Below are 53,500 nucleotides of genomic sequence, written 5' to 3'. Positions count from 1 at the left end.
ACAACCGTGGTGGCGGCTTCCGCCGCGACGACCGTCGTGACGACAACCGTGGCGGCGCCCCCCGCTCCTTCGAGCGCCGGGACGACAACCGCGGCACCGACCGCGGCAACGACCGTGGCGCCGACCGCGGTGGCTTTCGCCGGGACGACCGTCCGGCCCGCCCCTTCGAGCGTCGGGACGAGCGTGGCGGACACCGCGGCAGCGACCGCCCGTTCAACCGTGACCGTCAGGGCGACCGCCCGGGCTTCCGCTCCGGTGCCTCCAACGACCGCCCCTACGGCCGTCGTGACGACCACCGCGGCACCGGTACCGGCAGTGGCACCGGCTCGTCGTCCTTCGGACGTCGTGACGACAAGCCGCGCTGGAAGCGCAACGGCTGATTGAGCGGCGCGACGGCCGACCGTTCGGCGGCCGACGCCGAGTGAGCTGATCCGAGAAGGGCCCGTACGACTTCGGTCGTACGGGCCCTTCTCGGTCGGCGGGGCCGCAAGGGGCCCTTTCTAGCCAAGTTGTGACGTGTGTCACGCCCTTGGGGTGGGAATCGCTGGGGACATGACAGATGACGCCAAAGCGAGTGGGCTCTCTGATGAAGAGCGGCTGGCCCAGCTCGGTTACACGCAGGTTCTCGCCCGCCGCATGTCGGCGTTCTCCAACTATGCGGTGTCCTTCACGATCATCTCGGTCCTGTCGGGCTGCCTGACCCTCTACCTCTTCGGCATGAACACGGGCGGCCCGGCCGTGATCATGTGGGGCTGGGTCGCGGTCGGTCTGATGACGCTGTTCGTCGGACTGGCGATGGCCGAGATCTGTTCGGCCTACCCGACGTCGGCGGGCCTGTACTTCTGGGCACACCGGCTGGCCCCCGCCCGGACCGCGGCCGCCTGGGCCTGGTTCACGGGCTGGTTCAACGTGCTCGGCCAGGTCGCCGTGACCGCGGGCATCGACTTCGGGGCGGCGTCCTTCCTCGGCGCGTATCTGAACCTCCAGTTCGACTTCGAGGTGACACCGGGCCGGACGGTCCTGCTCTTCGCGGGCATCCTGGTGCTGCACGGACTGCTGAACACCTTCGGCGTCCGTATCGTCGGCCTGCTGAACAGCGTGAGCGTCTGGTGGCACGTGATCGGCGTCGCGGTGATCGTCGGCGCGCTCACCTTCGTCCCCGACCACCACCAGTCGGCGTCCTTCGTGTTCGGCGAGTTCGTGAACAACACGGGCTGGAGCAGCGGGATGTACGTGGTGCTGCTGGGCCTGCTGATGGCCCAGTACACCTTCACCGGGTACGACGCCTCGGCCCACATGACCGAGGAGACGCACGACGCGTCGACGGCGGGCCCGAAGGGGATCGTGCAGTCCATCTGGACGTCGTGGATCGCGGGCTTCGTCCTCCTCCTGGGCTTCACCTTCGCGATCCAGTCGTACGACGGCGCCCTCGCGTCCCCGACCGGGGCGCCGCCCGCCCAGATCCTGCTGGACGCGCTCGGCGCGACGGCGGGCAAGCTGCTGCTGCTGGTCGTGATCGGGGCGCAGTTGTTCTGCGGCATGGCCTCGGTGACGGCCAACAGCCGCATGATCTACGCGTTTTCGCGCGACGGCGCGCTGCCCTTCTCCCACGTCTGGCACACGGTCAGCCCGCGCACCCGCACCCCCGTCGCCGCGGTGTGGCTCGCGGCCGGCGCCGCACTGGTCCTGGGCCTGCCCTACCTGATCAATGTGACGGCATACGCGGCGGTGACGTCGATCGCCGTGATCGGCCTGTACATCGCGTACGTCATCCCGACGTTGCTGCGGCTACGCAAGGGGGAGGACTTCGTCCGCGGGCCGTGGCACCTGGGCCGTTGGTCCCGGGTCGTGGGGGTGGTGTCGGTGGCGTGGGTCGGCGTCATCACGATCCTGTTCATGCTGCCGCAGGTCTCCCCGGTCACCTGGGAGACGTTCAACTACGCCCCCGTCGCCGTCCTCGTCGTCCTCGGCTTCGCCGCGACCTGGTGGCTGGCCTCGGCCCGCCACTGGTTCCTCAACCCCGACCACGAACGGACCCGTTCCCTGGCGGCGGCCCGTGTGAACGCCCCCGAACCGGTCGATCCGTAGCACTTCGCCCACCATCCGTGGATGATCCTGTGCCGATCCGCGTGTGATCCCGTGCCGATCGGCCAGTGATCCACCGGTGATCCACCGGCCGACAGGGCCGTGTCCCCGATACCCGATCGGAGACACGGCCTCCTCCGGCTATGCTCGGGGAGGCAACATCGCCTGGGCCCTTAGCTCAATTGGCAGAGCAGTGGACTTTTAATCCATTGGTTGTGGGTTCGAGTCCCACAGGGCCTACGCAATCGCCCCCAGCTCAGAGGCACTTCGAGCTGGGGGCGCGCCCGTTTTGGGGCTCTTTCATGATCGCGTGCTGGCCCGTCGCCGGCCCGAGAGGGCAGAGACGAATGAGACCGGGCGGCCACCCACGGGGTGACCGCCCGGCTCCGCCTTGTGCGACCACTACGAGAACCTCGGCGGATCCGGCGCATGTCGCACCGACGTGGGAGCAGCAGGCCACCGCTGTGGGGGAGGTGGAGGTCCTTGGTCTGGATGCAGCGGCCGTGCATGTCGCCGTACCCGGGCTGTGTGGCCGGCGTGCACTCGGCCGAGCGCGACGAGGTGTCGTCGATGGCGTCGGTCACCCCCCCCCAGGCCGTTTCAAGAGCCGTCAGAAGTGCCCTTGCCCGCTCCTGGGGCTAGCTCCGTACTGCCGGAGTACTAGAAGTAGTGTTTGCGTCCGCCGATCTTGCGACCGCTCGCCCCGAGAATCCAGAGCACCGCGCCGACCACGACGAGCACTCCGCCCACGGTGGTCAGCAGCGATATACCGACCAGCATGCCGATGATGAGCAGGATGGCGCCAAGCACAATCATTTCGGTTCCGATCTTCAGATTCCTCGGTGTGGGGCAGAGAGTCCGGTCGGCCGCGCTGTCGGCGGCCGGCAGCTCCCTGCCGTGCCCCCTCCGTGTGCCCAGGTCTCCGCCGACCACGCCATGGTCTTGGATCGCCCCTCCCGGATTCGTTACCGGTCCAGGCCGGCAGCGGGCGTGAACGCCGACGTGGGGTGCCGTCCGCCGCCCGCCCCGCAGGTCCGGAGACGGGGCCGGTCGGGGTGCGCGTCGAGGCCGCCGGACAGGTCAGAGGAAGCGTCGGATCGGTAGGACGGCCGTCTCCCTGACGCGTTGGAGCAGCGCGCGTCGCTTCCACCGTCCGGCACCGATGAGTTCGCTGTGCTTCAGGTCTTCCGTGAAGTGACGGTCCAGCGTCGCGGTGAACGTGGGGTCCAGTACGGCGAGCATGACTTCCTCGTCGTGGTGGAGAGAGCGACGGTTGAAGTTCGTCGAGCCGATGAGCGCCGTGGCCCTGTCGACGGTGACGACCTTGGTGTGGAGCATCGTCGGCTGGTACTGGTAGATCTTCACCCCGCATTCGGTGAGATCCTCGTAGTAGTGCTGGCCCGCCAGTTGGCACACCCGCTTGTCGGTGTACGGGCCCGGCAGCAGGATCTCCACCTCGACCCCCCGGCGGGCCGCGGCGCACAGCAGCTCGATGAAGTACGCGTCGGGTGCGAAGTAGGCGGTGGCCAGCCTGATTCTCTCCTCCGCCGTATCGATCACCACGCGGAGCAGGGTCTGCATGTCCTGCCAGCCGAAACTGGCCGAGCCGCGCACCACCTGCACCACGGCATCGCCCTGGGGGGTGTGGTCGGTGAACCGGTCGCGGTCGTCGAAGAGTTCGTTGTGGGACTCGGCCCAGTTCTGGGCGAAGGCGGCGGCCAGCCCGTCCACCGCGGGGCCACTCACCTGGACGTGGGTGTCACGCCATTCGTCAGGGTTGCGAGCGTCGCCGCACCACTCCTCGGCGATGCCGACGCCACCGGTGAAGGCGGTCTCCTCGTCGACGACCAGGACCTTGCGGTGACAGCGATGGTTCTGCTTCAGCAGAGACAGATACATCGGCTTGCGGAACCAGGCCACCTGCACCCCGGCCCGCTCCATCGCCTCTAACTGGTCCTTCTCGATGAGCCGGCTCCCGAAACCGTCCAACAGCAGCCGTACGCGCACTCCTTCGTGCGCCCGCTCCGCGAGCGCGTCGGCGAACCGCTGGGCTATCTCCCCCTTCCAGTACACGAACGTCATCATGTCCACGGTGTGCCGGGCGGAACGGATCCGGCCCAGCATGGCGCCGAAGATCTCGTCCCCGTTGCGCAAGGGGAGCAGCGCGTTGCCTTCCGTGGCCGCGATCCCTATGAGCCGCTCCAGCCGGCGTCTCGTGCGCCGGGCCCGATCGTCGAGGAGTCCACTGACGCCCTCCCGGCCCTCCGCGTCCTGAGATCCCGCGCTCCTGGCTGCCTCGGTGGAACCGTCGGGTGCGCTCTGCGTGTGTGCCATGGCTGTACCTTCCTGGACAACCGGCCGGACGACCAAGCCGCGCAGGTGTCGGGGCGGCCCCGTCCTCGGGGGCATCCGATACGGCATGGCCGGCGGATGTCCGGGGCGGTGTGTCGGCCGGGTCGTCCGGGGCGGGTTCGCCGCCGGCCGGGACCACTGCGGTCACCCGCACCGGATCCGCCCGCGTGACAGCGCCGACGGCGGCGGGCTCTTCGCCGCACGGCACGACGGTGCCCCGGGTGACCGGTGGTGACAGCCCATCGACGTGCGCGGATGCCCGAAGGCCGGCCGAGGGTGGATACCTCATCGTCGGGCCCACCAAAATCTGTTCTTGCTGGAGTAGACATTGGGCGTTCGGATCATTACTGTTTCTCTTGTAGCCGAGATCGAGCGAGGCCCGGCAGACACGAACTGTCGGGCAGCAGTACACGTAGGACGGTGCGGCGGTGGAGTCTCGAAGCCAGTTTTTCGTAGGACGGCGACGGGACTGACGGCCGGACCGGGTGGCCCGCGGTGATCAGGGGCCGCCATGAGCAGGACCGCGATCGACGCGGTGGCAGTACCAGCAGTTCACGTTCGGTAAGTAGTGAGTTTCAGAGGGAAGAACGGAGGAGTCGAGCGCCATCAGGATCGCCCGGGCGGACATCTGAGCCCGGGTACCGCAGGACATCGATAGTGAGGTGGTCTCCGGTCACACATTCGCGATCCCCGCACCCCCGTCGAAGTGTCGGACGGCCGTGCGGAAACAGAAGGCCGGCGCAGCAGTAGGGCCGGCAGATGGTGTTTGCAGTTCCTTCGGGGCCTTGGTGCCGTACGGCACCAAGGCCCCTCTACGCGTTCCACAGAGAGGTGAGATGACAGCAGACGAGTCGCTGGGCCGTCTCGACGACGACGACTACCCCGCCTACACGATGGGCCGGGCCGCCGAACTGCTCGGCACCACTCCCGGCTTCCTCCGCGCCATCGGAGAAGCACGGCTGATCACTCCGCTGCGCTCGGGGGGCGGCCACCGCCGCTACTCCCGTTACCAACTGCGCATCGCGACCCGCGCGCGGGAACTCGTCGACCGGGGCACCCCGATCGAGGCCGCCTGCCGGATCATCATTCTCGAAGACCAGCTCGAAGAAGCCCAGCGCATCAACGCCGAATACCGTCGCGCCGAAGGACCGTCCAACGCGTCGGCTGCGACCTGAGGTGAGCGTGCCCGCCGGCACCGGCGGGCCATCACCCACCCGCGTGGCCGGAATACGACGCGGGAGATTTCTGTGGTGATGACGTGTGCGGACAGGTAGCGTCTGTGTCAGCTGTCGTGGTTCGGAGTTCCCCTTGCCCACGCCTTAGGTGTGGGCATTTTGCTGTGCTGTGCCGCAGGGACCAGGGCGATCACCTCCGTCTCCCCCTATGGAGGGGGAGACGTTCATCGACTGGAAGGCATGACTATGGCTACGGGAACTGTGAAGTGGTTCAACGCGGAGAAGGGCTTCGGCTTCATCGCCCAGGACGGCGGCGGCCCGGACGTCTTCGCGCACTACTCCGCGATCAACTCCTCGGGCTTCCGTGAGCTTCAGGAGGGCCAGGCCGTGACGTTCGACGTCGTCCAGGGCCAGAAGGGCCCGCAGGCGGAGAACATCACCACCGCCTGACCCGGTGGTTCCGGACACCGACCAACTGTCCCGAACCACCAGTGCCTACGGCAGAGCCCCGGTTCAGACCACGTCTGGACCGGGGCTCGTGGCGTTCTCGGGGACGGTCGCCCCGGCCCGCGGTGCCTGCCGCGCCGCTCGGCGTTCCGCTGCCCGGCGGCGCCAGGCCAGGGTGAAGGCGAGGGCGGCCAGCAGGGCGGGGACGGCCAGTTCGACGGTCAGGGAGGCCATCCAGTCGGGGTTCATCCGGCGGGTCAGGCCGCTGCTGTACCGGCAGGTCGCCTGGGGCGGGAAGAAGCTGTGACTCAGGGTCCTGGGCGGATCGGTTCCCCAGTCCGCCCCGGCGGCGCAGGCCGAGGACGGGCCGCTGAGGAGTCTCCAGCCGGTCAGGGCGTAGAACATGAGGAAGACGGAGCTGGTCACGAGGGCCGCTGCTCCGGTGCGGCGGAGTTTCTCGGTCCTGGACGTCGGGACCACCAGGGCGCTGCCCAGCGGTGGGTCGCAGCACTCCGCGACCAGGGCCACGAACAGGCAGACGACCAGGGTCAGGAAGGCGGCCCAGAGCACGAGGTTGAGTGCGCCTCTGCCGCCTGTGGACGCGATCTCTCCGTGCTGGAACTCGCAGACGGTGGCCGGCGGGAACGCCTCGTACCGGGTCCGCAGGAATTCCCCGGGGCCCCGGGTCAGTCCCTGCGCGCACCGCTCGTCGAATTCGAGCATGCCGAACAGGGCCGGTATCGAACCGACCACCAGGACACCGAGCGAGATCCCCACCGTGGCCCACAGGCCGCCCGTCCGGTAGCCGCCGGGCGAACGCGCGTCTGACATTCGCGCACAGTAACCGACCCCGCGTTGACACGGGTCGGCGTCGGACGTTGACTGGCGGCACGGCTCAGAGCCATGCCGCTGCGGAGGACCCGGCACGACGTAACACGACACGACGTACAGGAAAGCGGCACCGATGATGTACGACCAGTCACGCGCCCAGCAGCTCCCGGACCGGTCCGCCGGCCGTACCGAACGCCGGGCCTCCGGCCCGGAACCGCTGGTCCCGCCGGGCGAGCGGGAGAAGATCGTCCAGCGCCTGGGGCGGGCCCTCAACCACTTCGCCGACACCCCGCGTGAGGCGCTGGAAGAGGCCGAGGGCGCCTACGACGACGCCGTCGCGCAGCTTGTGGAGGCCCTCGCCGCGCAGCGGAGCGCCCTCCGCGCGCGCTGGGAGGAGCAGGAGGCCGGCCCCCGGGATCCCGGACTCCCGGACACCGAGGCACCGGACCTCGACGCGCAGAGTCTTGAAGCGCAGGGCCTTGAAACGCAGGGTCTCGAAGCACGGGACCTCGACGCGCAGAGCGCCGACGCGCAGGACCCCGAGGAGCAGGCCGCCGAACTCCGGCTCGCGCTGCGCCAGTACCGGGAGATCACCCAGCGGCTGCTGCGCCTTTAGGACACGTCGGGTAGGGCGAATTCCAGTCAGGCCGGGGGCGGGACTTCGGGTGCCCCGCGGGGCATTCCGTACGTATCGCACCGAGGGGGCATTCGGCGTGAAATTCGGGCCGCCCGGCCGGACCTCTTGGTAGGTCTTGTCTGCGTTACGCACTTTCCACAGAGCGTGGTTTCCGCAGGTAGGGCGGGCGTGGAGAGCGGCCTGATTTCGCCGACCGGAGTTGATCTTCGGCCGGTACAGTCGGCCGGGTTGACGTGTCGACGCCTCCGGGACGAGCCCCGGAGAGCTGGGTTCGGGGGAGGCTCGTAGCAGAACATCGACGGCTGCGTCCGGCATGGTCCGGCGGGCCCGGCGTACTGCCTCGCACAGTGTCGTGCGCGGGTGTCGCCCCTCACCTCCTTCGCGTCTTCCTTTCCTTTCTCTCCCTTCTTTGGGTTCTTTCCGGCATGCAGCGGGGGTTGATTCATGCGCGCGGCAGAACAAGACAGCGGCGTCGGTCTGGTGGACGACGAGGCACAGGCGGCGGTCGTAGCGGCCGAGGGCATCATCGAGGAGGCCTCCGGGGGTGACGGCGGCGGGTTCGGCCAGGTCTGGTCGGACGACCGGGTCGCCCACCTCCTGGAGCGGCTCTCCTCGGACTTCGTGCTCGACAACACCTACCGTGAGCAGCACCTGAGCCTCACGGCCAGCGAGAACTACCCGAGCAAACTGGTACGGATGCTCGGCAGCGGACTGCAGGGCGGTTTCTACGAGTTCGCCCCGCCGTATCCGACCGACGCCGGCGAGTGGGCCTTCCCCGACTCCGGCGCGAACGCGTCCCTGGTGGGGAAGTTGACCGGCATCGGCCGGCAGCTCTTCGAGTCGGCCACCTTCGACTGGCGGCCCAACGGCGGCTCGGTCGCCGAACAGGCCGTGCTGCTCGGCACCTGCGGACGCGGCGACGGCTTCGTGCACTTCGCGCACAAGGACGGCGGCCACTTCGCCCTGGAGTCACTGGCCACCGCGGCCGGCGTCAACACGTACCACCTGCCGATGGTCGACCGGACCCTGCTCATCGACGTGGACCGGCTGGCCACGCTGTGCGCCGAGCACCCGGAGATCAAACTCGTCATCCTCGACCAGTCGTTCAAGCTGCGCTGGCAGCCGCTCGCGCAGATCAGGGCCGCACTGCCCGAGGGCGTCTTCCTCGCCTACGACGCCAGCCACGACGGCGCCCTGATCGCCGGCGGGGTGCTGCCGCAGCCGACGCTGCTCGGCGCGGACGCCGTGCACGGCAACACCCACAAGACGATCGCCGGGCCGCAGAAGGCGTACATCGCCTTCCGGGACGCCGACCACCCCAAGCTCCGGGCGGTGTCGGACTGGGTCTGCCCGCAGATGCAGAGCAACTCGCACGCCGAGCTGATCGCTCCGATGTACATCGCGCTGTCCGAGATCGCCCTCTACGGCCACGACTACGCGCGTCAGATCGTCGCCAACGCCAAGGCCCTCGCGCACGCCCTGCACGAGGAGGGGGTACGGGTCTCCGGGGAGTCCTTCGGGTTCACCGAGACCCACCAGGTGCACCTCATCACCGGGTCGGCCGCCGACTCCCTGCGGCTGTCCCTGGGCGACCTCGCGCACGCCGGCATCCGCACCACCAACATCGAGGTGCCGGGCGCCAACGGGCTGCACGGGCTGCGGCTCGGCGTCCAGGCGATGACCCGGCGCGGGCTGCGCGAGGCGGAGATGCGCGAGGTGGCCCGGCTGGTGGCGAAGGTCGTACTCCGCCGCGCCGAGCCCACCGCGGTCCGCGCGGAGGTCGCCGACCTCCTCCAGCACCACCCGCTGGACCGGCTCGCCTACTCCTTCGACGCCTACGTCGACTCGCCGGCCGCGGCCCGTCTGCTGGGGGAGGTGTTCCGATGAGCACGGAGAACGTGGTGGACACGGTGAGCGTGCCGCCCTCGGCGGCTCCGGTGAACGTGCCGCCCTCCACGGTTCCGGTGGCCGCGGTGGCTCCGGCGAACCAGGTCGGTACGGTGACACGTGCGAGCGGCGGGGTTCCGGCCGGCGCGGCGAAACCCGGTGCCCCCGCGGCCTCCAAGGGCCCCAAGAACCCCATGTCCCGCGTCATTCCCCGCCCCCCGCTCCCGCCCGGCGTGCTCGGTGCCGGAGGGCGGACCCGGCCCCGGGACGTCCCGCATGCCGTGGTCGGCGCCGAGGTCTGGCACACCGAATGGGCCCGGCCGCTGCTGGAGCGCCTCGAACTGCGGACCGTCATCGCCGACGAGCGGCTGTCCTGCGAGCGGGTGCTCGGCACCCTCGCCGCGCAGTCGGTCGCGTTCGTCTGCGAGGAACTCCCGGTCAGCGGCCTGGCCGCGATGTCCTGGGCGGCCCGCCGCACCGAGGCGCTGCGCCGCGACGACCCGCTGCTCGGCGTGGTGTTCATGGTCGAGGACCCCCGGGCGCTTGACCCCCGGGCCCTCGGACCGCTGGTGCGCACCCTCTCGCCCGGTGACACGGACCTGCCCGACTTCCTCTCCGAGGTGCAGCGCGTCCGGCGCGAGTACCACTGGGAGTTGCGCAACCGGCGGCCGGGCACGGCACCGGCGGGGGAGGCCCTGGCAGCGCCCGCCCGCTGGGCCGGGACCGTGCCGAACTTCAACGTGAAGCACCCCTCGATGCTGCTGCCGTACGCCCTGCTCTCGGCGCGCACCCGGCGGGACGTGTACTGCGAGATCTCGCCGCAGGAAGCCCTGCTGTTCGTCGCGGACCGGGCCGGCCGGGGTCCGGTCGCCGCCGTCGCCGAGGTCTTCCGGACGCTCCAGCAGGACGTCGACCGGCTCAACACCGCGCTCGGTTCGCGGCTGCGGCTGCATCTCGACCACGCCGACGACTACGAGGTGATCCAGGCCGCCTGCGAGGCCGGGTTCGACTCGGTCATGGTCGACGGATCCGGTCGTACGCTGCACCAGAACGTGCTGTTCACCAACGCGGCCACGGACCTGGCACGACGGTACGGCGTCCTTGTCGAGGGCGAGATCGGCTCCATCGACGGGGCCGGACTGCGCAAGTGGAACAAGACCACCACGAGCGACTTCACCCGGTTCGTCGAGGACACGGACCTCGACCTGGTCGGGGCGCACGTGGGCCAGTTCCACAGCTTCGACTACGGCTTCGCCGCCACCCGCCGGTCCCTGGCCGAGGTCGGTCTGATGGACGACCGGGCCACCGGCGACGACCTGCACGCCTTCGCCGAGGCCTGCGCGCGCGTCGAGAAGGACCTCACGGACGCCGGGCTGCCCGGCTACTCGGCCGAGCACCGGCTGGTGGCCGCGCTGGCCCGCCGGGCCACCACCGAAGGAGACGTACACGGACCCGCACAGGGAGGCGGGGGCGGGGCGGATGCCGGGCCGCGGCTCGACGCCGTGTTCCGCGAGGCCCGCGCCCGCGTCCCGGTCTTCCAACGGCCGCTCCTCGATGCCCTGGAGAGGGAGTGGCTGGAACGGCGGCTGGCCAAGGCCCGGCGCAAGACCGAACTGTGGGACGAGGTCTTCGCGACCTCGCCCGCACGCGAGCACCGGTACGCGGCGATCGACCACGGGCTGGTCCGGGCCCTCACCGGTGTCCTGGGCGGCTCCGGCCGCGCGCTCGTCGTACACGGCGGCAGCTCGCTCTCCCGGGTCGACCTCGCGTCCCTGCCGGCCCACGGCGTGGCCCGGGTGAACTTCGGCAGCGGGGTCTACGCCGACTATCTGGAGGCGCTCCGCGCCCATCTGCCCGTCGATCTCAATTCACCTACGGGTGACGGCAGTTGGAAGCACGTGCGGCGCATGTCGTACCTTGCGGAGGCGACACGCGACTGGCGGTCCTGGACCGAGGCACCGCCGTCCTTCGTCGACACCTTCGTCAGCCGGCTGGAGCGGTGCTACGCGACCCCGCTCCGTGGCCGTACGCCCGCCGAGGCCGTGGGAGGCCGCAGTTGAGTTCCGTTGAGAGCGCTGTCGAGAGTTCCGTCGAGACTCCCTTCGAGCAGATCGTCGACCTTCTCGACCGGGAGAAGGCCAGGTACCGCGTGGTCGAGCACCCGGCCGAGGGGCGTTCCGAGGAGGTCTCCGCGGTACGCGGCACGACCGTGGCGCAGGGCGCGAAGGCGCTGGTGTGCCGGGTGAAGGGGATCGAGGCCCCGGCGGTGCTGGCCGTGCTCGCCGGTGACCGGCGTGCGGATCTGAAGAAGGTCGTCGCCGCGGTCGAGGGCAAGAAGGGCGGGTTCGCCCCGTCGGAACTGGCCGAGCAGCTCACCGGCTGTGTGGTCGGCGCCATTCCGCCCCTGTCGCTGACCGGCGCGCTGCCCGTCGTCGTGGACGCGGAGTTCCTCGCCGCCCACGAGGAGATCGCCTTCAACGCGGGCCGGCTCGACCGGTCGGTGGTCATGGCCACGGAGGACTACGTACGGATCGTGGCGCCCACGGTGGCGCCCCTCGCGCAGTAGCGAGACCGGCGCGGGCACCGGTGCCCGCGCCGGGCACCGACATCGACATCGATACGGACATCGACACCGACATCAAGGGGGGTGCGTCGGCTTGCGCGTGCGGATCGGGGCACAGTTCGTCGCGCTGGCGTGCGCGTGGGGTTCGAGTTTCCTGTTCATCAAGGTCGCGCTGGACGGGCTGACGCCCGGACAGGTGGTGTGGGGCCGGCTGGTGCTGGGCGCGCTGGCGCTCTGCGCGGTCATGGCGGTGACCCGCAGCCGGATCCCCCGGGACCCCGGGCTCTGGCTGCGGCTGTCCGTGGTGTCCGTCCTGCTGTGCGTCGTGCCCTTCCTGCTGTTCTCCTGGGCCGAGCAGCACCTCGACTCCGGCATGGCGAGCATCCTCAACGCCACCACCCCGCTGCTGACCCTCGCGGTCGGCACGGTCGCGCTGGCGGACGAGCGGCTCGACCGACGCCGTACGGCGGGCCTGCTCGCGGGGTTCGCCGGGGTCCTGGTGCTGATCGGGCCGGGCGGCCTGACCGGTGGCGGCGGTCATCTCACGGCCGAGCTGGCCTGTCTGGGCGCCACCGCCTGCTACGGCGTCGCCTTCGTCTACCTGCGCCGCTTCATCAGCCCGCTCGGGCTGCCGGCGGTGAGCGTCGCCTTCGTCCAGGTCACCATCGGCGCGGCCGTCATGCTGGTGGCCACACCCTGGCTCGCGACGTCCACGCCCCGGATCGACACGCCCATCGCGCTGAGCATGCTGGCGCTGGGGGCGTTGAGCACCGGGCTCGCCTATCTGTGGAACAACAACATCGTGCAGGCGTGGGGCGCGGTGAACGCCGCCGCCGTCACCTATCTCACGCCGGTCGTCGGTGTCACGGCGGGCGTGATCCTGCTGGACGAGCGGCTGAGCTGGAACCAGCCGCTCGGGGCGGTGCTGGTCATCGCCGGGATCATGGCGGCGCACGGCACACCGCGATCGGGGTCGAAACCGGTGCCGAAACCGGTGCCGACGCCGGTCGTCCAAGCGGCGGACGCGGATGCGGATACGGATGGGGACGCGGTGCCCAGGGCCGAGGAGCCCGCGGTCCGCTGACGGACCGTCATTCCGCGGCGGTCGACGAGGTGCCGGACGAGTTCGCGGGCGAGGTGCCGGGCGAGGCGGGCGACGAGGTGGCGGATGCCGTGGCCGACGCCGGTTCCCCCGCTCCTCCCGCGCCTCCCGCTCCTCCGACTCCCCGCACCCGCAGCGCCCACGGCGCCGCCGCTCCCGCCACGGCGAACAGGGCGCCCAGCGCGAGCCAGCCCTCCCGTGGGCGGTCGCCGAGGCAGAGCACCGCGATCAGCACCGGCGCCACGGCGGTCGCGGCGCCCCGGCCCAGGGAGAAGAAGCCCTGGTACTGGCCGTGCATGCCCTCCGGCGCCAGCGAGAAGCTGAGCCCGAACGACCCGGCCGACAGCCACAGTTCACCGAAGGTGAGGGCGGCCGCGAAGAGCAGCAGCAGGACGGTCGCCGACCAGCCGCCCATCCCGCCGGTGAACGCCACCAGCGCACACGCGGCGAACAGGGCGATGCCCGCGTTACGGCACATCCGGGCGGCCCGGCCGTCGTCCTCGGCGCCGCGGCTGAACCGTATCTGCAGGCAGATCACCAGCACGGTGTTGACGGCGACGATCCCCGACACCAGGACCGGCGGCGCCTCGGTGTGCTGGAGCACCCACAGCGGTACGGCGAACGACAGCACCTGCGCCTGGAGGGAGAGCACCCCGCAGATCAGGGTGACGGCGGCGTACCGCCGGTCGCGCAGGACCTGCCAGCCGGAACCGGTACGCGCCGCCTTCGCCGCCGGCCGGGTCTCGCGCGCCCGCAGCCACCACAGCGGGAGGGCGGCTCCCGGGTAGGTCAGGGCCGTGCACCACAGGAGAGCCATGTACCCGGCCGCGCTGTCGGCCTGGATGACCAGCGCCGAGGCCGCCGCGCCGATGGTGATACCGACGTTGGTGACCACCCGCAGGTAGGCCCGGAGCCGGATCCTCCCCCACGCTCGAACGCCCTCGCGCGGGGGGACCCCCGTGGCGCCCTCGCCGACCGTGGCGACCAGCGCGCCGCGGGCCGCCGTACTGCCCTGCTCGGCGAGGAGGAAGACCAGGATCAGCGTCAGGAACGCCGGGAAGGTGCGGGCGAGGGCCAGCGCGGCCATGGTGACGAACTGGACGCCCAGCAGCACGGTGTACGTCCGCCGGGGGCCGAACCGGTCCGCGAGCCCGCCCAGCGGCACGGCACCGGCCAGTGCCACGACCCCGGCGACGGTCAGGCCGGAGGCGACCTGGTGCACGGGCAGGCCGACGACCCGGGTGAAGAAGAGGGTGCTGGTGGTCAGGTAGAGCCCGCTGCCGACCGTCTTGACCAGCCAGGAGACGGCGAGCAGCCGGGATTCGCCGGGGGGCGGGAGACCGGCGTCGAGCAGCGCGCGCACCCTGCCCGGCCGCTCTTCGCGCGGGGTGGTGGTCATGCCGAGGGCTCCGCCATCTCGTGCAGCCCCGCGATGAACGCCTCGGCGGCCGTCTCGTCCGGGGCCGCGAAGTACGCCTCCAGGTGTCTGGGGCTCGCGCACTGCTCGGGTGTCAGCACCTCCAGCACACCGGGCACGGCGAGCACCCGTTCCCGCAGGGCGGGCAGGGCGGGCAGCCGGGTCCGGCCGATCGTGCCGGGGTGCGGCGCGCGGTCGGGCACGGTGGGCCGTTCGCCGGTCGAGACACGGACGAACTCCTCCCACAGGTCGACCCCGAAGGCGTGCCACCACATCCGGGAGATGCCCATCCCGCCCGGCCGTACGGCCACTTCGCCGATCACCGGGCCCGCTTCCGTGCGGAACACCTCCAGGTGGGTGACCCCGACGGGCAGGCCGAGCGCGGCGACCACCCGGTCGTGCAGGTCCAGGACCTCGCGCGAGAACGGGTCGCTCTGGTCGGCGACGTATCCGCTGTTGAGGTTCGGCGAGGTGCGCAGCGGCGGGAGGAAGTAGCGGGAGACGGCGGCGCGGGCGACCTCGCCGTCGTGGACGACGCCGTCGCAGTGGTACTCGTGCGTGAACCGCACCAGGCGCTCCACCTGGACGGGCAGCCGGAGCCGCACGAGGTCGGCGAAGTCGCCGGACCGGTGCCGCTCGGCGAACTCCGCGGGGGAGTCGACGCGGTAGGTGCTCTTGGACGCGGCGCCGAACACCGGCTTGATCATGACGGGCCAGCCGGTGTGCTCCGCCGCCCGGGGCACGTCGTCGACCGTGGCGGCCTGCGCGTAGTCCGTCACCGGGAGGCCGGCGGCACGCAGGGTGTCCTTCATCGCCCGCTTGTGGGCACCCCACAGGGACCGGTCGAAGCCGGGACCGGGCACCCCGAGCAGGGCGCGGACCAGGCCTGCCGCCACGACACTCTTCTCGGTGGCCGCGACGACATGGTCGACCGGGCCGTGCGCGGCCAGTTCGTACGCCGCCTGCTCGACCTGGGTGAGGTCGGCGAAGCTGTCGACGTAGGCCACCTCGTGGTCCCGGTACAGGTCGGCGTACACCTTGCGGGTGAGGACGCGGACGCTCACGTCGGGGCGGCGGGCCAGGGCCTCGACGACCTCGGGCTTGTCCGAGTTGAGCAGGAGTACCTGCCGGGTCACTTCATCTCCGTAGGGTCCGTACGTTCCGTGAGGTCCGTGGGCTCGGTGGGTTCTGTGGGCGGTGGGGCGTGGTGGTAGGTGACGGTGGCGGCGGCCTCGTCGACGACGGCCCACACGGGTGAGGGGCCGCGGTCCGGGTCGCAGGCGGTGACGGAGCCGACGTTGACGACGTAGCGGCCGTCCGCCGCGAGCGGGACCGGCTCCCCGAACCGTACGGGCAGCCGCTCCACCCGCACCGGGCGGCCGGGGCCCTGCGGCCACAGCCGGTACAGGGCGCTGCGGTGATGGTGGCCGTGCACCAGCGCCCGCCCGGGGAAGTCGGCGTCCGCCGGGCACCACCGGCCCGGCTCCAGCTCGCGCCACGGCAGCGGATGCCCATGGCAGTACAGGGCGAAGTCGGTGCGGTGTTCCAGCGGGGCGTCGAGCAGCGGGCGGGTCCAGTGGGGCAGGTGCCGGTCGGGCACCAGGGCGCGGATCCGTTCCTCCTGGTTGCCGCGCACCAGGTGGACCCCGTCGAACCCGGCCAGGAGCGCGGCCAGTTCGGGGTCCGGGTCGAAGACGTCGGCGAGCCGGCCGCCGAACGCGTAGCCGTCGACCTCGCGTTTGCCGACCCGGCACTCGAAGACGTCACCGAGGCACACCACCCGGTCCACGTTCTGCGCGCGGATCCCCGCCAGGACGGTCCGCAGCCGGGCGGTGTCCCCGTGGATGTCGGTCACGACGGCATGGCGCACGGCTCTCACCCGTCCGTCTCGATCAGCACCCGGCCCGCCAGCTCCTCGCAGATCCGGGCGGCGTCCGCCGCGTCCGTGCCGTCGGCGATGACGTATCCGGCCCGGTCCTGGGAGCTGCGCACCGGGCGGACCCGGTCGCCGACCGTGACGTCGAGGTGGATCTCGGCGCCGGTCCGGGGCAGCGAGATGCTCCGGACCGTCCCGGGGGGCGGGGTGAGGAAGCGGATCGCCGCTCCCCGGCGGGCGACGGGCGGTTCGACGGGCGGCCGGAGCAGACCGAGCGGGCAGCCCACGGTGAGGGCGACCACGTCCAGGCCGTAGACCCGGCGCAGCAGTTCGCGGATCTTGTCGCCGCCGATGCGGTTGTGCGACTCCAGGATCCGCGGGCCCTTCGAGGTGACCTTGACCTCGGTGTGCGCCGGCCCCTCCGTCAGGCCCACGGCGTCCAGGAAGGCGTGGACGAGCGCGGCGACCTCCGCCAGGACGGGCGCCGTCAGGGCGCTCGGCTGGGTGTGCCCGGTCTCCACGAACGCGGGACCCACCAGCTTGTCGGTCACCGCGAGCACGGTGTGCTTCCCGTCGTGGGAGAAGCTCTCCACGCTGATCTCGGGCCCGTCGAGATACTCCTCGGCGACCGGCCGGGTGCCGCCCGCGGCCTCGAAGGCCCGCCACACGTCCGCGGCGGCCTCCGGCCCGTCCACCCGGAAGACGGCCTGACTGCTGGTGCCGGCCGCGGGTTTGAGAATGACCGGCCCGCCCGTCGTACGGCAGAACGCGGCGAGGTCGGCCGGGCCGCCCGGGGCGGCGGTCCGCACGGGGCCGACACCGCGGGCGTTGAGAAGGTCCCGCATCCGCCGCTTGTCCTGCAACAGGCCCACCGTGTGCAGCGAGTTGCCGGGCAGGCCGAGGCGTTCGGCGACCGCGGCCGTGGGCAGCAGACCGCGCTCGGTGAGCGACAGGACCCGGGCGAAGGGGCGTTCGGCGTGCAGCGGCGCGAGCGCCGCGTGCAGCGCGTCGGTGTCCGCCGGGTCCACGGCGAGGACCGCGTCGGCCTCCGCGGCCACCGGCGGAGCCGGCCGCGCCGCGTCGTGCACGAAGACGGTCTCGATGCCCAGGGTGCGGGCCGCGCGCACCAGTTGGGGGGTGCCCGCGAGCACCGCGACACGCGGTGTCGCGGTGCTCGCGGGCACCTGCTGCCCGAAGGTCATGCCACGGGCTCCGGCTGGTCCGCCGCGGCCCCGGCGGTCTCCGGCTGCTTCGCCTCCGGCGCCACCGCGTCCGGGTCGCCGAAGCGCTCCTTGAGGTAGGCGATGATGTCGGCGTTCTCCCGCAGTTTGCCCGGGATGATCGTGGCGCCGTCCACCAGGGCCGGGATGAACTTGCTGCCCGTGGTGCGGATCAGTTCGTGCCGCTCCTCGCGGGGCTTGGGCACGTTGATGTTGATGTAGGACACCTGGAGCCTGGTGAGCAGCTCGCGCACCGGCTTGCAGTCCGGGCAGGTCTCCCGCTGGAACAGGACGAGCATCAGCGACCCTCCTCGTGGAACGTACGGATGACTTGGCCCACGCCGGAGCCCGGCGTGAACGTGTGGCCCAGGTCGAGCAGGGCCATCTCCAGAGCGCCGAAGATCCCGCTCAGGTCGAGGGCGTCGGCCGCCCCCACATGACCGACCCGGATCAGTTTGCCCTTGAGGTGGGCCTGGCCGCCGGTCATCGTCAGCCCGTAGGACGTCGACAGCGTCTTCAGCAGCTGCCCGGTGTCGATGCCCTCGGGGGCGAGGGCCGACGTGATGACGTGGCTGCGCCGGTGCGGGGCCTGCACGAAGGTGCTGAACCCGAGGGCCAGCAGGCCGCGTTCGGCCGCCTTGCCGAGAACGGCGTGGCGCCTGCGGAAGGCGTCCATGCCCTCCTCGTCGAGCATCTTCAGCGACTCGTGCAGGGCGAGCAGCAGGGACACCGCGGGGGACGAGGACGACATCGGGTAGAAGTGCCGCAGCCGCTCGAACGACCAGTAGTAGTTGGGCCCGCTGGAGCGCTCCACGGCCGTCCACGCCTTGTCGGACAGGGCGACGAAGGCGAGCCCCGGCGGCAGCATGAACCCCTTGTGGGAGGCGGCGAGGACCACGTCCAGGCCCCACGCGTCCATCTCCAGCGGGTGGACGAGGAGACCGCTGATGGCGTCGACGACCACGACCACGTCGGTGTCGCGGAAGATCCGCCCGATCGCCTCGACATCGTTGAGCGCGCCCGTGGACGTCTCGCTGTAGACGACGAACGCGCCCTTGATCTCCGGGTGTTCGCGGTAGGCGGCCGACACCCGCTCGGGGTCGGCGCTGGTGCCCCAGTCGCTCTCGACGACGTGCACGAGAAGACCGTAGGACTTGCAGATCGCCTGGAAGCGTTCGCCGAAGTAGCCGTTGGAGACGACCAGGACCTCGTCGCCGGCCGAGAAGCAGTTGCCGACCGCGGCCTCCATCGCGCCGGTCCCGGAGGAGGCGATGGTGTACACCGGGGCGGCGGTGCCGAACAGCGGGGGCAGACCGCCGCTGATCTCGTGGATCAGCTGCTCCATCTCGGTGGAGCGGTGGTGGATGATCTCGCGGGCCCCGGCCAGCAGCAGACGCTGCGGCACTTCGGTGGGGCCGGGGGTGGCCAGCCGCAGTTTCACCGGCTGTTCTCCTTGATCTCGGTGGGGTGGGGGGTGGTGGCCGCGGGCCGGGGCGCGTCGACGAAGACGCGGCGGGTGGCGGGCTTCAGGTCGAAGTCGAAGAGCACCACGCGGTGGCTCGGCGACATGGCGAGGCGGCCGTCCCGGAAGGGGACGAGCAGACTGGTGCCGAGGAGAGACGACTTCAGGTGGGAGAAGCCGTTCGGGTCGGCGGTGGTCAGCTCGTGCAGATAGCGGCTGCCGTCGGCGGGGGACTCCGGGGCGATCCGCTCCAGGGTCCGCAGCAGGTCCTGCACCGCGCCCGGCTCGTAGCGCATCACGGTGAGCCCGATGGTGCTGCCGTGCGCGAACACCCCGGCCAGACCGTCACCGGTGCCGTGCTCCTGGAGGGTCGCGGCGATCCGGTCGGTGAGGTCGTAGTGCGAGTTGAGGCCGGTGCTCTCCACCGTCAGCTCGATCACCGGGCCACCTCCGCGGGCCCGCCGATCGCCGCCGGTACGTTCTCGGCCGTCAGGTCGCCTGGCCCGGTCAGGTTCCAGGCGGGCACCCCGGACAGGATGTCCGTGATGCGGGTGAGCTGCGCGCTGTGGGCGGCGCGGCCGTCGTCGAGATAGTGGTGCCAGCCGGCGTTGGCGCCGTCGAACGCGGACTCCACGTTGGCGCGCAGCACCTCGGCGTGCTCCCCGCGCCCGCCGGTCAGCGGCTCCACGACCGTGTCCTCGCCGGGGCCGATCGCCGGGTGCAGGATCGCCGCGACCGGTACCCGCACGCCGACCGGGGCGCTCGGGAAACGGTCCCGGAACGGCAGCGGGTCCACCGCGAACTTCCCCACCGGCGAGAACGCGTGGCCCTCGGCGGGCACGTAGTCGTCGCCGATGCCGGCGATCTCCCGGAGCCCCGGGTGCTTGTCGACGGTGCCGAAGCCCAGGTGCGGGTAGTCGGGCCAGCCGGCCGCGACGACCGAGCCGTCCGGCAGCTCGTGCAGCACGGTCTTGTCGCCGCTGAGCACCTGGTAGCCGAAGTGCTCCACCAGTTCGAGGAGCACCGTGCTCTTGCCGGCCCCCTTCGCCCCGGTGACCAGCACGACCTCGCCGTCCCGGTAGGCGGCGGTGGCGTGCAGTACGGCGGCGCCGGTGTTCTCCTGGTGCTTCAGCACCAGGTCGCGCACCAGCTCGACGAGGTCCATGTGCCCGCCGGCGCCCAGCGTCACGTCGACGACCCGGGCGGCCCGGTCGAAGACGAAGCGGCTGCCCGTCTTGGTGCACTCCAGGTACTCGCGGCCCTCCACGAGGGCCCGCCGGGCCGGCACGGTGAAGAACGGGCTGGCGCTCTTGCGCAGGTAGATGTCCTCCGGCACGGTCCCGGCCGGAGGTGCGAGCCGCTCCGCGTCCGGGGCGTGCACCCGCAGGGTCGCGACCGGCTCGCGGTCGCTCTCGCCGGGCTTGGCCTCCTCGGCGACCAGATGCGTGCCGAGGAAGGCGAGCGCGTCCTCGATGTCGGCGCCGGGCGCCACCTCCAGATCGAGGTGGGTGCCGTGGAAGTCCAGCCACAGGGCGGTGGTGTCGGTCGGGCTGGTCACTGTGCGGCCTCCGCGAGTTCGCGTCCCAGGGACTCGTAGCGCTCCTGCTGCTCCAGCATCTGGGGCATGCGCTGCAGGTCGAAGATCTCCTTGAGCGGGGCGAGTTCGGACTCCACGTTCAGGGTGGTGCCGTCCCGCATGATCTTGGTGAGAGTCTCCCGCATGGCCCGGATCGAGCTGCGCAGCGCCTGGTTGGCGTAGATCGCCATGGCGAAACCGCGCTGTTCCAGCTCCTCCACGGTGACCTGGTTGTACGTCGTCGGTACGACGATCACCGGGAGGTCGCCGCGGTAGGCCTCGCGGAAGGCGAAGACCTCCTCGGGGTCCTTGCGCTTGGAGTGGATGAGCAGCGCGTCCGCCCCGGCCCGCTCGTAGACCTCGGCCCGGCGCAGCGCCTCCGCCATGCCCTGCCCGGAGATCAGCGCCTCCAGGCGGGCGACGACGACCATGTCCGTACGGGTCTCCGTGGCGGCCCGGATCTTGCCGGCGAAGTCGTCCAGCGGGGCCAGGTCCTGGTTGCCCTCGATGAAGCTGTTCAGCTTGGGGAACTGCTTGTCCTCGATGCACACGCCGGCCACACCGCGCGCCTCGTAGGAACGCACCATGTGGATGACGTTGTTGACGTTGCCGAACCCGGAGTCGCAGTCCGCGAGGACCGGGATGTCCACGGCGGACGCGAGGCCGGCCGCCGTGTCGAGGCACTCGCCCATGGCGAGGATGTTGGCGTCGGGCACCCCGGCCGTGGCGGAGATCTCCAGTCCGCTGGACCAGACGACGTCGAAACCGGCCTCCTCGGCGAGCCGTGCGCTGAGCGGGCTGTGCGAGCCCATGGCACGGGTCAGCCGCGGGGCGGCGAGCGCGCTGCGCAGCCGCTGTGCCGCGCTCGGCGCGCGGCCGTCCCGCTGTGCGGGCTGCTCCGGCGGCAGGCTCTGGTTCGGTGTCTGCTGGGGCGGTCGGCTCTCGGTCATGCGTCCCCTCCGTTGGTTGTCCCGGCCGTTGCGGCCAGTTCCCGGCACACGTCCTCGACCGTCTCGTCGAGGACCTTGCGCGGCTGTGCTGCGCCGATCCGCCGCCCGACCTCCCACGGGTCGAGCCCGTGGGAGGCGGCGATCTTCTCGATGCGGTCCTGGAAGTAGAAGTGGTGGTCGTTGATCCCCGCCGCGATCTCGGCCCTGCGTACCGTCATGGGGCGCGGCAGCACCTGCTCGGCCACGTACTCGGCGGCCTCGCAGACCAGGGGCAGATCGGTGGGGGTGGCGTACTTGGGCCACGCCGTGAGGAAGGCCGCGGCCTGCTCGGTGGCGAGGTTCCCGGCGCCCCGGGCCATCGCGCACAGCGAGGCGTCCAGCCAGCTCGCGCCCGCGTCCAGGGCGGCGAGCGCGTTGGCCGCGGCCAGGCCCAGGTTGTTGTGGGCGTGGATGCCGAGCGGTGTCGGCAGCCGCTCGGCCAGCAGCTCGACGCGCCGGCGGACGTCGTCCGGGGTGAGCGCGCCGAAGGAGTCGGCGATGTAGAAGACGTCCGGTGCCTCCGACGCCACGACCGCGGCGACCTCGGCCAGCTGCTCCGAGGTGGTGTAGCTGACGGCCATCAGGTTGACGCCGACCTTGAGGCCGAGCGCCCGTACGGCCCGGACGTACTCGGGGACCCCGTCGATGTTCCACGGGTAGGCGGCGATGCGCACCATGGACACCGGGCTGTCGGGCAGGTCGTCCATGGCCCGCACCGGGCACACGGTGGGCACGACCATCACGGCCAGTTCGGCGTGCGAGACGGCCGGCAGGGCCGCGAGGTACTCGGGCGTGCAGTGCGCCGAGGGCCCCGCGGTGGCGCTGGCCCTGCTGCCGGAGCCGCCGCGGTAGCCGACCTCGATGACGTCGACGCGGGCGGCGTCCAGGGTGCTCACGAGGGTGCGGACGTCGGTGGCGGTGAACTGCCAGTCGTTCTGGTTGCCGCCGTCGCGCAGGGTGCAGTCGAGCAGGGTGGGTTTCACGGGGCTCGCTCCGGGCGGGGTCGCACTGCTTGTTCCGGGTGCGGTCGCACGGTTCGGCGTGGGCGCGTTCACACGGCTCCTTCCAGGTGTGCCGCCGGGGCAGCCAGCTGGGTGCGGAATCGTTTCACCAGCTGCTGTGGCGTCTGCTCCACGCGCTTGCCGGCCGGATGGCTGCGCGGCTTGCAGCGGATCCGCACCAGGGTGGGCGTGCCGGTCAGGTCCAGGGCGGCCAGCTGGTCGAGGTCGTCCACGGTGTGGGCGGCGGCGTAACCCGACGCGAGAGCCATGGCCGCCGGATCGCCGAGCGCGGCGGTGCGCTGACCACCGGTGCTCTCGTGGGCGCCGTTGTCGAGCACCACATGGACCAGATTCGGCCGGTGCTCGGCGATCATCGGAAGACAGCCCGGATTCATCGCAAACGAACCGTCCCCGTCCAGCACCAGCACCCGGCGGTCCGGATGGGCCAGCGCGATTCCGAGTCCGATCGGCGCGGCCATGCCCATCGAACCCACCAGATAGAAGTGGTTCGGACGATCGGCGATGTTGTATACGTCCCGGGTGATGTAGCCGCAGGTGCTCACCGTCAGGGCGGCGGACTCGCGCTCCAGCAGTGCGCCCAGGGCGTCACGAATGTCCAGCAACGCTCAGATCCCTTCCCGGACGATGAGTACGGCGGTACTCCGCCCGGAGTCGTACTGCTTGAGGAACGCCTCGACGGAATCCTCGGGGTGCGCGTTGTCCAGCACCGTCCAGGGAAGTCCGAACACGTCCAGCAGGCGGGTGAGTTCGCGCCCGATGACGTCGTGCTCCACCGCGTCCTTGCCGTCGTGACCGCGCCAGCTGACGACGATCGGCAGGTGGACGTCGTAGATGAGGTTGAACGAGGTCAGGACGTTCAGCGAGTAGCCGAGGCCCGAGTTCTGCATGAGGACCACGGGCCTGGCCCCCGCCACGGCGAGACCGGAGGCCACGCCCAGGGCGCTGTCCTCCCGCGGTGCGGGAATGTACGTGGCCGGGCAGTCGGGTTCCTCCAGCAACCGGAAGAATCCCTTGAGGAGGGAACACGGAACGCCGGTGAAGTGGGAATGTCCGTGGGTTACGAAGGCATTGAGCAAGGTTTCCGCGACTTTCGCCCCGGATCCTGCTGCCGATGAAGAATCAGGCAGCACGCATGACCTTTCTTTTACTTATCGCGGACGCCATCACGCCCGGCGAGGAGCGTCCACGAGCCCCCCGGCGGTGTGGATCTTGCATGAAGCCCAGGGGAATCCGCAATGACAATCCAGGATTTGGGCACGTGAATTCTGGGGGTCCAAAGCGGATATCTCGTACCTTCAGCTGCCTTACCGGTGGCCGTCGAACCGGCCGATCTCCGGTACTCAATGGCCAGATTTCGATGTTTGAGGTTGCAAAGGGTGGGACCGGCCCTCGGCGGCGGAGGGTAGGCGCACGGTGTGCGGAGGGTGATCGGACGGTGAGTGGAGGGTGGAGCCCGCTCCACCGGAGTGGTGGAGTCCGCTCCACCGCGCGGTCCGCCGCGGTCGCCTAGCGTGGGCACATGTGGAGAAGCGTCCAGCGGGCCGCCCGGGCCACCGTGCACCTGTTCGTGGCCGCTGCGATGGCCTTCGGGATGTGGCTGTTCGTCACCGTCCTGCTGATCACCGCCATCGGCACCCTCGCGGTCGTCGGCGCCTGGCTGCTGCCGGAGACGGTGCTGCTGATCCGGCGGATCGCCGGCGCCAAACGCGGGCTCACCACCGCGTGGACCGGGCGGCGGATCCCCGGCGCCTACCAGAACATGACCGGGACCCTGCGGGAGCGGCTGCGGATCGCCGTACGCGACCCCGGCACCCACACCGACCTGCTCTGGATGCTCGCCTACTACTTCTACGGCGTCCTGTTCCTCTTCGCGCTGCCGCTGTGGCCGATCGGACTCGTCGTCGACGGCGTGTGGTGCGGGCTGCTGCGGCGGCCCCCGGTCGTGCTCCCGCTGATCGTCCGGCTCGCGGACACCGAGGCCGCCTGGTCGACCTCCCTGCTCATGCCGTCCCCGCAGGCACGGCTCGCCGCGCGGGTCGAGGAGCTCAAGGAGACCCGGGCCGACGCGATCGCCGCACACGGTGCCGAACTGCGCCGCATCGAGCGGGACCTCCACGACGGCACACAGGCCCGCCTGGTCGCCCTCTCCCTGCGGATCGGGCTCGCCAAACGGGCCTACGACCGTGACCCCGACGCCGCCCGCACACTCCTGGACGACGCCCAGGACCAGGCCGAACAGGCCCTCACCGAGCTGCGGCACGTGGTGCGCGGCATCCACCCGCCGATCCTCACCGACCGCGGTCTGGTCGGCGCGGTGCGGGCCCTGGCCGCGAGCAGCGGCCTCGCCGTGTCCGTGGAGGACGGCGGCCTGGGGGACGGCGGCCTGGAGGGGGGCGTGCGCCCGCCCGCGGCCGTGGAGGCCGCCGCCTACTTCGTCGTCGCCGAGGCGCTGACCAACGTCGCCAAGTACAGCGGCGCCGGGCGGGCCGAGGTCCGCCTCGCCCGCACCCGGCGCGGCCTGACCGTCGAGGTCCGCGACGAGGGCCGCGGTGGCGCCGACGAGTCGGCCGGCTCGGGCCTGCTCGGCATGCGCCGCCGGGTCGCCGCGCTGGACGGGACGTTCGACCTCACCAGCCCCGTCGGAGGGCCGACCACGATCGAGGTGGAACTGCCGTGCGTGTGGTGATCGCCGAGGACAACGCCCTGCTCCGTGAGGGCCTTGTGCTGTTGCTGGCGTCCGCCGGGCATGAGGTGGCGGCCGTGGTCGGCACCGGGCCCGAGGTGCTGCCCGCGCTCCTTGAGCACCGGCCGGACGTGGCGGTGCTCGATGTGCGGATGCCGCCCGGCTTCCGCGACGAGGGGCTGCGTGCCGCACTCGCCGCGCGTGAGGAGATCCCCGGGCTGCCGGTGCTGGTGCTGTCGCAGTACGTCGAGGAGTCGTATGCCGCCGAGTTGCTGGGCGGTGGGAGCAGCGGGGTGGGCTACCTGCTCAAGGACCGGGTGGGGAGGGTGGACGAGTTCCTCGACGCGCTGGAGCGGGTCGCGGGGGGCGGTACCGCGCTCGACCCGGAGGTGGTGACCGAGCTGCTGACCCGGCGCGGGGACACTCCGCTCGACTCGCTCACCCCGCGCGAGCGGGAGGTGCTGAAGCTGATGGCGGAGGGGCATGACAACGCCACCATCGCCCAGACGCTCGTCGTCACGGAGCGGGCGGTCAGCAAGCACATCGGGAACGTCTTCCTGAAGCTGGGGCTGCCGCCGAGCGACAGCGGGCACCGGCGGGTGCTGGCCGTGCTGGCGTATCTGGCGCACACACCGCGGTGACGCGGGAGCCGGGCCGAGATCAGCCCGCGTGCCGTCCCGTCAGCTCGGCCAGCGGCAGCGTGTGCTGGGTCTGGAGGACCTTCGCACGCAGGTACCGGACGTTGTGCGCGGTGGTGAACACCCCGGTGGGGACGCGGTCCTGGACGTCGATGCCCAGGTCCCGCAACTGGCCCGCCTTGTCCGGGTTGTTGGAGAGCAGGTCGAGGCTCGTGATGCCGAGGGCTCCGAGCATCTGGGCCGCCGCCGTGTAGTCGCGGGCGTCCTCGGGCAGGCCCAGGGCGGTGTTGGCGGCGTAGGTGTCCAGGCCCTGGTCCTGGAGGGCGTACGCGTCGAGCTTGTTGTAGAGACCGATGCCGCGGCCCTCCTGGCGGAGGTACAGCAGGACGCCGCCGCGGTCCGCTATCCGCTCGACCGCCTCGCGCAGCTGCGGTCCGCAGTCGCAGCGGGCCGAGCCGAAGACGTCGCCGGTCAGGCACTCGGAGTGCAGGCGGACGAGGGGGGTGGGGGCGGAGGTGGAGGTGGGGGTGGGGGTGGAGGTGGAAGTGGGGTTGCCCAGGATGATCGCTATGTGTTCCTGGCCGTCTGCCAGGCCGTGGAAGGTGACGATCTCGGTGTCGACGCTGTAGCCGTCCTGGAAGCGCAGGGGTACCCGGACGCGGGAGCGCGGGGTGGCGGCGGGGAAGTCGGGCATGTGGGTTCTCCCGGGTCCGGGGATCTGAGCAGCGGGATCTGCTTCAGATTTGAAGCAGATCCTGAGGTTGACCCTACCTCATGCTTTAAAGTTGAAGCAATGGGGTCAGGGGCAGGGTGGGGACGACCTGCGGCGCCAGGGGACTCCGTCCGGTGCGGACCGGGCGTCCTCGCCCTGGAGTCCCTGCGCGATGCCCGTGCAGATCTCCTCCAGCTGCTCCACCTGCTCGTCGGTGAGCTGGTCGAAGAGGGAGGCGCGGACCGTGTCGACGTGGCCCGGCGCCGTGTTCTCCAGGACCGTCATGCCCTCGTCGGTCAGCACCGCGACGCTGCCGCGCTTGTCCCAGCGGCAGTCCTCGCGCCGCACCAGCCCGTCCTTCTCCAGCCGCGTCACCGCGTACGTCAGCCGGCTGCGGGTGATCTTCAGCTTCTCCGCGAGGTCGGTCATCCGCAGCCGCCGCTCGGGGACCTCGGAGAGGTAGGCGAGGATGGAGTAGTAGAGGTGCGGCATGCCGGCCTCCTGCTGGAGCTGCCGGTCGATCGCGTCCTCCAGGAGCTGCGTCGCGGCGATGTACGCGCGCCAGGCGCGCTGCTCCTTCGGCGTGAGCCAGCGAGTCGTCATGCCCCCAGTGTAGGTTTGTTTCAAACTTGAACCAAGAGAGGGATCGCACCGATGCCCCACCCGTACGTTCTCCTCTCCGCCGCCGTCTCCCTCGACGGCTACCTGGACGACACCGGCCCCGAGCGCCTGCTCCTGTCCGGCCCGGCCGACTTCGACCGGGTCGACGAGGTGCGGGCGTCCGTCGACGCGATCCTCGTCGGGGCGGGGACCATCCGGGCCGACAACCCGCGGCTGCTCGTCAACTCGGCGGAGCGGCGGGCGGGGCGGGTGGCCGGGGGCAGGCCGGAGTACCCGCTCAAGGTCACGGTCAGCGGGTCGGGAGACCTGGATCCGGCGGCGAACTTCTGGCACACGGGGGGCGAGAAGGTCGTCTACACGACGGACAAGGGGGCCGAGCGGGCGCGGGCGCTGGGGCTGGCGGCGGATGTGGTCCCGCTGGGGGGCGAGGTCGACTGGGGCCGGCTGCTGGAGCACCTGCACGAGGTCCGCGGGGTGCGGCGCTTGATGGTCGAGGGCGGCGGGCGGATCCACACCCAGTTGCTCCGGCAGGGGCTCGCCGACGAGCTTCAGCTGGTGCTGGCCCCGCTGTTCGTGGGGGACGAGGACGCGCCCCGGCTCTTCGGGCCTGGCCCCTACCAGGGGGGACGCCTCCGGCTGGTCGAGACCCGGCAGATCGGCGACGTCGTCCTGATGCGCTACGAACCCACGGCGCCCGGTGTCGGTGGCGCGGCCTCCGCCGCCGATCACCGCTGGCTGGCGCTCGCCTGTGAACTGGCCGCCGCGTGTCCGCCCTCGGCCACGGCCTTCAGCGTGGGCGCGGTGGTCGTGGCGGCCGACGGCACCGAGCTGGCCCGCGGCCACTCCCGGGAGGGGGACGACCCTGTCGTCCACGCCGAGGAGGCGGCCCTTGCGAAGATCGCGCCGGACGACCGGCGGCTGGCCTCCGCCACGGTCTACAGCAGCCTGGAACCCTGCGCCCACCGCGCGTCCCGCCCCGCGTCCTGCGCCCGGCTCATCCTGTCCGCGGGCGTACGCCGGGTCGTGACGGCGTGGCGCGAGCCCGACACGTTCGTCTCGGACGCCGACGGGAACGGTCTGCTGACGGCGGCGGGCGTGCAGGTCGTCGTACTCCCGGAACACGCGACCCAGGCGAAGGCCCCCAACCGCCATCTGCTGCGCTGACGGTTTCCGTTGGGGTGGGGTGGGGTGGGGTGGGGTGGGGTCGGGGCCGCGCCGGGGGGTGTCCGTCCTCGGAACGGCGCGGAATCCGTTCCTCAAAAGGGAACCGGCACCTCCCGCGCCGCCCCTGCGGGCGAACACCCCCCGACACGTCCCCTTCTCGCCGTACGCCCCTGACGCCCCATCGAGACAATGGACTACGCCCCCCCGCCTCCCGATCATCGATGCCGGGCCGACGGCCATCTCTCGACCGACTGAGTCATGACGACAGTCACTTCTCGACCGACCGGGTCGGGGCGAGGGCCACTTCTCGACCGGCCGGGTCGGGGCGACGGCGACTTCTCGGTCTACCGGGTCGGGGCGACGGCCACTTCTCGACCGATCGGGTCGGGGCGACGGCGACTTCTCGGCCTGCCGAGTCGGGTGGTGGGTGGGCGGGGGCTTGGGGGTCTGGGGGTGGAGCCTCCAGGGGTGGGGGCTTGTTGGGTGGTCGAGGTGGGTGGGGTACGGGGCTCGGCGCGGGGGCCGATTGGCTCAACAGATGCTGCGGGTTCGGGGTGGGGCAGGTCACCCTGCGAAAGGACCCGGTCCGACACGACCCCCGCGGAGGTGGCAATGAGGTCTGCCCGCAGACGTACGGTGACGCTCCTTTCCGTGACCCTGCTCACGGGACTTCTCGCGTCCTGCGGAGCAACCGACACGGGTACCCGCACGATGGCCAGGGCCCTGCCCCCCGACGCCGCGTTCACCCACCCCGGCGTGCTCGTGAGCAAGGCACAGCTGGACGTCGTACGGGAGAACGTGACCGCGGGGAAGCAGCCGTGGCTGAAGGCGTACCTGGGCATGCGGGACAGCAAGTACGGGGCGTACAAGTACCGGGCCCAGCCGTACGCCACCGTCGCCTGCCCCGCCGGCGACAAGGCCGGGCACGGCTGCGTGGAGGAGCGCGAGGACGCCATCGCCGCGTACACGCAGGCCCTGCTGTTCAGCGTCACCGGCAAGCCGCAGCACGCGGTGAAGGCCAGGGAGATCATGGACGCCTGGTCCGCGACGATGAGACGGCACACGGAGGAGAACGCCGGGCTGCAGACGGGCTGGGCCGGGGCGACCTGGGCGCGGGCCGCCGAGATCGTGCGGCACACGCCGGGGGGCGGGTGGCCGGCGGACCGGGTACGGCGGTTCGAGGGAATGCTGCGGAACGTCTATCTGCCCGAAGTCACCAAGAAGGTCCCGGACTTCAACGGCAACTGGGACCTCGTGATGACGGACGCGGCCATCGGCATCGCCGTCTTCCTCGACGACCACGCGGCCTTCGGCCACGCCCTGGAACGCTTCCGGGAGCGCGTACCCGCCTACTTCTACCTGGAGAAGGACGGCGGCGTCCCACTCACCCCGCCCGGTTCGAGCAACGACAACGCGCAGAAGCTGACGGCCTACTGGTTCGGGCAGGCGACGTACAAGGACGGCATCTCCCAGGAGACCTGCCGCAACTTCAAGCACGTCGGCTACTCGATCGCCGCCACCGCCCACGTCGCCGAGACCGCCTGGCACCAGGGCGTCGACCTGTACGGCGAGGTCAAGGACCGGCTGGCGGTGACCCTCGACTTCCACTCCCGTTACCAGGCCGGCGAGTCCGCGCCCCTCTGGCTGTGCGGCGGGAAGGTGGAGCGGACGATGGGACCGGACCTGGAGGTCGCCCTCAACCACCTGGAGGACCGGCTCGACGTCGATGTCCCGGTCGCGCACAAGCTCGCCGAGGAACACCGGCCCGCCGGTACCGACGACCTGTTCGTGTCCTGGGAGACGCTCACGCACGCCGGCAATCCGGGTGGCTGACACCGTGGTGAACGACGTCCCGCGAATGGCGTACACTGGAGTCACAACGACGCGGGGTGGAGCAGCTCGGTAGCTCGCTGGGCTCATAACCCAGAGGTCGCAGGTTCAAATCCTGTCCCCGCTACTGAAGGCCAAAGGCCGGAATCCAGAAATGGGTTCCGGCCTTTGGTGTGTCCGGCTCTCCCGTTGGAATGACGGAAGGTGACCGGGTGAGTGCCCTCCGCATCGCAGCTGACATCCTGTCAATCGCTGTGAAGGTGCTGAGGTTCGGTCAACTCGCCCGTTTTTCGCCGGTCATGGGCCGTAAGTTCCCGGCGGAAAGCTTAATGATCAAGTGGAACAGCTTGGAATCGAGGCCCCGGGTCTATTAACGTTCGATAACGCAGCGCGGTCGTCCCAGCCGTCACAAGAGACGGCTCCGTGCTCACGCGCCGAATCCTGCAAGGAACCGGGGAACCACTACTTGGGGTGAATCGCGCGGATGCCACCGTGGAACCACGGCCGGTATACGCGCGTAGGAGACCTTCCTGCTCCGAACCCGTCAGCTAACCCGGTAGGCGAGAAGGAAGGAAAGGAGCACGCCCACGTGGCGTCCAACCCGCCTGCCCCAGAAGCCCCGTTCGTGCCGGGCCAGCGTGACAGCGAGACCTTCGGCTACGGCACCTATCGCACCGACGAGGGCCCCTGGACGGAGTGGAATCCCACCGAGGAGTCCCTCCGCCCCGTTCGTGGCCGGCACCGCGTGGCCAAGCAGCGTGGCGGTCTCGCCCGCAGCTCCACCGTCCTCGGCGTCGGTGTCATAGCCGCAGTCGGCGCGGGCGGCATGGCCAGCGCGCAGACCGGCAAGCCGCCGGTGTCGATCTCCATCCCCGACCTGCCCAACGTGGGCTCCCTGATCTCCGACGACTCGGGCTCCGCCGAGGACACCACCGCGCTCAGCAGCGTCGGCACGGTCTCCGCCGATACCGAGGAGAGCGGATCCGACGCTGGCGAGGTGCTGCGCGCCCGGATCATGGCCCAGGCCGAGCAGCAGCAGGACCAGGCCGAGACCAAGGCCGCCGCCCAGGCCGCTGCCGCCGCCGAGAAGCAGGCCGCCGAGGCGGTCGCCAAGGCGGAGAAGGCGGCCAAGGACAAGGCCGCCGCCGCGAAGAAGAAGGCGAAGGAAGAGGCCGACAAGAAGGCCGAGGCCGCGCGCCTGGTCCAGCTGGCCAAGCAGTTCACCCTGCCGACCTCGTCGTACACGATCACCTCCACCTTCGGTCAGGCCGGCTCCCTGTGGTCCTCCGGCTACCACACGGGCCTCGACTTCGCCGCGCCCACGGGTACCCTCATCAAGGCCGTGCACTCCGGCACGATCACGCAGGCCGGCTGGGACGGGTCGTACGGCTACAAGACCGTCCTCACCCTCGACGACGGCACCGAGCTCTGGTTCGCCCACCAGTCGTCGATCAGCGTCAGTGTCGGCCAGAAGGTCGCCACCGGTGACGTGATCGGCCGCGTGGGCGCCACGGGGAACGTGACCGGTGCGCACCTGCACCTTGAGGTCCACGCCGGCAGCAGCGACTCGTCGGGCATCGACCCGATGGCGTGGCTGCGCAGCAAGGGGCTCAACCCCTGAGGTAGTCCAAGGTTGGGAAGGGGGGCCAGGGTCGGCCCCTCTGTGCCCGGCGGCCCTGACATCATCCCCCCGGTGTCAGGGCCGCCGGTCTTTCGTGCATTTCATGGTGGTCATGTCTTTTGTGCCTGAGGTTTTCGGTCAGGTCCGGTACGGGTTGTAGGGGTACGGCGTTGCTGTCGGGTACGCCGGTGTCGTCGCCGGGTAGCCGTACACCCCGTACACCGGCCAGGGCGGCGCGGCCACGGCCACCGGGGGTGCCGTCGCCCGGGCCGCGTGGTCCAGCGCCGGACGTGCCACCTCCCGCCGCCACCACAGCTCCGCCAGCAACTCCCGTTCCCGGACCAGGAAGTCGGCGTCCGCCCGGCCCAGTCGGCCCCGGTGTCGCAGGAACGCCAGCGATGTCGCGTACGCCTCGTACTGCGCCACCGCCCGCCCCGCCGCCCGCCCGAAGTGCCGCCGGGCGTGCTGGCGGGCCACTCGCCGGGCCCGCATCGAGCCGAGCGCGTACGGCTCGGCCGGCGTCAGCCAGCCCGCCGCCGTGTACGCGGGCAACTCCTCCCGTACGGTCTTCAGTTCCCGCTGCCTGGTCCAGATCACCAGCCAGGTCAGCAGCCCGAACGCGGGCACCATGAACGCCGAGTAGACGGCGAGGAACCCGTACTCGCCGAAGGTCGACGAGCCGTTCCAGATCGCGTGCATGCCCATCGCGAGCAGCAGCCCGGACAGGGGCAGCACGACGCGTCGCACGTGGTGGCGTTCCGCCGAGAGCGCGGAGATGCCGAAGCCGATGCCCGTGAGCACCGTGAAGAGGGGGTGCGCGAACGGCGACATGACGATCCGCACGAAGAAGGTCGCCGCGGTGACGGAGGCGATGCCGGTGTCGCCGGTCAGCTGGTCGGTGCCGAAGGCGGTCCCGAGGTAGAGGATGTTCTCGGTGAAGGCGAAGCCGGTGGCGGTCACCCCGGCTATGACGACGCCGTCGACGATCCCGGTGAAGTCCCGTCTGCGGAAGAGGAAGACGAGGAGGACGGCCGCGGCCTTGGCCGACTCCTCCACGACCGGCGCTATGACGGTCGCGCCGAGGGTGTCGGCGTGGGACGGGTCGGCGGTGGCTGTGGCGATCCATCGCGTGGCGAAACTGTTGGCGATGATCGCTATCAGCGCTGCCGCGCAGGCGCCCCAGGCGAAGGAGAACAGCAGGTTGCGCCAGGGGCCCGGGGCCACCCGGTCCAGCCAGCGGAAGGCCGCCATGAGGAGCGGGACGGGCAGCACGGCCAGCCCGAGTCCGACCAGGAAGCCCTCCGTGCCGGTCTGTTCGCGGACCAGGGCGAGGATGACGAGCCCGGAGAGTGCGAGCAAGGTGCTCAGCGCGCCGTAGCGCACCCATTTCCGTTGCCACCAGTGCGCGTGCCGCAGCGCGCCGCCGGTCTGTTCACCGGGGTGCGTCGGGTAGGGGGGAACGGTGGCCACGGCATTGACCCTAACGAGACAGAGGCGCCGCCCGCAGGTTGGCGAGGAGGGTTCAGGCGCCGGTGGGGGGCTGGTCCTTGTGCTCTATGACGTGCTCTACGCGGTGGAAGAGCAGGTCGTTCACGACATGTCCCTTCTCCAGTCCCTGGCCCTCGAAACGAGTCAGCGGCCGGAACTCGGGACGCGACGCAAAACCGCCCCCTGGCTGTGCGTTCTCGAAGCCGGGGTGCGCCGTGAGCACCTCCAGCATCTGTTCCGCGTACGGCTCCCAGTCCGTCGCGCAGTGCACGAGCGCACCCGGTCCGAGCCTGGTCGCGGCGAGGTCGAGGAACTCCGGCTGGATCAGCCGCCGCTTGTGGTGCCGCTTCTTGGGCCAGGGGTCGGGGAAGTACACGCGCAGGCCGGCGAGGGAGCCGGGGGTGAGCATCTCGCGGAGCAGGATGATCGCGTCGCCGTTGCCCACGCGGATGTTGTCCAGTGCGTGCTGCTCGGCGAGATGGAGCAGATTTCCCTGGCCGGGGGTGTGGACGTCGACGGCGAGGATGTCGGTGCCGGGGTCCGCGGCGGCCATCCGGGCGGTCGCCTCGCCCATCCCGAACCCGATCTCCAGCACGACGGGGTGGTCGTTGCCGAACAGCTCGGCGAGGTCGATGACGTGCTGGCCGTCGATGTCCAGCCCCCACTGGGGCCACAGCCGCTGCAACGCGTCCGCCTGGCCCGCCGTCACCCGGCTCCGACGTGGCTGAAAACTCCGGATCCGCCGCTCGAAGTGCGACCCCGCGGGATCGGGCTGCGGCCCGTCCGGAAACCGGGGCTCCCCTTTGGCCCGAACATGCCGAACGGACACACCGGGGTCGTCGGCACCCCGACGCTCATCAGAACCACCAAGAAAGTCAGCCACAATGCCCCCGATTTTACGACCCCACCACCACCTCCTGGGCCGCCCTCCCACACCTCCTACGTCCCTACGCCCCCTACCTCCCACGCCTCCGCGCCCTGCGAGCTCCCCGCGAACTTCCTGCCGGAGTCCCTGGGGCTGGAGTCCCGAGGGGTTCAGGGGACGGAGTCCCCTCGGGGGTTCAGGGGCGGAGCCCCTGGTGGGGTCGAAGGGGCGGAGCCCCTGGGGATGGGACGGGTAGGGGCGGCGGGGGCGAGGACGAAGTGGTGGGGTTGCAACGTGCCGCGGCAGGGGCGGGGTAGGAACGGGCGCGAGGGCGAGGCGTGCCGGATCGGTACCCCCGCCCCTGTCACAACGCCCCCAACACCCCCAGCGCCCGTCGAGCCACCTCTCGCCCCACCGGCAGGGAAGCCGTCGCCGCAGGCGAAGGGGCGTTCAGGACGTGTACGGCGCGTGCTCCCTCCCGGATGAGGAAGTCGTCGGCCAGGACGCCGTCCCGGAGGACCGCCTGTGCGCGGACCCCTGCCGCCGCGGGGACCAGGTCGGCCTCCTCGACCGCCGGCAACAACCTCCGCACCGCCTCGACGAACGCCCCCTTGGACACCGACCGCCGCAGCTCCCCCGCCCCGTACCGCCAGTGCCGGCGAGCCATCCGCCACGCCCCGGGCCATCTCAGCGTCCCCGCGATCTCACGAGGCCGCACCACACCCCACCCGTACCCCTCCCGAGCCAGCGCCGGCACCGCGTTGGGCCCGATGTGCACCTCCCCGTCGATGCCCCGCGTGAGATGCACCCCGAGGAAGGGGAACGCCGGGTCCGGCACCGGATACACCAGTCCCCGCACCAGCGACGGCCGCGTCAGCGAGTAGTACTCGCCCCGGAACGGCACGATCCGCATCCCCGGCTCGTCGCCGGTCATCCGCGCGACCTCGTCGCAGTACAGGCCGGCGCAGTTCACCAGGACGCGCCCCCGCACGATGTCCCCGCCGGCTGTCCGCACGGCCACCCCGCGCTCCGGTCGCCGGTCGACCTGGACCACCCGGGCGCCGTACCGGATCTCCGCCCCCGACGCCTCGCCGAGCCGCCGGGCGACACCGGCGAAGTCGCACACGCCGGTCGTGCCGACGTGTATCGCGGCGAGGCCGCGGACCTCCGGTTCGTACTCCGCGATCTGGCTCGCGCCCAGTTCCCGTACCGGAATGCCGTTCTCCCGGCCGCGCTGGACGAGGGCGTGCAGGCGGGGCAGCTCGGCCCGGTCGGTCGCGACGATCAGCTTTCCGGTGACGGCGTGCGGGATGTCGTACTCGGCGCAGAACTTGATCATCTCGGCGGCGCCCCGCACGCCGTACCGCGCCTTGAGCGAGCCGGGGCGGTAGTAGATCCCGCTGTGGATCACCCCGCTGTTGCGCCCCGTCTGATGCCGGGCGGGGCCGGTCTCCTTCTCCAGCACCGTGACCCGTGTGCCCGGCGCGGCACGCGTGATCGCATACGCCGTGGACAGCCCGACGATCCCCCCGCCGACCACCAGCACGTCACAGTCGTACGCGATCTCCCGCACCTGCACCACCTCCCGGCTTCGATAGTGCACTGCGCCACTGACAACGCCCTCAAACCCGGGAGGCGGAGGAGAGGCGGGCGGAGAGACAGAGGCGATGGAGGGGGCAGAGGTGGCAGAGGTGGCAGAGGTGGCGGGGGAGGCTGAGGGTGTGGCCGACGGATCGGGGCGGGGTCAGGCGGGTGCCATCAGCAGTGGCCGTGCCCGCTCCCGCAGCTCGACCACCCGCGGTTCGTCGCCGTACGGCTCCAGCCGGTGCAGGAGGTCCTTCACGTACTCGGTGGTGCGGGCCGAGGAAATGCGCCCCGCGACCTCCACCGCCCGTACGCCCTGCTCGCATGCGGCGTCGAGGTTGCCGGACTCCAGCTCGGCGACCGCCGACACCACCAGCCGCAGGCCGTGCGAGCGCACGAACTCCTCCGTCGGCTTCGACAGTGCCTGCTCGGTGAAACGGCGGACCTGGCGTGGTGCCTTCAGGTCGCGGTAGCACTCGGCGGCGTCCGCGGCGAAGCGGTCGTACGAGTAGAAGCCGAGCCAGGACGGGTCGTTGTCGCCGTCGCGGGACCGCTCCAGCCAGCCTTCCGCCGCCTTCAGGGCCGCGCCGGCCGCCTGGGCGTCACCCGCGCGCGCGTGGGACCGGGCCTCGACGAGCCGGAAGAAGCTCATCGTGCGGGCGGTGGCCAGGCCCCGGTTGCGCTCCAGCGCGGCCTGGGCGAGGTCGACGCCCTCGTCGCCGAAGCCCCGGTAGGTCGCCTGGAGGGACATGGAGGCCAGCACGTAGCCCCCGAGGGGTACGTCGGCCGCTGCCCGGGCCAGCCGCAGCGCCTGGATGTAGTAGCGCTGTGCGGCCTCCTGCTGGCCCGTGTCGAAGGCCATCCAGCCCGCGAGGCGGGTGAGCTCGGCGCTGGCCCCGAAGAGGGCCCTGCCGACCTCGTCGGAGTAGGAGCCCAGTAAGAGGGGGGCCGCTTCCACCCGCAGACACTCGGGCACCATCGAGGAACGCCAGTCGCCGCCTCCGTACTTGGAGTCCCAGCGCCTGGCGTCCTCCGCGGCCTCCCGCAGCTTCTGCACATCGCTGTGGCCGACTTTGAGCGGTGCGCCGGAGCCCTCGGACGGGTTCACCTCGCGCGCCACCGAGCTGTCGGCCGGGGTTATCAGCCACCGCGAGGCAGGCGTCGCGTACGCGCTTACTGCGAACGATCCGGCCAGCGACTGCCAGATGCCACCGGTGCCGGCCCGGCGCCCCGCGAGGTCGAGCCGGTACAGCTCGGTCGCCGAGCGCACCGCCTGTCCGACGTCCCGGGGGAAGGCGAGGCCCACCTCGGGTGCGGGATCCGCGTCCGCCAGGCCGATCTCGTGGAGCGGCACCGGGCGGCCGAGCTTCTGCCCTATGGCGGCGGCGATGAGGTGCGGCGCGGCACCCTGCGGCACCATGCCCTTCGATACCCAGCGCGCCACGGAGGTCTTGTCGTAGCGAAGAGTCAACCCGCGTTGGGCGCCAAGGTCGTTGACGCGACGCGCGAGTCCTGCGTTGCTGATTCCCGCGAGGGCGAGAACGGCGCCGAGTTTTTCGTTCGGCCCGCGTTGCTCCCTGGACATTGCGCCACCCCTCGACACAGACGGCTGCCGCGCTGGCATAACCACGCGGCATTCGTAAACCCAGCGTAGTTCGCCGCATCCCATGCGTTAAGAGGCATTGTTCCGGATGGCGGGATTGTGGTCCGTACTGAAGTACGGGTCCGATACGCGCAGTTGCTTCGTGCTCCTGTTGTGTGGCCGTGCGCCTGTGTGTGCGCTCTTCTCCGGCCATCGCGGGAGCGGTTCCATGGGTCGTGCGTGGGTCGGCCCGCTGTACTGGATCCAGTGGGCTGGGGGACACCGCCGCCTACATCCCCGCGGGTGGCGGAACGGCCCGGGGGGCGTCATCCGTCTCCCGGGCTGCGCGCTCGCCGGACGGTGGGCGCGGCATGTACGGAGCGTGTGCAACGCCGTTCCGTTGGCGCCGAATTGGCCGAAAAGCGACCCTCCCCTGCGCGGGCCATCAGCCCTCCCACCATGGAACTTGAGGGCGCGCAGGGCGTTTTGGGGGAGCGTTTCGGGGGCGCATTCGCGTCGCAGTCATTCTGCCGTACGCCTTCGACCATCATGCCGCAGGCCCTCGACAGCCCCTCGATCTTCCTGCCTCGCCCGGGTGTTCGACGGGGTGCGCCTGTCTCCGACGGGGCGCATTCCGGGGAGCGCAAGCGGCTCCGCCGTCCCTCCGGTGCGCCTCCTTCATGGCAGCATGGTGCCGAGTTCGTACGGTGCACTGGTTGTCCACAGCCTGTGGAGGCGTCGATGCGGTGGTTGGTGGGATGGAGCAGCACCGCCGCGAGGGCAGCCGAAATCGGCTCCGCGGGCGCGGTCGGACACGACGGCGAGACGCTGCACCCGGTGGGCTCCCATCTTCTGTGGGGCGACCCCGATCCGCTGTGGGCGGTCGGCGACTGGCGCCCCGACGAGGTGCGGGTGGTCCAGGCCGACGCCCAGACCCGGATCGCGGTCCTCGGCATCTGCGGGGCGACGGACGAGCAGCTGCGGGTCGGCCTGTTCGCCGCACGCGGTGGCGCCCTACGGCATCTGACGGCCTGGCCGGGCAGTTACACGGCCGTCGTCCAGGTCGGCCGCCGGATCACCGTCTGCGGAGACCTGGCGGGCGCCCGGCCCGTGTTCCACACCCCCTGGGCCGGCGGCACCGCCTACGCCACGGCCGCGCTCCCGCTCGCCGACCTCATCGAGGCCAACCTCGACTACGGTCACCTCGCCGCCCTGCTCGCCGCCCCCGACGTGCCGGCCGCGCTGCACGACTCCACCCCGTACGACGGCGTACGGCGCATTCCGCCGGGGCATGCGCTGATCCTGCGCGCCGGGGCGCGCGAGATCGCCGGCTACGAACACGTCGCCTCCCTCGCGGTGGCGGCACCCTCCGCCGACCCGGACAGCGCGGTGGACGCCGTGGGGGAGGCACTGGTGGAGGCGGTACGCGCACGCCTGTCCGCTCCCCGCCACGTCCCCGGCTCCGACATCGACCCCGGGCCGGTCCCCGGCATGGGGCCCGCGGAACGCCGTGCCGCGCGCGGGATGCCCGTCCCCGGCATCGGGGCGGACCTCTCCGGCGGCCCCGCCTCGGGAACCCTGGCCCTGCTCGCCGCCGGCCTCCCGGGCATGCCGGGAACGGTGCTGGGGCACGGCACGGGCGCGGGGGAGCGGCTGCTGGCCGTCACCTTCAACGACCTGGCCGTCGGCGGCCGGGAGTCCGAGCTGGAACGCGCGGGCACCCTCGCGGCCAACCCGCGGCTGCACCACGTGGTGGTGACCGGCGGCGAGGAGACCCTCCCCTACGTCGACCTCGACGGCCCGCTGACCGACGAACCCGGCGCCTGCCTGGTGACGGCGGCCAGCCACCGTGCCCGCCTCGCCTCCGGCAGCGCGGACCACTTCACCGGCTACGGCGCCCGCCAGGTCCTGGACGCCCACCCGGCCCGCCTCGCCGACCTCCTGATGGACCGCAAACGCCGTCACCTCGTACGCCCCGTCGCCGCGCTCGCCAAGGCGGACGGCTCGGTGCTGGTCCCCGCGCGCGTGTACGGTGCCGCGCGGCGCCTGGCCCGTACGCCGTACCGCGCCGGTCTGGAGGTCCTCGCCGACCGCCTCATGCAGCGCAGTTTCGACGAGCCCGGCGGTGCCGTGGGGGCGTCCCTGTCCGCGCTCGCCTGGGCCAGACCGGGCCCCGCGGCGCGCTGGCTGACAGGTGAGGCGCTCGCTGAAGTATCGGTTCGCCTCCAGGGGGCGACCCATCGCTCCGGGATCGGCCCGGGCCAGCGCCCCGGCGACTACCGGGCGCGGGCCGCGCTCGCCCGTGGCGCGGCGGAACTCCGCATCCTCGAACAGGCCGCCGAGATCCGCTTCCAGCGCCTGCACGCGCCCTTCCTCGACAACCAGGTCGTCCGCGCCTGCCGCGCCCTCCCGGAGGCGCTGCGGGTCCAGCCGGGCGCCAGGGCGGAGATCCTGCGTACGGTCCTTGAGGGCGCCGGCGTCGCCGACCTCCCCCCGGGCTGGGGAGCCCCGTCCCACGCCCCCTCGGCGGCAGCCGCCCGTACGGGCCTCCGGGTGGCCTCGGACTCCCTGATGGACCTCTTCGGCACCCCGATGCTGGCCCAGGCCGGCCTGGTCGAGGCGCGGGTCGTCCGCAAGGCGTTGCGTGGCGCGGCCGAGGGCGAACCCCTCCCCCTCGACGGCCTCGCCGACCTGGTCGCCCTCGAACTCTGGCTCCGCCGCCTCCTCTCCCGCCGAGGCACCTGCTGGACAGGAACCCCGGCACGCACGCGTGCCGTCCCGGAAGGCATCACCCCCCAAAGAGGCGCCCTGGGAGCGGGAGCCTCGGGCGGCGCGGCCCTGGCCTGACACCAGCCCCGAGGACGGAGACCAACCCCGAGGGCCGGTACGACTGCGGATCGGGCAACCACCTTTCGGTGCACCAGGTCGGTTGTTCAGGCGGGTTGTTCGGCCGAGTGGGTTGGGTGGCGTGGGCCGGGGACCCGGGTGCGCTGCTCAGCCCGCTGGGTTGGGGGTCGCGGGCCGGGGCGCGCTGTTCGGCCCACCGGGACCCCACCGGGTGGGGTCCCGGTGCGCCGCGCGGTTTGCAGGGTCTCGGGGGCTCAGCGCGCGTTGCTCGACCCACCGGGCGGGAGCCGGGGCGCGTTGCGCGATTCCGGGTCGCTCGGTCCGGCGAGCCGAGTGGTCCGAGGTGCGGCGCTCGGTCCGGCGAGTCGTCTGCCCTGTGGGGTCACTTCTCGGTCGGCCGAGTCGGGTGGTGGGTGGGCATAGGTCCGGGGGTCTGGGGGCGGAGCCCTCAGCCGAGGCCCGCACCGACGCCGGGTTCGCGCCGACGGGGGTTACACCGCTCGTGGGGCGACGTCCATCGCCGGGCGGTACCGATCGCCGTCGACGTCCACCGCCGTCGACGTCAATCGCCGCGTCCGCGCACCCCGCACAGTCACCCCGGCGACAATGACCCGGTGCGGTACAGAATCCTGGGCGTCACCCAGGCCGAGGACGAGAACGGCAGCGCCGTACCCCTGGGCGGCCCCCGCCTCCGTACCCTCCTCGCCGCCCTCGCCCTGCGTCCCGGCCGCGTCACCACCCCGGACACCCTGATCGACGAGGTGTGGGCCGACTCCCCGCCCCAGGACGCCCCGGCCGCCCTCCAGGCCCTCGTCGCCCGCCTCCGCCGTATCCCCGGCATCGGCAAGGACGCGATCACCTCCGAACCCGGCGGCTACCGCCTCGCCGCCACCGATCACGACGTGGACCTCTTCGTCTTCGAGCGGCTGGCGCGCGCGGGCATCGCCGCCCTGGACCGGGGCGACGCCCCCGCCGCCGCCCGCGACCTCGACGCCGCCCTCGCCCTGTGGCACGGCCCCGCCCTCGCCGACCTCCCCGACCGCACCGCCGCGACCCGCCCGGAGGCGCTGCGCCGGGAGGCGACCCGCGCCCGGCTGGGGGCGCACCTGCTGCTGGGCCGCGCGAAGGACGTCGTACCGGAGCTGCGGGAACTGACCACGGCACAGCCGTACGACGAATCCCTGCACGTCCTCCTCATCCGCGCTCTGCGCGACTGCGGCCGGAGCGCCGACGCCCTCGCCGCCTACGACACCGCCCGCCGCGCCCTCGCCGACGGCCTCGGCACGGACCCCGGCCCGGAACTGCGCACCCTGCACGCCGAACTCCTCGCCCCCACCGCGCCCCAGCTCTCCCCTCACCCCCAACCCCCCGAACGCACCGGCAACATCCGTCCCCGTCTGACGTCCTTCGTCGGCCGGGAACCCGAGCTCGACGCCATCCGTTCCGCAGTGCACAGGGCCCGCCTCGTCACCCTCACCGGACCGGGCGGCTCCGGAAAGACCCGTCTCGCCGAGGAGGCCGCCGCCGGTCTCCCGCAGGCGTGGCTGGTCGAGCTCGCCCCGCTCGACCGGCCGGAGGCGGTGCCGGGCGCGGTGGTCAGCGCGCTCGGTCTGCGCGAGACCGTGCTCATGACCAATGAGCTGACGGCTCAGCAGGACGACCCGGTCGCCCTGCTGATCGAGTACTGCGCACCGCGCAGCCAACTCCTGATCCTTGACAACTGCGAACATGTCATCGGCGCGGCCGCCTCCCTCGCCGAGACCCTGCTCACCCACTGCCCGGGGCTCACCGTTCTCGCCACCAGCCGCGAACCCCTGGGCGTCCCGGGCGAGTCGGTCCGCCCGGTCGAGCCCCTTCCCAGCGACCAGGCGCACCGCCTCTTCGCCGAGCGCGCTGCCACCGTCCGCCCAGGCCCGGACACCGTGCTCGCCGACCGGGAGGCCGTCGCGGAGATCTGCCGCCGCCTCGACGGACTGCCGCTCGCCATCGAACTGGCCGCGGCCCGGCTGCGAATGCTCACGCCCCGGCAGATCGCCGACCGGCTGGACGACCGCTTCCGCCTGCTCACCTCCGGCAGCCGTACGGCCCTGCCCCGCCAGCAGACCCTGCGCGCGGTCGTCGACTGGTCCTGGGACCTGCTCGACGAGCGGGAGCGCACGGTGCTCTGCGAGGCCTCCGTGTTCGCCGGCGGCTGGCACCTCGAAGCGGCCGAGGCCGTGTGCACCGGCCCGGCGGCGGACCTGATCGGGGCGCTTGTCGACAAGTCCCTGATCGTGGCCACCCCCGGCGAGGACCACGGCGGCATGCGGTACCGCATGTTGGAGACGATCCACGAGTACGTCGTCGAGCGCGCCGTCGAGTCCCCGGCCCTGCGCACCGCGGCCGAGCGCCGGCACCGCGCGTGGGTGCGCGCCCTGGTCGAGGAGGCCGAGCCGCTGCTGCGCTCCGCCGCCCAACTGCCCTGGATCTCCCGGCTGGAGACCGAGTTGGACAACATCCGCGGGGCCCTCGACCGCGCGCTGAGGGCCGGCGCGGAGGAGGAGGCCGGTGCCCTCGCCCTCGCCATGGGCTGGTTCTGGTGGCTGCGCAACTACCGGCGTGAGGGAGCGGAATGGATCGAACGAGCCCTCCACCTGAGCGTGCCCCGCCACGCACCACTGACCGAGACCGCCACCCGGGCCGCCCCCGCTTCCTCCCCGGTCACCGCCGCCTCCTCCCGCGCCACTCCTGCCTCGTCCCCGGTCCCTTTCGATCCCATAGAGACCTTCCTCGCCGCCCCGGACGACGAGGAGCCGCACCACCCCCTGCACGCCCAGCGGATGAACCTCCGGATCCTGCACCTCTTCCTCAAGGCCGAGGTGGAGCCGATGGTGACGCGACCGGACGAGCGGCTGCGGGCGTATGTCGGCCGGGTGCGGCGCCACTTCGCGCGGGGCGGCCCGGACGCGGCCCGGATGCCGGGCCTCCTCTGGCCCATGACCACCCACATCGACAGCGACCTGCTGCACGCCCGGTCCTTCATGGACGCCGCCGTCGCCAACTGCCGTGCCCACGGCGACGACTGGGCGGTCGCCGTCATCCTGATGTTCCGCACGCACCTGGTCGTCGACTCACCGGGCGGCATGCCGGGGGTGGACGGCGACCTGGAGGAGCTGCGGTCGCTCGGCCGCCGGGTCGGCGACCGCTGGGTCCGGGCCCAGGTGTGCAGCGCGGCGGGCGAGGCCGCCATGGCGCGCGGTCGTTTCGCGGAGGCCCAGGGGGAGTACGAGGAGGCGCTGCGGCTCGCCTACGAGGTGGGGGCGTACGCGGAGACGCCGTTCCTCCTGGCCCGGCTCGCCGAGATCTCGTACCGCACGGACGACCGGTCGGCCGCGCTGACCGCGCTGGACGAGGCGAGCGCCGCCGCCGACCGCCACAACGTCCCGGACAGCCGGTCGTTCGTCCTGCTCCTGCGGGCGGAGATCGCCCTGGACGACAAGGACTCCGTCGCCGCGCGCCGATGGTTCGAGGCGGCCCGCGTCGAGTCCGAGCGGGGGAGCCCGCCGCCCCAGTTCCTGGTGATGCTGCACTCGGTGGAGGCGATGGTGACGGTCGCCGAGTCGGGCCCGGAACGCGGGCTGCCGCGGCTGGTCGACACCGTCCGGGAGGCGGTGGAGAAGCGGTGCGCCGACGTGGTCGTGGCAACGCTGGTGGACGGCACGGCCGCCCTGCTCTGCGAGCTCGGCGACCTCCCGCGCGCGGTCCGGCTGTTCGCCGCCGCGCGGCGGTTGCGCGGCGGCGAACAGCGTCCCCTGCCGGAGAGCGCGCACGCCGAGCGGGCCGAGTCCGTCGCCCGCGAAGGGCTCGGCCCGCTGCGGTTCGCGTCCGAGCACACCCGGGGCACCGCCCTCACCCCGCAGGACGTCCTCGACGAACTCGCCGAGGCGGTGCTCAGGAGCAGGTGAACTTCGACTCCGCCCAGTCCGCGAGCATCAGGTTGTCGAAGTGGCTGTGCGGCTCCACCACCAGCCGTACGGTCGAGCGCCCCGCGAGGTTCACATGGACCGGCACCGCCGGATCCCCGCCCTCGACCAGCCCGGACCTCCACAGCTGGACGCCGTCGGCCTGCACCGAGAAGTAGACCTTGCCCAGGCCGGCCGTCATGTCGTCGACGCCGACCAGCGCGTCGTAGGCGGAGCACTCGCGGTTGAGGTCGATGGCGACGGAGGAGCGGCCGTGCACCGTCACGCCGTGCGTGTACTGCCGGTCGGCGATCGAGACGCCGTACCGCTGCCACACCCAACTGCTCCCGCCGAGCCGCATCTCGGGCTCGGTACCGTCACCGGTGATGTCGTACGACAGCTCGCTCCACTGGTAGACGGCCGGGGCGGGCGGCGGGGGAGTCGGCGTGGGGGTGGGCTTCGGTGTGGGCGTCGGCTTCGGGGCGGGGGCCGGCCTGGAGCCAGGAGGCGGGGTGGGAGCCGGCGCGGAGGGCGGCTTCGGCTTCGGTGTCGGGGTGGGGGTCGGGGTGGGCGTGGGCGTGGGGGTCGGTGCCAGTACCGCGGGCACCGGCCCGGGTTCCTTCTTCGGCGGTGCCGGTGTGTTCTGCGCGGGCTCGATCGCCGGTGTGGACGCGGGCGGCTTGGCGTCCGGCCTCCTGGCCGGGCTGTCGTCGCCGATCAGCGCGAGCGCCACCGCGGCGGCGGCCACGGCCACCACACCGGCCGCGATACCGGCCTTCACCGGCGCGCCCAGCCCCTCGGAGGCCGCGGCCCCGCCACCGGCGCCCGCGCCGCCGGACGAGCCGCCGCCCGCCGCTGCTGCCGCCCCCGCGGCACCGGCCGCGCCCGCCCCGGCCCCGCCGGCGATGAACCCGACCGCCTTGGCGTACCCGGCGGCACCGAACCAGCCGATGATCGCGACCGGCACGACGGCCGGGATCCCGCTGGCGACTTCCTTGATCTGGCCCGCGGCCAGCCGGCACTTGGCGCACTCCTCCAGGTGCTTGCGCAGGCCCCGTTCGGCACGGGTGCGCAGGCCGCCGCGGGCGTACGCGCCGAGCCGGTCGGCGTAGCGCGCGCACTCCTCGTCGTCGGCGAGGGTGGCGCTGACGTGGGCCTGGAGGTAGGCCTGCTTGAGGCCTTCGCGGGCCCGACTGGCGAGCACCCGGGTGCCGTTGGCGTCGAGTCCGAAGAGCGTGGCGACCTCGCTGGGCGACTCGTCCTCGACCTCGGTGTGCCACAGCACGGCCTGCCAGCGCTCGGGCAGCGACCTGAAGGCCTGCATGGCCATCGACTGCTCGGCCTCGTGCATCGCCCGCACATCGGCGCCCAGGTCGAGTGTGTCGTCGTCGGACACCTCGGAGACCCGCGTGGACTGCGCGGCGAACAGCGCGAAATCGTCTACCAGTTGCTCCCGTTTCGCGGACTTCGTCCAGCTCGCGGCGACCCGTCGGACGGTGGTGAGCAGATAGGCGCGTACGGAGTGTTCGGGGCCGGAGCCGCCGCGTACCGCCTGGAGCATGCGGGCGAAGACCTCGGCCGTGAGGTCGTCGGCGGTGTGGCCGTCCCGGCAGCAGGTGCGGGCGTACCGGCATACCGCGTCCGCGTGGCGCCGGTAGAGCTCGGTGTAGGCGGTGTCGTCGCCCGAGCGCATCCGCTCGATCAGGTCGGCGTCGGAGGGTGGCAGCTCCCTCGGCGGCGGCAGGATCCCGCCGTCCTCGCGCCGGTCGCGCTGTGTCGGCACGGTGCCCTCGACGGGCTCGCCGCCCTGCGCGGGGACGGTGGCCTCCACGGGCCCGGCCGCGATCGGCTCGCCGCCGTGCGGGACACCGGCCCGTCCCCCCTGGCTCGGCACATGCGGCGAGGCCGCACCGCCGGACTCCGCACCGCCGGACTCCGCGTCGTCGTCACCGAGTGACCCGTCGCGCCCGTCAAAGCTCATCGCGGAAAGCCCCCGCCGCCTGCCCTACAGTCCCGAACACCGGGTCAGAGTGCCATATTGGCTTTTGTTCAGAACCCCTGAGTGCGGACCGTCCACTCGTCCGTGGGGACTTACCGCAACGCAGTACTAGCCCTCACTCGAACGGGGAAGGGTCAAGTGGCGCTCCTGGAGCCGGAGTTGAGAGGCGTGACGGAAATGCCCGGCATGTTCCCGGGCGATGTTCGAGGCGAGGGCCACGCAGCACCCACGCCCCATGTCACCTGTACGAGTCACCGCTCACCGCGGGGCGAGCACCCCGGGCCCACCGCGGGGCGAGTAGCTCACCCGCCCGCTTGCCCGCCCGTCCCCACCTCTGCCCGCCGTCACGCCGGCCGTGACCGCAGTCCCTCCAGCAGGATGTCCAGCAGCCGCGCCGAGGCCGCCGCCTGCTGTGCCGGATCCGGCAGCGAAGGCGCCGCCGTGGCGATCACCAGCAGGACGTCCGACACCGACACGTCGGGCCGCAGCGCACCGGCCGCACGCGCCCGGTCCACGAGCTGACCGACGACCTCCAGGAGCGCCGCCGCTCCCGTGTCGTCGTCCGCGAGCACCTGGGAGTCCTCGGGCACCAGCCGCAGCTCCCCGGAACCCGGCTGGGTCCGCTGCTGCGGCACCCGCGCCTCGTCCGGCGCGCCCTCGTCCGCCACGCCGACCCGCAGCACCTGTGGCGGCAGCAGCCGCCCGGCGCCCGAGGCCACCGACGTCCGCAGGAAGCGCGACAGCGCCGACCACGGCTCGTCCTCCTGACCGAGCGCCGAACGCGCCTGGTCGGTCAGCCGGGAGGTCTCCTCCTCGGCTATCCGACGCACCAGGACGTCCTTGCTCGGGAAGCGCCGGTACACCGTGCCGACACCGACCCGCGCGCGCCGCGCCACGTCCTCCATCGGCGCGCCGTACCCCAGCTCGCCGAAGACCTCGCGCGCCGCGCGCAGTACGTGCTCCAGATTGCGCTGTGCGTCCACGCGCAGCGGTGTCGTCCGCGCGCTGTCCGCGCGTCCGTTGCCCGTCGCCGCGCTCATCGAGGAGCTCATCGCCGAGCCCATCGTCGATCCGACCGCTCCGCCCATCGCCCCGCCACCGGGTGTGATGGTGGACACGGACGGCCAATGAGAGTCCTGAACATGCATAAGTGATCCCCCGGTAATGACGTCTCCCCCCGGAGACTCCCCGTCATCGAAAGCCGGAGCGAGCGGAACAAACCCGCTTCACGGATCCGCCCCAGCGGACCCGAAGGCGCATCCCCCTACACCCCGTCGACACACGAACATAGTTGAGTGGGGGTCAATTCAGAAGGGGCACGTTCCGCACAGAGCGCCCCCCGATCGGAGTACGGATCACATAAGTCCCGATTGCGCCCCCTCCCGTCCCCCGACACATACCCGCTGACCTGGGAACCTTCCCCGCGCGTCGGCGATTCGGCCAACCCGGCGCGCCGCGGACCCGCGGTCACACAAATTGTCGAGCCTGTGGACAAACGCAAGCGTCGGGTGCGTCATGGGGTGGTGAAGGAACGTGCGCGCATTCTGGTTGTCGGCGGCGGCTACGTCGGGATGTACACGGCTCTGCGCCTGCAGCGGAGGCTGAGAGGGGAACTCGCGCGGGGCGATGTGGAGATCACCGTCGTCACCCCCGATCCGTACATGACCTACCAGCCGTTCCTCCCCGAGGCGGCCGCCGGCTCGATCTCCCCCCGCCATGTCGTCGTACCGCTGCGCCGCGTCCTGGACCGCTGCCGGATCGTCGTCGGCGAGGTCACCTCGATCGACCACGCCAAGCGCACCGCCACCCTCGCCACCCTCGCCACCGAGGAGGACGGCACCGGCCCGGAGCCGCTGACGTACGACGAACTGGTCCTCGCCCCCGGCTCGATCTCGCGCACCCTGCCCGTCCCCGGTCTCGCCGAGCACGGCGTCGGCTTCAAGACCGTCGAGGAGGCCATCGGCCTGCGCAACCACGTCATCGAGCAGATGGACATCGCCTCCTCCACCCGCGACCCCGCCGTCCGCGACGCGGCCCTCACCTTCGTCTTCGTGGGCGGCGGCTACGCCGGCGTCGAGGCCCTCGGCGAGCTGGAGGACATGGCCCGCTACACCGCGCGGTACTACCACAACGTCCAGCCCGAGGACATGAAGTGGATCCTCGTCGAGGCCTCGGACCGCATCCTGCCCGAGGTCGGCGAGGAGATGGGCCGCTACACCGTCTCCGAACTGCGCCGCCGCAACATCGACGTACGCCTGAACACCCGCCTGGAATCCTGCGCCGACCGCGTGGCCGTCCTCAGCGACGGCGCCCGCTTCCCCACGCGTACGGTCGTCTGGACGGCCGGCGTCAAACCCCACCCGCTCCTCGCCGCCACCGACCTGCCCCGCACCACACGCGGTCGGCTGAGGTGCACCCCGGAGCTGACGATCGAGGGCGCCCCGCACGCGTGGGCGGCCGGAGACGCCGCCGCTGTCCCCGACGTCACGGCGGAACCCGGCACGGAGACCGCCCCCAACGCCCAGCACGCGGTCCGCCAGGCGAAGGTCCTCGGCGACAACATCGCGCACTCCCTGCGCGGCGAGCCGCTCGAAACGTATGCCCATAAGTACGTGGGGTCGGTGGCGTCCCTGGGACTGCACAAAGGTGTCGCGTACGTCTACGGACGCAGGCTCAAGGGCTACCCTGCCTGGTTCATGCACCGCGTCTACCACCTGAGCAGGGTGCCCACCTTCAATCGCAAGGCCCGTGTCCTGGCGGAATGGACCTTGTCCGGACTCTTCAAGCGGGAGATCGTCTCCCTCGGATCGCTCGAACATCCCCGAGCGGAGTTCGAACTCGCGGCCGGTGGAAAGCCTCCTCACGACCCGACGAACGACCCGAAGGGGTCGTCCTGACCGGACCGAGGAACTCCAGCCGAGGGGTAGGCGTCTGACGGATGTCGCCCCGCGCGGCCGCCCTGCCAGACTGGCCCCGACCGTGGACGGACAGACCCCGTCCCTCGAACCCACTTCGAACCACGAGGCTTTCCCCACCGTGCTGCAACCCCGGGGTGCCACACCCCAGACCCCCGACCGGGTCCGGAGCCGGCAGAAGACGCCGCAGACGACGACACGAGGCAAGGATTCGTGAACTTCACGCGCTGGAGCGCCCGGCTCCCCGGAACGCAGCGCCGCGCGGCAGCGCGGACCGACCACCAGGTCACACCGGACCTGCGGCCGGACGGCGCGGGCTCCGTGCCCGCGGCCCGCGCCGAACAACTCACCGACGAGGCACCGCCCGTGCCCGCCGTCGACGAACTCCCGGTCCGCGAGGTCCTGGACCGCGTCCCGGCCCTCGTCGCCCTCGTCCACGGCCCCGACCACCGCCTCGCCTACGTCAACGACGCCTACGTCACCGCGTTCGGCCCCCGCACCACCGGCGACCCGGCCCGCGAGGCCCTCCCGGAACTCGACGAACTCGGCCTGCTCCCGCTCCTGGACCAGGTCCTGCGCAGCGGCAAGCCGCGCACGGTCAAGTCCCGCAAGGCCCCCGACGGCCGCTCCTACACCTTCACCTGCACCCCGGTCACCGAGGGCGACGGCGCCGCCGCCGTCCTCGTCTTCGCGACGGACGTCACCGACCACGCCGAAGCCGCCGAGCGCCTCAGAGCCAGCGAACGCCGCCAGCGCGAGACCGCCGTCACCCTCCAGCGCTCCCTGCTCCCCCAGGAGCTGGAGGAGCCCGACGACCTCCGGATCGCCGCCACCTACCTGCCCGGCGGCACCGAGGCCGCGGTCGGCGGCGACTGGTACGACGTGATCACCCTCGGCGGCGGCCGCACCGCCCTCGTCATCGGCGACGTGATGGGCCGCGGGGTCCGCGCGGCAGCGATCATGGGCCAACTCCGTACGGCGGTCCGGGCGTACGCCCGCCTGGACCTGCCCCCGCACGAGATCCTCCAGCTCCTGGACGGACTCGCCGCGGAGATCGACGCCAACCAGATCGCCACCTGCGTGTACGCCATCCACGACCCGAACGAGGGCCGGCTGGTCTACGCCTCGGCGGGCCACCTGCCCATCCTGGTCCGTGACGAGAGCGGGGTGGTCCAGCGCGCCGACGAACCGACCGGCCCGCCGCTGGGCACCGGCGGCTGGATGCACGCCTCGGGCTCGATCGCCCTGGGCCCCGGCTCCACGGCCGTCCTCTACACCGACGGCCTGGTGGAACGCCGTGACGAGGACCTGGACGAGGGCATCGCCTCGCTGGAACGAGCCCTGTCCGGCGCCACCGGCACCCCTCAGGTGGTCTGCGACCGACTGGTCCGGGCATCCGGGGTCACGGCGGAGCACGACGACGACGTGGCGGTCCTGGTCCTCCAGCACCCCGCCCACACCGGCCCCGACAGCGAGCTCTTCCGCAACGCCGCCCTGGAACTCCTCGGCGGCGTGGAAGCGGCCCCCCGCGCGCGGGCGTTCGCCTCCGGCGTCCTGACCAGCTGGCGGTTCCCGGTGGAACTGCACGACCTCGGCGTCCTGGCCGTGAGCGAACTGGTCGCGAACTCCCTCCAGCACGGCACCCCACCGATGCGCCTACGCCTGCGCCGCACCGACCGCCGCCTGATCGTCGAGGTCACGGACGGCGACGACCATCTGCCCCGGCGCCGCCGCGCCGAACCCGGCGACGAGTCCGGCCGGGGCATCGCCATCGTGGCGACGATCGCCTCGGCCTGGGGATCCCGCCGGACGCCGGGCGGCGGAAAGGCCGTGTGGTGCGAGTTCGGCCTGCCGGGGGCGCCCAAGCCGACAGGGGCCGCCCTCTGAGGTGAGGCTCAGGCGCTCGCCCGGGCCTGGTCCACCGGAGTCGGGCCACCCTGGGCCACCACCCGGCTCCGCGCCGACCAAGGCCGGTCCTGCGCGAGGGTGAGCTGCCGCCCCAGCCGCACCGCCAGGACACTGATGCCCAGCGAGAACAGCAGGAACGTCACGATGTACGGCGCGTGCAGCGAGGCCCCCATGGGTCCGCCGATGGCCGGCCCGAGCGCCAGCGCAAGCTGCTTCACCAGGGCGAAAGCGGAGTTGTACTGACCCGCCATCCCCTCCGGCGCGAGATCGGCGACCAGCGGCGCGACGGTCGGCGACAGCATCGCCTCACCCAGCCCGAACAGCGCGTACGTCGACACGAACGCCGCCGTGGCCATCTCCTGGCTGCCGTGCCCGAGCCCCGCGTAGCCCGCTGCGACCCACGCCACGGCCCAGATCAGCCCCACGGCCGCGATCACCCGGGACCGACTCCGCCGCTCCACGAACTTCAGTACGGCGAACTGCGCGACCACGATCATCGCGGTGTTCGCGGCCAGCGCCGTGCCGAGGGCGGACGTCGAGATCCCGGCGGCCTCCACGCCGTACGCGCTCAGCCCCGACTCGAACTGGCCGTAGCAGGCGAAGAACAGCACGAAGCCCAGGACGCACAGCTGCACCATGGCCCGGTTGCCCAGCAGCTGCTTCCAGCTGCCCTTGCCCGAGCGCCCCGGCGCGTCCTCGAACCGCGGCGAGTGCGGCATCCGCACGCTCGCCATCACTCCGGCCAGCAGCAGGAACATCGCCGCCTCGATCGCGAACAGCAGGGTGAAGGACGAGACGCGGGTGGTGTCGACGAGGTGACCGCCGATGAGCCCGCCGACGCCGAGTCCCAGGTTCTGCAGGAAGAACTGCGTGGCGAAGGCCCGTGAACGGGTGTCGGCGGTCGAGCAGTCCACGATCATCGTCGCCAGCGCCGGCTGCATCACGGCCTGCCCGGCCCCGAGCGCGGCCGCCGACAGCAGCACGGTCGTCGCGTTGCTCGCCAGCCCGAGGCTCAGGGCCCCCACAGCGGCGGTGACCAGAGCCACGAGCAGCACCGGCAGCGGGCCCCGCCGGACGATGGCCCGCCCGGCGAACGGCAGCACGATCAGCGCCGCCACGGCGAAGACGGCGAGGACGAGCCCCGCCGTCATGGCACCCAGTCCTCGTACCTGCGCCACGTAGACGTACAGATAGGGGACGGTGAAGCCGAGCCCGAACGCGCTGAGTGCGTTGCCCACGTGGATCCGGCGCATCGCTGCGCCCATCGCCCTGGTCACGTTCACCTCTTCCAAGGTAGTGAGGAGCCCTCAGTAGTTAGAGCTGAAGACTTCGAAGCTAAAGTTAGATCCTGAACAATACACACCGAAGGACTTCAACGCCAAGCGGGCCCGTGCCATACTCCGGCCCATGGGCGACAACCCCGGCAGCCTCGGCGAGCCGACCCTCGAAGAGCAGATCGCCGCCTACCAGCGCGAGTTCCAGGACCTCGACCCCCAGGTCGAGAAGATCGTCTCGGCCCTGTCCCGCCTGAACCGCCGTATGAACGTCGCATACGGACGCCAGACCGCCGCCCTCGGCATCGGCAACGCCGAGTGGGAGGTCCTCAAGGCCCTCGTCCTCTCCGGCGCCCCCTATCGGCTGGGCCCCAGCGACCTCGCCAAGCGGCTCGGCCTGACGCCGGCCGCGATGACCCACCGGATCGACCGCATGCTCACCGAGGGTCTGGTCACCAGGGAGCGCGACGAGTCCAACCGCGTCCGCGTGATCGTGGAGCTCACCTCCAAGGGCCGCGAGAAGTGGCTGGAGGCGATGCGTCTCGCCACGGTCTTCGAGGGCGACCTGCTCCAGGACCTCTCGGCGGAGGAGCGCACCGGCCTCGAAGAGGTCCTCACCCGCCTCCTGCGCAGGGTGGAGCACGCCCAGCCGGACGCCGGCGGGCGCCTCACGGACCTGGACTGACACCGCCGTAAAAGTTCTTGACAGGCGGCGCTTGACACGCCCCTGCCGGATCCGTAGAGTTCTTCGGGTTGCCGCGGAGCCGTAACGGTTCTTCGACAACACCTCCGCCGCATCAGCGGCACCACAAACCACCAGCATGATCTCCTCAGCGGAGTTGAATTCGGCGTGCCCGAATTCAATTCGATTTGGGGCCCGCAGCTCGATTAGGAACTGCCGGGAGGATCCGCTAGGGTTTGAGACGTCGGAACGGCCCAACGGCCGGGAAGGCAAGCCCCTCTGACTGGGAGTCAGGCCCGAAAGGATCTGATAGAGTCGGAATCGCCGGAAAGGGAAACGCGGAAGCGGGAACCTGGAAAGCACCGAGGAAATCGGATCGGAAAACGGTCTGGTAGAGTCGGAAACGCAAGACCGAAGGGAAGCGCCCGGAGGAAAGCCTGAGAGAGTCTCTCGGGTGAGTACAAAGGAAGCGTCCGTTCCTTGAGAACTCAACAGCGTGCCAAAA

At 71.7% G+C, this 53,500-nt stretch carries 42 protein-coding genes, 2 tRNA genes, 1 pseudogene and 1 riboswitch; of the genes and pseudogenes, 21 read left to right on the top strand and 24 right to left on the bottom strand.

Annotation, left to right across the window (positions count from 1 at the left end):
* The 3 genes and pseudogenes from ACZ5VD_RS12670 to ACZ5VD_RS12660 all read left to right on the top strand — a co-directional run.
* A pseudogene (locus ACZ5VD_RS12670) lies at positions 1 to 380 on the top strand (DEAD/DEAH box helicase); the annotation flags it as partial.
* 172 nt (positions 381 to 552) lie between these two features.
* The gene (locus tag ACZ5VD_RS12665) at positions 553 to 2,088 is read left to right on the top strand and encodes an amino acid permease (RefSeq protein ID WP_468550279.1); all 1,536 of its coding nucleotides are present in this window, start codon (positions 553 to 555) and stop codon (positions 2,086 to 2,088) included.
* Between the two features lie 164 nt (positions 2,089 to 2,252).
* Positions 2,253 to 2,325, top strand: a tRNA-Lys gene (locus ACZ5VD_RS12660).
* Between the two features lie 420 nt (positions 2,326 to 2,745).
* Here ACZ5VD_RS12660 and ACZ5VD_RS12655 read toward each other — a convergent pair.
* Together ACZ5VD_RS12655 and ACZ5VD_RS12650 are read right to left on the bottom strand one after the other, a co-directional pair.
* Positions 2,746 to 3,018, bottom strand: coding sequence for a hypothetical protein (locus tag ACZ5VD_RS12655; RefSeq protein ID WP_468550336.1), 273 nt, complete (start codon positions 3,016 to 3,018; stop codon positions 2,746 to 2,748).
* Between the two features lie 147 nt (positions 3,019 to 3,165).
* The gene (locus ACZ5VD_RS12650) at positions 3,166 to 4,419 is read right to left on the bottom strand and encodes a phospholipase D-like domain-containing protein (protein WP_468550280.1); all 1,254 of its coding nucleotides are present in this window, start codon (positions 4,417 to 4,419) and stop codon (positions 3,166 to 3,168) included.
* An 854-nt stretch (positions 4,420 to 5,273) separates the two neighbouring features.
* Between ACZ5VD_RS12650 and ACZ5VD_RS12645 the strand changes: the two genes are divergently transcribed.
* Positions 5,274 to 5,612, top strand: coding sequence for a MerR family transcriptional regulator (locus tag ACZ5VD_RS12645; protein WP_468550281.1), 339 nt, complete (start codon positions 5,274 to 5,276; stop codon positions 5,610 to 5,612).
* Between the two features lie 246 nt (positions 5,613 to 5,858).
* The gene (locus ACZ5VD_RS12640) at positions 5,859 to 6,062 is read left to right on the top strand and encodes a cold-shock protein (protein ID WP_164320436.1); all 204 of its coding nucleotides are present in this window, start codon (positions 5,859 to 5,861) and stop codon (positions 6,060 to 6,062) included.
* Between the two features lie 63 nt (positions 6,063 to 6,125).
* On the opposite strand, the gene ACZ5VD_RS12635 is transcribed toward ACZ5VD_RS12640, so the two are convergent.
* Positions 6,126 to 6,890, bottom strand: coding sequence for a hypothetical protein (locus ACZ5VD_RS12635; RefSeq protein ID WP_468682223.1), 765 nt, complete (start codon positions 6,888 to 6,890; stop codon positions 6,126 to 6,128).
* A 133-nt stretch (positions 6,891 to 7,023) separates the two neighbouring features.
* Here ACZ5VD_RS12635 and ACZ5VD_RS12630 point away from each other — a divergent pair, with 133 nt between their 5' ends.
* The 5 genes from ACZ5VD_RS12630 (at position 7,024) to ACZ5VD_RS12610 (ending at position 13,061) form a co-directional block, all read left to right on the top strand.
* Positions 7,024 to 7,506 (top strand): hypothetical protein, encoded by a 483-nt coding sequence (locus tag ACZ5VD_RS12630; protein ID WP_468550283.1) that lies wholly within the window; start codon positions 7,024 to 7,026, stop codon positions 7,504 to 7,506.
* 465 nt (positions 7,507 to 7,971) lie between these two features.
* Positions 7,972 to 9,414: a PLP-dependent aminotransferase family protein gene (locus tag ACZ5VD_RS12625; RefSeq protein ID WP_468550284.1), complete on the top strand. Its 1,443-nt coding sequence runs from the start codon at positions 7,972 to 7,974 to the stop codon at positions 9,412 to 9,414.
* Positions 9,411 to 11,474: a class II fructose-bisphosphate aldolase gene (locus ACZ5VD_RS12620; protein ID WP_468682222.1), complete on the top strand. Its 2,064-nt coding sequence runs from the start codon at positions 9,411 to 9,413 to the stop codon at positions 11,472 to 11,474. Before ACZ5VD_RS12625 ends, ACZ5VD_RS12620 begins: the two co-directional genes overlap by 4 nt.
* A complete protein-coding gene (locus ACZ5VD_RS12615) occupies positions 11,471 to 11,980 on the top strand; it encodes a YbaK/EbsC family protein (protein ID WP_468682221.1) in 510 nt (169 codons plus the stop codon). Before ACZ5VD_RS12620 ends, ACZ5VD_RS12615 begins: the two co-directional genes overlap by 4 nt.
* A gap of 97 nt (positions 11,981 to 12,077) precedes the next feature.
* Positions 12,078 to 13,061 (top strand): DMT family transporter, encoded by a 984-nt coding sequence (locus tag ACZ5VD_RS12610; protein ID WP_468550332.1) that lies wholly within the window; start codon positions 12,078 to 12,080, stop codon positions 13,059 to 13,061.
* Positions 13,062 to 13,068: 7 nt separating this feature from the next.
* Here ACZ5VD_RS12610 and ACZ5VD_RS12605 read toward each other — a convergent pair whose 3' ends face one another.
* The 12 genes from ACZ5VD_RS12605 to ACZ5VD_RS12550 form a co-directional block, all read right to left on the bottom strand.
* The gene (locus ACZ5VD_RS12605) at positions 13,069 to 14,478 is read right to left on the bottom strand and encodes an MFS transporter (protein WP_468550287.1); all 1,410 of its coding nucleotides are present in this window, start codon (positions 14,476 to 14,478) and stop codon (positions 13,069 to 13,071) included.
* The gene (locus ACZ5VD_RS12600; protein WP_468682220.1) at positions 14,475 to 15,632 is read right to left on the bottom strand and encodes an ATP-grasp domain-containing protein; all 1,158 of its coding nucleotides are present in this window, start codon (positions 15,630 to 15,632) and stop codon (positions 14,475 to 14,477) included. The genes ACZ5VD_RS12605 and ACZ5VD_RS12600 overlap by 4 nt, the downstream gene beginning before the upstream one ends.
* Positions 15,629 to 16,351, bottom strand: coding sequence for a metallophosphoesterase family protein (locus tag ACZ5VD_RS12595; protein WP_468550289.1), 723 nt, complete (start codon positions 16,349 to 16,351; stop codon positions 15,629 to 15,631). Before ACZ5VD_RS12595 ends, ACZ5VD_RS12600 begins: the two co-directional genes overlap by 4 nt.
* Positions 16,352 to 16,371: 20 nt before the next feature.
* Positions 16,372 to 17,574 (bottom strand): ATP-grasp domain-containing protein, encoded by a 1,203-nt coding sequence (locus tag ACZ5VD_RS12590; RefSeq protein ID WP_468682219.1) that lies wholly within the window; start codon positions 17,572 to 17,574, stop codon positions 16,372 to 16,374.
* Positions 17,571 to 17,891 carry a glutaredoxin domain-containing protein gene (locus ACZ5VD_RS12585; RefSeq protein WP_468550291.1) on the bottom strand — a complete coding sequence of 107 codons (321 nt, stop codon included), beginning with the start codon at positions 17,889 to 17,891 and terminating at the stop codon, positions 17,571 to 17,573. Before ACZ5VD_RS12585 ends, ACZ5VD_RS12590 begins: the two co-directional genes overlap by 4 nt.
* Positions 17,891 to 19,033, bottom strand: a complete 1,143-nt coding sequence (locus tag ACZ5VD_RS12580; protein WP_468550292.1) for a pyridoxal-phosphate-dependent aminotransferase family protein — start codon at positions 19,031 to 19,033, stop codon at positions 17,891 to 17,893. Before ACZ5VD_RS12580 ends, ACZ5VD_RS12585 begins: the two co-directional genes overlap by 1 nt.
* Positions 19,030 to 19,494 carry a YjbQ family protein gene (locus ACZ5VD_RS12575; RefSeq protein WP_468550293.1) on the bottom strand — a complete coding sequence of 155 codons (465 nt, stop codon included), beginning with the start codon at positions 19,492 to 19,494 and terminating at the stop codon, positions 19,030 to 19,032. The genes ACZ5VD_RS12580 and ACZ5VD_RS12575 overlap by 4 nt, the downstream gene beginning before the upstream one ends.
* Complete coding sequence (locus tag ACZ5VD_RS12570) at positions 19,491 to 20,612, bottom strand: phosphoenolpyruvate carboxykinase (ATP) (protein WP_468682218.1); 1,122 nt, start codon at positions 20,610 to 20,612, stop codon at positions 19,491 to 19,493. Before ACZ5VD_RS12570 ends, ACZ5VD_RS12575 begins: the two co-directional genes overlap by 4 nt.
* Entirely contained in the window at positions 20,609 to 21,580 is a 972-nt protein-coding gene (locus ACZ5VD_RS12565) for an isocitrate lyase/phosphoenolpyruvate mutase family protein (RefSeq protein ID WP_468550295.1), read from the bottom strand. Before ACZ5VD_RS12565 ends, ACZ5VD_RS12570 begins: the two co-directional genes overlap by 4 nt.
* A complete protein-coding gene (locus ACZ5VD_RS12560; RefSeq protein WP_468550296.1) occupies positions 21,577 to 22,602 on the bottom strand; it encodes a beta/alpha barrel domain-containing protein in 1,026 nt (341 codons plus the stop codon). Before ACZ5VD_RS12560 ends, ACZ5VD_RS12565 begins: the two co-directional genes overlap by 4 nt.
* A 68-nt stretch (positions 22,603 to 22,670) precedes the next feature.
* A complete protein-coding gene (locus ACZ5VD_RS12555) occupies positions 22,671 to 23,243 on the bottom strand; it encodes a thiamine pyrophosphate-dependent enzyme (protein ID WP_468550297.1) in 573 nt (190 codons plus the stop codon).
* Positions 23,244 to 23,246: 3 nt separating this feature from the next.
* Complete coding sequence (locus ACZ5VD_RS12550; protein ID WP_468682217.1) at positions 23,247 to 23,771, bottom strand: thiamine pyrophosphate-binding protein; 525 nt, start codon at positions 23,769 to 23,771, stop codon at positions 23,247 to 23,249.
* A gap of 389 nt (positions 23,772 to 24,160) precedes the next feature.
* On the opposite strand from ACZ5VD_RS12550, the gene ACZ5VD_RS12545 reads away from it, so the two are divergent.
* Positions 24,161 to 25,327, top strand: coding sequence for a sensor histidine kinase (locus ACZ5VD_RS12545; RefSeq protein WP_468682216.1), 1,167 nt, complete (start codon positions 24,161 to 24,163; stop codon positions 25,325 to 25,327).
* Positions 25,315 to 25,965, top strand: a complete 651-nt coding sequence (locus ACZ5VD_RS12540) for a LuxR C-terminal-related transcriptional regulator (protein ID WP_468682215.1) — start codon at positions 25,315 to 25,317, stop codon at positions 25,963 to 25,965. The genes ACZ5VD_RS12545 and ACZ5VD_RS12540 overlap by 13 nt, the downstream gene beginning before the upstream one ends.
* A gap of 19 nt (positions 25,966 to 25,984) precedes the next feature.
* Here ACZ5VD_RS12540 and ACZ5VD_RS12535 read toward each other — a convergent pair whose 3' ends face one another.
* Together ACZ5VD_RS12535 and ACZ5VD_RS12530 are read right to left on the bottom strand one after the other, a co-directional pair.
* Positions 25,985 to 26,656, bottom strand: coding sequence for a GTP cyclohydrolase II (locus tag ACZ5VD_RS12535; protein ID WP_468682214.1), 672 nt, complete (start codon positions 26,654 to 26,656; stop codon positions 25,985 to 25,987).
* Between the two features lie 105 nt (positions 26,657 to 26,761).
* Positions 26,762 to 27,277, bottom strand: coding sequence for a MarR family winged helix-turn-helix transcriptional regulator (locus ACZ5VD_RS12530; RefSeq protein ID WP_468682213.1), 516 nt, complete (start codon positions 27,275 to 27,277; stop codon positions 26,762 to 26,764).
* A gap of 51 nt (positions 27,278 to 27,328) precedes the next feature.
* Between ACZ5VD_RS12530 and ACZ5VD_RS12525 the strand changes: the two genes are divergently transcribed.
* From ACZ5VD_RS12525 to ACZ5VD_RS12510, 4 genes are all read left to right on the top strand, one after another.
* Positions 27,329 to 28,459: a dihydrofolate reductase family protein gene (locus ACZ5VD_RS12525; protein WP_468682212.1), complete on the top strand. Its 1,131-nt coding sequence runs from the start codon at positions 27,329 to 27,331 to the stop codon at positions 28,457 to 28,459.
* Positions 28,460 to 29,071: 612 nt separating this feature from the next.
* A complete protein-coding gene (locus ACZ5VD_RS12520; protein WP_468682211.1) occupies positions 29,072 to 30,292 on the top strand; it encodes an alginate lyase family protein in 1,221 nt (406 codons plus the stop codon).
* 50 nt (positions 30,293 to 30,342) lie between these two features.
* Positions 30,343 to 30,416, top strand: a tRNA-Met gene (locus ACZ5VD_RS12515).
* Positions 30,417 to 30,711: 295 nt separating this feature from the next.
* A riboswitch (cyclic di-AMP (ydaO/yuaA leader) is annotated at positions 30,712 to 30,867 on the top strand.
* An 11-nt stretch (positions 30,868 to 30,878) separates the two neighbouring features.
* Entirely contained in the window at positions 30,879 to 31,910 is a 1,032-nt protein-coding gene (locus ACZ5VD_RS12510) for a M23 family metallopeptidase (protein ID WP_468682210.1), read from the top strand.
* Positions 31,911 to 32,048: 138 nt separating this feature from the next.
* Here ACZ5VD_RS12510 and ACZ5VD_RS12505 read toward each other — a convergent pair whose 3' ends face one another.
* From ACZ5VD_RS12505 to ACZ5VD_RS12490, 4 genes are all read right to left on the bottom strand, one after another.
* Positions 32,049 to 33,380, bottom strand: a complete 1,332-nt coding sequence (locus ACZ5VD_RS12505; protein WP_468550306.1) for a PrsW family intramembrane metalloprotease — start codon at positions 33,378 to 33,380, stop codon at positions 32,049 to 32,051.
* A gap of 52 nt (positions 33,381 to 33,432) precedes the next feature.
* Entirely contained in the window at positions 33,433 to 34,227 is a 795-nt protein-coding gene (trmB, locus tag ACZ5VD_RS12500) for a tRNA (guanosine(46)-N7)-methyltransferase TrmB (RefSeq protein ID WP_468682209.1), read from the bottom strand.
* Positions 34,228 to 34,627: 400 nt separating this feature from the next.
* Entirely contained in the window at positions 34,628 to 35,845 is a 1,218-nt protein-coding gene (gene lhgO / locus ACZ5VD_RS12495; protein WP_468550333.1) for an L-2-hydroxyglutarate oxidase, read from the bottom strand.
* Between the two features lie 162 nt (positions 35,846 to 36,007).
* The gene (locus ACZ5VD_RS12490; RefSeq protein ID WP_468550308.1) at positions 36,008 to 37,432 is read right to left on the bottom strand and encodes an MFS transporter; all 1,425 of its coding nucleotides are present in this window, start codon (positions 37,430 to 37,432) and stop codon (positions 36,008 to 36,010) included.
* A gap of 738 nt (positions 37,433 to 38,170) precedes the next feature.
* Here ACZ5VD_RS12490 and ACZ5VD_RS12485 point away from each other — a divergent pair.
* Together ACZ5VD_RS12485 and ACZ5VD_RS12480 are read left to right on the top strand one after the other, a co-directional pair.
* Positions 38,171 to 40,276, top strand: a complete 2,106-nt coding sequence (locus ACZ5VD_RS12485; RefSeq protein ID WP_468682208.1) for an asparagine synthase-related protein — start codon at positions 38,171 to 38,173, stop codon at positions 40,274 to 40,276.
* A gap of 614 nt (positions 40,277 to 40,890) precedes the next feature.
* Entirely contained in the window at positions 40,891 to 44,220 is a 3,330-nt protein-coding gene (locus ACZ5VD_RS12480; RefSeq protein ID WP_468682207.1) for an AfsR/SARP family transcriptional regulator, read from the top strand.
* Here ACZ5VD_RS12480 and ACZ5VD_RS12475 read toward each other — a convergent pair.
* Both ACZ5VD_RS12475 and ACZ5VD_RS12470 read right to left on the bottom strand, forming a co-directional pair.
* Positions 44,207 to 46,198: a sigma-70 family RNA polymerase sigma factor gene (locus ACZ5VD_RS12475; RefSeq protein ID WP_468682206.1), complete on the bottom strand. Its 1,992-nt coding sequence runs from the start codon at positions 46,196 to 46,198 to the stop codon at positions 44,207 to 44,209. The genes ACZ5VD_RS12480 and ACZ5VD_RS12475 overlap by 14 nt on opposite strands.
* Positions 46,199 to 46,560: 362 nt before the next feature.
* Positions 46,561 to 47,364, bottom strand: coding sequence for a TetR/AcrR family transcriptional regulator (locus ACZ5VD_RS12470; RefSeq protein WP_468550312.1), 804 nt, complete (start codon positions 47,362 to 47,364; stop codon positions 46,561 to 46,563).
* Positions 47,365 to 47,736: 372 nt separating this feature from the next.
* Here ACZ5VD_RS12470 and ACZ5VD_RS12465 point away from each other — a divergent pair, with 372 nt between their 5' ends.
* Positions 47,737 to 49,113, top strand: a complete 1,377-nt coding sequence (locus tag ACZ5VD_RS12465) for an NAD(P)/FAD-dependent oxidoreductase (RefSeq protein WP_468682205.1) — start codon at positions 47,737 to 47,739, stop codon at positions 49,111 to 49,113.
* Positions 49,114 to 49,344: 231 nt separating this feature from the next.
* Positions 49,345 to 51,018, top strand: a complete 1,674-nt coding sequence (locus tag ACZ5VD_RS12460) for a SpoIIE family protein phosphatase (protein ID WP_468682204.1) — start codon at positions 49,345 to 49,347, stop codon at positions 51,016 to 51,018.
* Positions 51,019 to 51,026: 8 nt separating this feature from the next.
* On the opposite strand, the gene ACZ5VD_RS12455 is transcribed toward ACZ5VD_RS12460, so the two are convergent.
* Entirely contained in the window at positions 51,027 to 52,316 is a 1,290-nt protein-coding gene (locus ACZ5VD_RS12455; protein WP_468682485.1) for an MDR family MFS transporter, read from the bottom strand.
* A 130-nt stretch (positions 52,317 to 52,446) separates the two neighbouring features.
* On the opposite strand from ACZ5VD_RS12455, the gene ACZ5VD_RS12450 reads away from it, so the two are divergent.
* Positions 52,447 to 52,998: a MarR family winged helix-turn-helix transcriptional regulator gene (locus ACZ5VD_RS12450; RefSeq protein ID WP_468550315.1), complete on the top strand. Its 552-nt coding sequence runs from the start codon at positions 52,447 to 52,449 to the stop codon at positions 52,996 to 52,998.
* The last annotated feature ends 502 nt before the right edge of the window (positions 52,999 to 53,500 follow it).

The organism is Streptomyces sp. NPDC032822 (assembly GCF_055578825.1).
This window is presented reverse-complemented; position numbering and strand designations above follow the sequence as displayed.

What these genes read in the sequence shown, in the direction of transcription:
- ACZ5VD_RS12665 (WP_468550279.1), top strand. Translation starts at nt 553, where the DNA reads ATGACAGATGACGCCAAAGCGAGTGGGCTCTCTGATGAAGAGCGGCTG.
- ACZ5VD_RS12650 (WP_468550280.1), bottom strand. Translation starts at nt 4,419, where the DNA reads ATGGCACACACGCAGAGCGCACCCGACGGTTCCACCGAGGCAGCCAGG.
- ACZ5VD_RS12645 (WP_468550281.1), top strand. Translation starts at nt 5,274, where the DNA reads ATGACAGCAGACGAGTCGCTGGGCCGTCTCGACGACGACGACTACCCC.
- ACZ5VD_RS12640 (WP_164320436.1), top strand. Translation starts at nt 5,859, where the DNA reads ATGGCTACGGGAACTGTGAAGTGGTTCAACGCGGAGAAGGGCTTCGGC.
- ACZ5VD_RS12635 (WP_468682223.1), bottom strand. Translation starts at nt 6,890, where the DNA reads ATGTCAGACGCGCGTTCGCCCGGCGGCTACCGGACGGGCGGCCTGTGG.
- ACZ5VD_RS12630 (WP_468550283.1), top strand. Translation starts at nt 7,024, where the DNA reads ATGATGTACGACCAGTCACGCGCCCAGCAGCTCCCGGACCGGTCCGCC.
- ACZ5VD_RS12625 (WP_468550284.1), top strand. Translation starts at nt 7,972, where the DNA reads ATGCGCGCGGCAGAACAAGACAGCGGCGTCGGTCTGGTGGACGACGAG.
- ACZ5VD_RS12620 (WP_468682222.1), top strand. Translation starts at nt 9,411, where the DNA reads ATGAGCACGGAGAACGTGGTGGACACGGTGAGCGTGCCGCCCTCGGCG.
- ACZ5VD_RS12605 (WP_468550287.1), bottom strand. Translation starts at nt 14,478, where the DNA reads ATGACCACCACCCCGCGCGAAGAGCGGCCGGGCAGGGTGCGCGCGCTG.
- ACZ5VD_RS12590 (WP_468682219.1), bottom strand. Translation starts at nt 17,574, where the DNA reads ATGACCTTCGGGCAGCAGGTGCCCGCGAGCACCGCGACACCGCGTGTC.
- ACZ5VD_RS12585 (WP_468550291.1), bottom strand. Translation starts at nt 17,891, where the DNA reads ATGCTCGTCCTGTTCCAGCGGGAGACCTGCCCGGACTGCAAGCCGGTG.
- ACZ5VD_RS12565 (WP_468550295.1), bottom strand. Translation starts at nt 21,580, where the DNA reads ATGACCGAGAGCCGACCGCCCCAGCAGACACCGAACCAGAGCCTGCCG.
- ACZ5VD_RS12545 (WP_468682216.1), top strand. Translation starts at nt 24,161, where the DNA reads ATGTGGAGAAGCGTCCAGCGGGCCGCCCGGGCCACCGTGCACCTGTTC.
- ACZ5VD_RS12535 (WP_468682214.1), bottom strand. Translation starts at nt 26,656, where the DNA reads ATGCCCGACTTCCCCGCCGCCACCCCGCGCTCCCGCGTCCGGGTACCC.
- ACZ5VD_RS12530 (WP_468682213.1), bottom strand. Translation starts at nt 27,277, where the DNA reads ATGACGACTCGCTGGCTCACGCCGAAGGAGCAGCGCGCCTGGCGCGCG.
- ACZ5VD_RS12525 (WP_468682212.1), top strand. Translation starts at nt 27,329, where the DNA reads ATGCCCCACCCGTACGTTCTCCTCTCCGCCGCCGTCTCCCTCGACGGC.
- ACZ5VD_RS12520 (WP_468682211.1), top strand. Translation starts at nt 29,072, where the DNA reads ATGAGGTCTGCCCGCAGACGTACGGTGACGCTCCTTTCCGTGACCCTG.
- ACZ5VD_RS12490 (WP_468550308.1), bottom strand. Translation starts at nt 37,432, where the DNA reads ATGTCCAGGGAGCAACGCGGGCCGAACGAAAAACTCGGCGCCGTTCTC.
- ACZ5VD_RS12485 (WP_468682208.1), top strand. Translation starts at nt 38,171, where the DNA reads ATGCGGTGGTTGGTGGGATGGAGCAGCACCGCCGCGAGGGCAGCCGAA.
- ACZ5VD_RS12475 (WP_468682206.1), bottom strand. Translation starts at nt 46,198, where the DNA reads ATGAGCTTTGACGGGCGCGACGGGTCACTCGGTGACGACGACGCGGAG.
- ACZ5VD_RS12470 (WP_468550312.1), bottom strand. Translation starts at nt 47,364, where the DNA reads ATGCATGTTCAGGACTCTCATTGGCCGTCCGTGTCCACCATCACACCC.
- ACZ5VD_RS12450 (WP_468550315.1), top strand. Translation starts at nt 52,447, where the DNA reads ATGGGCGACAACCCCGGCAGCCTCGGCGAGCCGACCCTCGAAGAGCAG.